The sequence below is a fragment of the Paenibacillus luteus genome, from assembly GCF_006542765.1.
Taxonomy (GTDB): domain Bacteria; phylum Bacillota; class Bacilli; order Paenibacillales; family Paenibacillaceae; genus Pristimantibacillus; species Pristimantibacillus luteus.
The window spans coordinates 115,344-172,342 of the sequence record NZ_SKCD01000008.1 but is presented as its reverse complement, the minus strand read 5'-3'; the positions used below and the strand labels follow the sequence as shown (position 1 = coordinate 172,342).

Here is a 56,999-nt window from a genome sequence, read left to right as displayed (position 1 = left end):
ATCTTTTTACAACCTGTAGTTTTACATCTAATGAAATTGGACTCCTTTTTGACAAAGCAAAAACTCCCATCATGGTAGAAGTAGAGGTTTTGTTTTTTCTACTGTCTACTATGATGGGAGCATATCAATATCGCTTGGTGGGCTGTTTTGCTATTTTCCCAGGCGCTTGGAGTTTTATTCTACCTAATTTCTATCATTTTTAATATTTTCGTTTAGCTTACGAGTGAGATCGTTCTATTGAATAAGAAAATGTGTGAACATACCATGTCATTCGTCTTGTCCGTTATTTAAATACTAGCATATCTTTAATAGGTGGTTACTCATTCAAACTATGAAATGGAGTGTTCATTAAGCATGACGGTTAAAAAAATTGTCGTTACGAAAAGTTGTAAAAAAAGATCGCCGCGAAAAAAACGTTCTTGTAAATCGGTTTCAATACAAACCATATTATTGGAGCAATTGCAATTTCAAGCACAATTACAATCACAGCTACAAGCCCAATCACAATCCGAACTACAATTTCAGGCACAAGTACAGTCACAGTTACAAGCCCAAGCACAAACCCAGTTACAATTTCAAGCCCAAGTACAGTCGCAGTTTCAAGCCCAAGCGCAGGCTCAATTAGAGGCGCAAATTCAACTGCAAGCGCAAATACAAGCACAGCATCAGGCACAATTACAATTCCAAATGGAAATGCAAAGTCAGATGCAATCGGATAAAACAATTGTGAATATCAATCCTTGTGACTGGCCACCTCCACCACCACCAACCTGATGTAGTTGTGTCAACGATCAATGGTATGCTCTTTTTAAAAGCCACCTGCGAGTTTAGCATTAGCTATGAGGCTTTTCTATTTTGATATTATCTAGTAATGGGAGATTTAAGCGATATGATTTAGTATATAAAAGTGGACTCCAGCGAATAACGCTGGGGGTTTTTTTTTACTCGAAACCGAACATTTGTTTGTGTTTGAAGAACGAACATTCGCATTGGAGTGATAGGAATGATTGAAAGCTTTGTCGGCGGGACTGTGCAAATGATCTACAACGAATGAATAGTAAACATTTTAGCTCATTTATTAGATGAGTTTTTTATTTTAAAAACAGAACGACAAATGAACGACAAAGGGATTTTATGAGAGCTTTAACTTTTACAAATATGCTTAAAACCCTTATAAATAAAGGAATTTACACAAAAAATCGGAGCCCTCTTTCGAGAGCTCCTTTTCATGGGAGAGGAGAAACCGGATGAAGAGCTTATGGGGAAACGTAAGTCTTCTCCGCGGTTGTCTACGACATCTTGCGACGCCGATAAATACATTTTGTCCGCATAACTGGAAAATATACATGGGTCTGCGAATGAATATTGTTGAGTTTGTTTTGGAGAAAGGTAATGCTCATATTTCGACATCCTTCTACTTTATTATGAAAGGGGTTCTATGGTACGATAGGCGGGAATGAGATAGAAGGGGGCAATTGCAGTGAGAGTCATTGCGGGCGAGGCCAAGGGCCGCACGCTGAAGGCTGTGCCTGGTATGAACACGAGGCCGACAACGGATAAGGTGAAGGAAGCTATTTTCAGCATGATTGGACCTTACTTCGATGGTGGAATGGCGCTGGACCTGTTCGCAGGTACGGGGGGATTAGGCATTGAAGCTTGGAGCAGAGGAATCGAACGAACGGTGTTTATAGACCGTGAGAAAATAAGTGTCGATACGATCCGTCTCAACGTCGAAACGGCGAAGATGGGCAGTGCCGCTGAAATTTATAGGAATGATGCAGAGCGTGCATTGAAAGCGCTAGCGAAGCGGGAGCAGAGGTTCCGGCTTGTTTTTCTTGACCCGCCATACAAATTGATTACGATGGATAGTTTGATGGCTCAACTTGCGGCCAATGAAATGCTCGAGCAGGATGCAATCATTGTCGTCGAGCACGATGCCGCGCATGCCTATCCGGAGCAGCTTGAACAATTTGACCGATTAAAGCACGCGAAGTACGGAGATACCGCCGTGTCGATTTACCAATACTACAACGCTGGCAGTCACGACGGGGGAGAATCAGATGTTAATGAATAAACAAGAGCGAGTCGCGGTTTATCCGGGCACTTTTGACCCGGTTACGTATGGTCATTTGGATATTATTCGTAGATCCGCTAAGCAATTTGACCGGTTAATTGTAGCTGTATTGAATAATTCAAGCAAAAATCCGTTGTTCAGCGTAGAAGAGCGCAAGGCGCTCTTGTCGGAAGTTACGCGAGATATACCAAATGTTGAAATTGACAGCTTTCGAGATCTGCTCGTCCGTTTCATGAAATCGCGCCAAGCCAACGTTATTATTAGAGGAATTCGTTCGGTAACGGATTTTGAATACGAGCTGCAGTTGGCGTCAACCAATCATCTTCTTGATGCTGAGATCGATACCATGTTTATGATGACTAATCCGAAGTATTCCTACTTAAGTTCGAGTATAGTGAAGGAAATAGCGCAATTTCATGGAGCTGTGCACGAGCTTGTACCTCCGGTCGTAGAGCAGCAATTACGCGAGAAATATAAAGCAAAGAGCTAATGGTTTCATAGGTAAAAGGTATATAAACTCTATCTGTATCTCTATCATGTTTTTTGGGTTTTTCGATAGGGGAGCAGCATTATGGCTAAAGCAATAACGATCAGTGCAATGATTGCACAGGCTGTCAGGGAGTGCTGCCATAATAAAGGAAGCTCACTGACTTTTAGGGGTACGGCGGAGTAAGTGCCTAACGCGTCATCTGGAGAATCGAAGGCAACAAAGGTTGGTGTAGAGCCGGGCGCAAGCAAAGGGCGCAGCAACGATGTAATTGGATGCCACAGGACAACCATAAATAGACAAGCGTGCACGGCATGAGCCGCTCTCCAGGCGATAAAGGGCAGCAGCTTCAGATCTGTCCCAGAGATGGAGTAGCCGGCTTGCAAGATACCGCTTAACCCGCTCCAGGCAAGCACGGCGGCGATGGCAGCCGCATTGGCGAGCGTACTCGTTCCAGGGGCATCCCACACCGCTGCGGCGTAAGCGCCGAGATGGCCTTCAAAAAAAGCTTGGCCGATAAAGCCAAGACCCGCCTGGTCTAGAAGCGGGGAGAGGAGCGGCTCCGCAAGCTTGGCGAGAACGGCCGCGAAAATCATAAACCCGCCGATCATCATAAGTTTTTGAACGCTGGTGGCTACGGAATCGCCCAGTGCTTTGCCAAAGCTTCTTCCATCCTGCTCTCGGCCTAGCCGGAGCGCCTCGGCAGCTTGATGAAGCATGCTTGGTTTTTGTTTGTTTTCAGCGTGTGCACTAGCCGTAGGGAGATTACTTTGCTCTTTCCGGCTAAACAATGTTATTAGCAGCATGATCCAAATCGCGGAAAGCCATACCGCAGTTGCGATAATGAAACCGGCAATCGGTTTATGCAGAAAACCAGCCCCAATAACGACGAGCATAAACAAGGGGTTAGGCATGTGAGAAAGGGCTAGCAGACGCTGGCCCTGTTGTTTTGATACGATGTTTCTTTTACGCAGGGAAGCTGTTGCTTCCGCCCCTCCAGGGTAACCGCCCATCCAGCCCATTACGATGGTTAGTGCTGCTTCGCCTGGCAGCTTGAACAGTCTGCCCATCAGCGGCTGCAGAAGTGCTCCGATCGCATGCGCAAGCCCGAAGGCGGCAATTAACTCATATAATACGAGAAAAGGCAGCAAGCCGGGAAAAACGATGCTCCACCACACCGTCAATCCTTTCAGTGAAGACTGGAAAGCAGCATCCGGCTGTAAAATGATGGCGACAACAAGCAAGAGGGATAGGAACGCAAGCAAAACCGTTTTAGCCAAAGCTACTCAACTCCTTTGTTTCGAAGGGAGAACACCGTCATTGACTTGTCCGCAATTAGATGCTGAGCATGAAGGCTCGGACAATCGTATACGTTAATTAGTACGCCGGTAATGCTTGGGTTATACCATCTGGCTGTCCTAATGCGTCCATCATGCGGTTGTTGTTAGAATTGGTTTGGAATTTTGGAAGCTCAAATGGAGGCCTCCGTATGCTAAAGCAAGGATCCAATATACGTAGTGTGGTTTTATATGTGTTGTCTACAGCTGTTCTGATGTGGGCGCTGCTTTATGCGCCTACTCCTTATGTTGCCTATGAACCAGGCATAGCCGTTCCGGTCAAGCCAATGGTAGCTATTGAAGAGGGGGATGAACTTGGAGAGGGAGATTTATTGCTTACGGCTGTTAAATTGACGGAGCCGAATTTTTTACGCGCGATCCAGTCGGTCTGGAATTCGAATGTGGAGCTGCACCTCAAAAAAGATGTACTCCGAGGGTATTCAAAGGAACAGTATGCAGCAAGATTGAACGTCGTCATGCAAGGCTCTCAAAATAACGCCATTGAAGCCGCGTATCGCTACGCGGGTTTACCCTACGAGACACGCACGGAAGGCATTATTATATCCGATGTAGCTGCAAACGCTGAAAAAGGCTTCCCTATGCGCTTCTCTTTCGAGGCTGGAGATCGGATGCTTGCGATTAATGGGAATACCGACTTTGGAAGCGGTGAGGAGTGGCTTGAGAGGCTGCGTGGAAGCAGCAAGGATAAGCCTTTGATATTTGAAGTGGAGCGGGGCGACACCAAGCTTAGCATCGTGTATCCAGCTGATACATTAGAAGCTTTTATGACAGACGTGCAGCTTCTGGAGGCGATCGGAATAAAGAATCTGACGGAGCTGCGGAGCATAGAACCAGTAGACGGGGACAAGCGCTTAACGATAGCGGCAGGAGAAATTGGTGGACCTTCTGCGGGCTTGGTGTTTGCATTGCAGTCTTTGGATCTTTTGACGGAGGGGGATTTATCTGGCGGGCACCGGATCGCTGCGACGGGTACGATTACCATAGAAGGTAATGTTGGCCCAATCGGCGGCATCAAACAAAAGATTGTCGTAGCAAGCCGTGAAGGAGCAGAGCTATTTCTAGTGCCAGCGGGCAATTTCAAGGAAGCCAAGGCAAAGGCAAGCTCGCTTGGAACTAATATGAATGTTGTTAGCGTGGGAACGCTGCAGGAAGCCTTGGATCAAATCGAGGCATTCGAAGCAGCGTCCGTTTAATCGTATTTACATCCCAGCGTTATTGCGCGATAATATTATTCCATCGTAATGGGCTTGTCCATAAAATCACGGAATAAGGATTTTGACGATGCGAACCCGGGCTGCCCTAGCATATAAACACTGCTGGCCTGCGTATCCAGCTCCAGATAACGGTAGGATTGGGACGCTCTTGCGGCGCTAAGCAGTACCGGCAGTTTTGCTGTGCTGCGCATGCGGCGAAGTAATTGCTTTCCTTTTTCCGAAAATCCTAGTACTCTTATATATTCAACACCTGCTAAGAGTCGATCCGGAGTGAAATCTGCTTTGTGATGACCAAGAAGAATCGCCAGAAGCGCACGTTGAAGCTTAGTGCGTGTGTACCTCTTGGTTTTCAACGTGTCTAACAAGCTTTCGAATTGGAGCGATGCAAGCTTTGGCATGGCATTTCCTATGCGATGCTCCAACCCTTCCGTTATTTCGTGCATCTCGGCAAGCTGAGCTGGCGTGCGAGTAAGAATGGCATGAAGCAACGCGTTTGTATAAGGTTCCCAACTCATCGGGCAATGTCCAGCCAGCCATTCTTGCTGTAAAATGCGGAAGGTGGACGCTGGCACATAGGCTTGCGCTGCTTCGAGGGAACGCTGTTCAAGCAGCAACTTGCGAATCGCTGTTGCGCTTGCGATCTGGCGATCGGTGACGGTTTGTTGACTATACTGCGCTTTCTCGCGCGTGATCGTAAAGGGTTCCATTTTTCCTTTCAATCGATGGTGAGCAATCAGATAGTGAAGGCCTAACGTATGATTGGGAAGCGCAAATGGAAAATTAACGGCATCGACATATCCTTGATCTGATAAATAGCTGGTGATGGCGCTGCTGTATGCGCTTGGGTAGCTTACACCGGTTTGAAGCCGCTGCATAAGCAGGCTTTTGAAAGCAGCAGGCTCGTCTGCAACGATCTGGGCAGCCTGGAGCAGGGGTGCAAGGTCTCCGTTCTCGGTACCGAAGCAGAAGCTGTCTACAACGCCTGTTGCTTCCAACAAGGATACTGCACCGTAAGCAAACCATTCGGCAGCTTGCGTTGCATAAGCCACGGGAAGCTCGATGACGAGATCGCAGCCGCCTTCTAGCGCCATTTTGGTCCGGGCCCATTTGTCGAGCAAGGCTGGTTCACCGCGCTGCAGGAAATGTCCGCTCATTACGGCTACGACTGCGTCTGTTTGCGTTATTTTGGCCGATTGTTGCAAATGATACAAATGACCGTTATGAAATGGGTTGTATTCGACAATAAGTCCCACCGTGCGCATTCGCTTGACCTCTCTTTAGTTAAATGTTGGTGGTTTCACTATAGCATAGAGAAGGCGCTCAATCACGGGCTGCTAATGGCATTAAGTAAAAACAGTGTGAAAATGTTGACAAAACAGTAGTCTGATAGATATAATAATCTTTGTTTGTTTGGGGTGATCTGATGCAGTTTCATATTCAAGAAACAATGTCCAAAGGCTTAAAATTGACAATCGATGAAGAGTTGAATGTCAGTGACCTTTTTAAAGGACGCCAAGATGTTTATCGTACGGGACCGCTCCATGTAGCGCTTCAGGTGACAGGGCACGAAAGCTTTATTGAGGTTAATGGCAAGCTTGCCATTGATTTCGAACTTGCTTGCGCGCGCTGCCTTGATCCAGTGCAAGAGCATACGGTTATTGCTTTCTCTGAAGTGTTCAAACGTCCTTCCTCTAAAGAGGATCGCGATGAAGATGCGGAAGAGGAAGAAAGTGATTTCATTGAGGTGGATGGGGAAAGACTGAATTTGATGCCTTATGTGGAAGAAGCGCTTCAATTATTCATGCCTTATGCTCCGCTTTGCCGAAATGACTGTAAAGGTCTCTGCCCAACTTGTGGACAGAACTTAAATGAGCACAAATGCGACTGTTCGACGGATAAGATTGACATCCGTTTTGCAGCGCTGAAGGATCTGTTTAAGGAATAAGCGAATGTAACGATTGATTTTTTGAAGGAGGTGTTAAATATGGCAGTACCTCAGCGTAGAACATCCAAGACTCGCCGTGATAAACGTCGTACGCATTTCAAACTTGCAGTACCGGGCATGGTGAAGTGTGAGCAATGCGGCGAGCTGAAATTGGCTCACCACGTATGCAAAGTTTGTGGATATTACAAAACTAAAGAAGTCATCTCCCAATAGTGGATTGATTTCAGGGATAGCACTCCATCATTTGATGGGGTGCTATTTTTTGTTGAAAAATATCGCTATTTAAGTCCATGTTACAGAACAAATCTGTCGTCCTTGTGCACTTGTTCAGAGTAATCCTAATGTGCTAAGCTTATTTAATATTGCGACATTGGGGAGCGAGATTGCGCTTAGACGTATTTTTTTATATACTTAATTAGTACCAGGTGATAAGATCAAGCAACATACATAGACTTAATATGCATATGTATTTTATAAAACATCAACGCGGATCTTGCAGAGTTTAACTTCAATCTAATTAAAGGTGGTGCCGAATATCGAACGAATGCCCAAACGGCAGCGGCATCAGCAGCTTGCCCGGTATATTGATGAAAATCCCTTTATTACCGATCGGGAGCTCACGCGACTGCTAAAAGTAAGCATCCAGACGATTCGGCTCGACCGTATGGAGCTTGCCATACCGGAGCTAAGAGAACGTCTGAAGCTGATGGCAGAAAGATCCTATGATTCCGTTCGGTCCTTGCCCTTGCATGAGGTTATTGGTGATATTGTGGATCTTGAATTGGACAAGAGCGGTATTTCTGTATTTGAGATCAGGGAAGAACATGTTTTCTCGAGAACCGGAATTGCTCGCGGCCATCACGTCTTTGCTCAAGCGAATTCACTGGCAGTTGCTATTATAGATGATGAGATTGCACTTACAGTAACAGCAGATATTAGATTCATTCGTCCCGTCAAGCTCGGCGAGAAATGTATTGCCAAGGCTTATGTGCGCTCGATTTCGGGGGAGCGGAGCAAAGCGAAGGTTGAGCTGTTTACTTATGTTGGAGATGAAATGGTGTTTCAGGGTAACTTTGTGATTTATCGGTCCGCGGGAGATACAGATGCTGAAGGAGGAAACGAGAGTGCGGATCGCTATTGATGCTATGGGCGGCGATAATGCTCCTGGCCTGATTGTGCAAGGAGCGCTTGATGCCGCTGCGCAGTGGCCGGATACGGAGCTGCTGCTTGTCGGAGAAACGTCGGTGATTGAGCCGCTTATGAAAGGACAGAAGCCTGCTAACGTGACGATTTGCCATGCGGATGAGGTCATTGGTCCTGATGATGAGCCTGTGAAGGCGGTTCGCCGCAAGAAAGGGGCATCCATGGTCGTTGCTGGGCAGCTCGTTCGCGAGAAGCAGGCAGATGCAATGCTTTCGGCGGGCAACACAGGTGCTCTAATGGCTACGGGGCTGCTAGTCGTAGGAAGAATGGACGGAATTGAACGGCCAGCGCTAGCGCCAATGATGCCAACCATGGACGATGTGGGCATTCTAACGCTCGATTTGGGAGCAAACATGGATGCGAAGCCGGAGCACTTGCTGCAATATGCGATTATGGGCAGCATTTACCGAGAAAAGGTGCATGGATTAGAAAAGCCGCGAGTAGGGCTTTTAAACGTTGGTACCGAAGCGATGAAAGGCAATGAAATGGCGAAAGCTGCATTTGCCCTGCTAGAACAAGCACCGGTTCATTTTATCGGAAATGTGGAAGCAAGAGATGTTTTGAACCGGAATTGCGATGTATTGGTATGCGATGGCTTCGCCGGCAATATTATGCTTAAGGCGATGGAGGGTGCAGCGGGTACCATTTTCACATCGCTTAAGGATGCATTTGGTGAATCCTTATTGACGAAGCTTGCCGCAGCGATCATGCTGCCAAAGCTGCGGTCATTGAAAAAAAGAATGGACTACAAGGAGCATGGCGGTGCGCCATTACTGGGCCTTAACGGGCTGGTAGTCAAATGCCACGGCTCTTCCGACGCTCTTGCTGTGAAAAACGCTGTAAGGCAAGCGCGAAGCGCGATTCAGGGTCAATTGATTGAAACGATTGCAGCAGAAATCAACGGGAAGTGAGTGTGCGAAATGGGTTTACATCCTGTAGGAATTCTAGGAACTGGCAAGTATGTTCCTGAACGTATTTTATCGAACAAAGAGCTGGAAGCGATGGTAGAGACGAACGATGAATGGATCGTTACGCGCACAGGCATAAAGGAACGCCGTCTAGCAGCAGCGGACGAAGCTACTTCTGATCTTGCGCTCTATGCATCGCAAAAGGCGATAGCCGCTGCTGGCTTGACAGCAGAGGATATTGATTTGATCATTGTTGCAACGATTACGCCTGATATGTTCTTTCCTTCGACGGCGTGTCTTCTGCAGGATAAGCTTGGAGCGAAAAAAGCGGCGGCATTCGATTTGTCAGCAGCATGCTCAGGCTTCATTTATGGACTGGCAACAGGCTCAAGCATGATTGCCAGCGGCATGTATAAGCATGTACTCGTTGTAGGTGCGGAGACGCTCTCTCGCATTACCGATTATACGGACCGCAATACGTGTATTCTTTTTGGCGATGGAGCTGGTGCTGTAGTGCTCGGGCAGGTTGAAGAAGGCCGCGGTTTCCAATCCTTCAAGCTCGGGGCAGATGGCAGCGGCGGGGATTTGCTTAAAGTAAGCGGCGGAGGCTCCCGTATACCGGCAACGGAGGAAAGCGTTCAAACCAAGCAGCATTATATTCATATGGCTGGCAATGACGTCTTTAAATTCGCAGTAAGAATAATGGGCAGCGTTGCAGAGGAAGCTTTGGAAATGGCTGGCATTGCGAAGGAAGACATCAGCCTGTTGGTTCCTCACCAAGCGAATATTCGTATTATCCAATCTGCACTAAATCGACTGAATTTGTCTGAGGACAAAGCTATGATTAATTTGGATCAATATGGAAATATGTCTTCGGCTTCGATTCCAGTTGCTTTGGCGGAAGCTGTTGAGCAAGGACGTGTGAAAGAAGGCGACAAAATCGTGCTCGTGGGTTTTGGCGGCGGCTTGACTTGGGGCGCTTCGGTTCTTGTTTGGTAATTTAAAGTATGCAGGACAACAGTTCTTATCCTGAAAAGAAGCTTCATTTGCATTCTAATTAGGATCGGTTTATATTTCACCGCGGAATGGCATTGTCGCTCTTGTGAGGGCACAAGCGGTTTACGCGTGTAATGGAGGAATTCAATTGAGTAAAACGGCATTTGTATTCCCAGGACAAGGCGCGCAGGCCGTGGGGATGGGCAAGGATATTTATGACGCTTATAACCAATCGCGGGCTGTTTTTGAACAAGCCGATGAGGCACTGGACTTTTCCCTAAGCAACATCATATTTGAAGGGCCTGAAGAGACACTCAAACAAACGGCGAACACACAGCCTGCGCTGCTTACCGTTAGCGTGGCTATGTTGGAAGCATTGGCGGAACGTGGTCTGAAGGCGGATTATGTAGCTGGCCACAGCCTGGGTGAATATAGTGCTTTGGTTGCTGCAGGTGTATTGTCATTTGAAGATGCCGTTCGTACCGTTAGGGCACGCGGCCAGTTTATGGAGCAAGCAGTCCCAAGCGGACAAGGTGCGATGGCGGCCGTACTAGGTGCTGAACGTGAGACATTGGCAGCACTTTGTGCAGCTGTGACAACAGAGGGTTCAGCAGTTGAACTGGCGAATGTGAACTGTCCCGGACAGATTGTCGTATCAGGAACCGCAGCGGGCGTACAAGCTATTGTCGAACGCGGCAAGGAAGAAGCTGGCGCCAAACGCGTCATTCCCCTAGAAGTCAGCGGACCCTTTCACTCCTCGCTGATGAAGCCTGCAGCCGTTAATTTGGAGTCTGTTCTAGCTGGCATCCAGATGCAAGATGCTGCTATCCCCGTTGTTGCAAACGTTACTGCACGCACGGTGACGGCAGCAAATGAAATTCGAGGGCTGCTTGTAGAACAGGTCTATTCACCCGTATTATGGGAAGACAGCATTCTCTATCTGATTGAGCAGGGCGTGGATACTTTTGTAGAAATTGGTTCAGGTACAGTTTTAGCTGGCTTAATCAAAAAAATCGACAAAAATGTTCGCGTCATATCGGTAAACAGCAGTTCTGCGCTCGAAGCGCTTTAGGAAAAGATTGAAGTAGAGTGGAGGCGATAGAATGTTTGCCAGCTTGGAAGGTAAGAAAGCACTTGTAACCGGAGCATCGCGCGGCATTGGGAGAGCGATAGCTGTCGCTCTTGCCGAAGCAGGTGCCGATGTTGCCATCAACTACTCCGGAAGCGAAGCAGCGGCAGCAGAAACAGCACAGGCTGTGGAAGCGCTGGGAAGGCGCACAATCGTCATCAAGGCGAATGTCGGTAAAGCGGACGAGTTTGACTCGATGGTCAAGGAAGTAATCGAGCAATTCGGATCGATTGACATCTTGGTGAATAATGCGGGTATTACAAGAGATAATTTAATCATGCGTATGAAGGAAGACGAGTTCGACCAAGTCATTGAAACGAACCTTAAGGGTGTGTTCAATGGGATTAAGGCAGTCACACGTCCGATGATGAAGCAGCGTTCGGGCCGCATTATCAACATTTCATCCGTTGTTGGCGTGCTCGGCAATCCTGGCCAAGCGAACTATGTCGCGGCTAAGGCAGGCGTTATTGGCCTTACCAAGGCCAGCGCGCGCGAGCTCGCCTCCAGGGGCATCACTGTTAACTGCGTTGCCCCTGGCTTTATACAAACCGAGATGACGGATAAGCTTCCGGAAGAAATGCGCCAATCGTTAGCCGGCCAGATTCCGCTTGCCCGTCTCGGTGATCCGAGCGACATCGCAAACGCGGTCCGTTTTCTTGCTTCGGATGCCTCCGCCTATATGACGGGGCAAACGGTGCATGTGGACGGCGGCATGTATATGTAACACTGATTAATTTGGCAATTCGGAATTAAAACGGTTACGTATGGCATTTTATCTTTAATTCTCGTATAATACCATGGAGGAGGTGAACCGGATGTCCGAAGTAGTAGATCGCGTAAAACGTATCGTCATCGACCGACTTGGCGTGGACGAAGCGGAAGTTACACTAGAAGCTTCATTTAAAGATGACCTCGGCGCTGACTCTCTTGATGTCGTTGAATTGGTCATGGAGCTAGAAGACGAGTTTGATATGGAAATTTCTGATGAAGATGCTGAGACTATCACCACTGTGGGAGAAGTAGTTAAATACATACAATCTCATACGTAAGAAGGACAAGTCCCGTTTGTAACAAACGGGACTTCTCTCCATCTAAATGGTTTTTGATCATCAGAACGACAAAAATAGGTACTGCTGGGTATGCGCAATGATTTTATACCTCCTTATATTTCGAGCGTAAAGGCTCTTACTGTCCAAGAACGGTCTGGCTTGTATTTACCAAGAAATATAAGCAGGGTATACGCGGTACGGTCATATTGACTGATAATTTATACAAGGACGAGTTTGCTCGTCTATATGCTGGACATAGAGGTGAATCGAATGAAACAAAGAGTTGTGGTTACGGGCATGGGCGTTATTACGTCCCTCGGTTCCGATTTGGAGCAATTCTGGGGCAACCTGCTGGAAGGAAAATCAGGGGTATCGGTCGTTGAGGCTTTCGATTTCTCTGAATATCCGACCTATATTGCCGCAGAAGTGAAAAATTTTAATCCAGAAGATTATGGCTTAGATAAGAAAGAAGCACGCAGAATGGACCGCTTTGTGCAATTTGCCTCGGTAGCGAGCCAATTGGCGGTTAAGGATGCGGATTTGCAAATTGGCCAAAATGCAGACGCTGAGCGCGTAGGCGTAATGGTAGGTTCGGGAATCGGCGGACTTGGAACATGGGAAGATCAACATAACATTTTGCTGGAGAAGGGTCCTAAGCGTGTCAGCCCATTCTTTATTCCGATGATGATTGCCAACATGGCATCCGGACAAGTCTCGATGCTGACTGGCGCAAAAGGCCCTAACAGCACAGCGGTTACCGCTTGTGCGACCGGTACTCATTCCATCGGTGATTCCTTTAAGCTGATTCAGCGCGGCGATGCCGACGTTATGATTGCTGGCGGAGCTGAAGCGACAATCAGACCAACGGGAATGGCGGGCTTTTGCTCGATGCGCGCAATGTCTGTTCGCAACGATGAGCCAGCGAAGGCAAGCCGTCCATTTGACATAGACCGTGACGGTTTTGTCATGGGTGAAGGCGCCGGCGTCTTGGTGCTCGAATCGCTTGAGCATGCACAAGCGCGCGGAGCGAAGATTTATGCGGAAGTAATCGGGTATGGCATGAGCGGAGATGCCCACCATATGACTGAGCCGGACCCGGATGGGGCTGCTCGCTGCATGGTGAAGGCGTTCAAGGATGCCGGTATTGAGCCTTCCGACATTGACTATATCAACGCGCACGGCACATCTACTCCTGTCGGCGATCGCTCGGAGACCAAAGCGATTAAGAAGGCGCTTGGTGACCACGCTTATAAGGTCGCTGTCAGCTCGACCAAATCGATGACCGGTCACTTGCTTGGAGCTGCCGGAGGTGTGGAAGCTGTTATTTTGGGCTTGACGCTCAAGAACGGCATTATTGCACCAACCATTAATTTAGACAATCCAGACCCAGAATGCGATCTGGACTACGTTCCAAATAAACCGCGTGAGGCGGATGTGAAGATTGCGCTTTCCAACTCATTTGGATTCGGCGGTCATAATGCATCGATCGTGATGAAAGTTTATGAAGCGTGATTCCTTCTATGAGCTGCAGCAGCGACTGCAGCTCAGCTTTAAACGGACGAAGCTGCTTCGGCAAGCCTTTACGCATACCTCTTATGTGAATGAGCATAAGCGCGGTTCGGCTCAGGATAATGAACGTTTGGAGTTTTTGGGAGATGCAGTGCTGCAACTGCTTGTCTCGGAGTATCTATTCTCGACGTATCCGCAGCGTCCGGAAGGCGAACTGACTAGAATGCGCGCTTCCATCGTCTGTGAGCCTTCACTGGCGCAATTCGCGGAACGGTTGGAGCTAGGCTCTCACGTCCTTCTTGGGCGTGGGGAAGAACAGCTGGGCGGTAGACAGCGGCAAGCGCTGCTTGCTGACTTGTTTGAATCTTTTGTCGGGGCGATTTATTTAGATGCTGGCATTGAGCAAACGAGAGCTTTTCTGAATGAACATATGTTTCCGTTCGTGGAATCCAATGACTACGGCTTGCTCGTGAAGGATTCCAAGTCCAAGCTGCAGGAGCGTTCGCAGCATCACGGGCTTGGCGCGGTTGAATACCGGATTATCGAGGAGCGCGGGCCTGCGCATGACCGTGAATTTGTAGTTGAGGTGTATCTCGGGGAAGAACGCTTCGGCGTTGGAAGCGGGAGAACGAAGAAGGAAGCGGAGCAGCGTGCGGCGGCTGAAGCATGGCGCAACTTGTCGCAGGAGCAAGCTTAAGCAGCGAAGAGAGTGTCCTAGCAGGTCATGCGATCTGATTGGATGCTCTCTTTTTTATGATCAGATGTGCTTACGATGTTGTTCATCTAAGGAGGGGCGGCACTGCACGCAGAGTCCGGTTTTGCCTGTCAATATGGTTATCAAGGCCCATAAGATGTGGTACAATGAGGGGTGAGGTGAAAACCAAGTTATGTTTCTGAAACGGATTGAATTAGCAGGCTTTAAGTCTTTCGCCGATCGGACTGAAATGGAGTTTGTAACCGGAATTACTGCGGTTGTCGGGCCAAATGGCAGCGGTAAAAGCAATATTTCAGACGGCATACGCTGGGTGCTTGGCGAGCAAAGCGCCAAGAGCTTGCGGGGCGGCAAGATGGAGGATATTATTTTTGCAGGCAGCGATGCCCGCAAAGCTGTCAACTACAGCGAGGTTTCGCTCACGCTCGATAATGCCGACGGCGCGCTGCCGCTCGAGTATAACGAGGTGACGGTTACGCGGCGCGTTCATCGGAGCGGCGACAGCGAATATTTGATTAACAAGCAGCCATGTCGGCTAAAAGATATTACCGAGCTGTTTATGGATACCGGTATCGGTAAAGAGGCCTACTCCATTATTGGACAAGGCCGTATTGAAGAAATTTTAAGCACGCGTTCGGAGGATCGGCGCGGAATTTTTGAGGAAGCCTCCGGCATTGTCAAGTACAAGTCACGCAAGCGCGAGGCGCAGAGAAAGCTTGACGAGACGGAGCAAAATTTGCTGCGCATCCACGACCTTGTGACTGAGCTTGAGGATCAGGTTACTCCGCTGTGCAAGCAATCGGAGAAGGCTATTCACTTTAAGTCGCTCAAGGAGCAGCTGAAAACAAAAGAAATTTCGATGTACGTACATAGCATTGAGCAAATTCATGGCTCATGGACGGAAGCGAATAGCAAGCTTGAGCGGTTGAAGCAAGAAGAGCTTCAATTGTCCACGGTTGTTAGCAAGCACGACGCGCATCTGGAGAAGGATCGTCATCAACTGCGAGAGCTAGAGCTTGCCCTAGACCAGCTACATGAAGCGATGCTCCAAATTAGCGAGGACTTCGAGAAATGTGAAGGCTACGGCGAGGTGCTCAAGGAGCGAAAACGCAACCTTGAGCAGAACAAACGTCAGCTTGAGGAGTCGATTGCTGCACAGGATGCTCGTATCGGCACGATGACGCAGGAGGAAGCCGAGTTCCGCAGCCGCGCAGCTGCATTGCAGCTTCAGCTGGCTGATCTCCGCGCGAAAATATCCGATGAGGAAGCCCGCTTGTTGGGCGTTGCAGGCGGAGCGGTTGCTGATGCGGAAGAAACGCTTAAAGGTGAGCTCCTTGAGGTGCTTAGTTCAATGGCTCAGCATCGCAATGAAATCCGTTACGCAGCGCAGCAGCTGGAGACGCTTCAGCGCCGGATGGAGAGAATCAGCGAGGATGAGAGCAAATGGCTGGAGCAGCAAACCAAGCTGGATGCCAGGAGATTAGAACTCGCTGAAGCACTCGAATCGACGCTTGCGCGCCTTGAACAAGCCAGAAACAAAACGCTTACGGAATCCGAGCAGGTTAGAACGATCTCGCAAGGATTGGAAGAAGTAACGCAAGCGATACGCAAGTGGGAGCAGAAGCTTGACAGTCATGTTTCCAGACGCGATACGATGAAGGAAATGCAGGATGCGCTTGATGGCTTTATGCAGGGTGTCAAAGAAGTGCTGAAAGCATCAAGACGCGGCAATAGCGGGATTACAGGTGTCCATGGTGCGGTAGCAGAGCTGCTCCGTGTGCCTGAACGAATTGAGACTGCCGTAGAGACCGCGCTTGGCGGAGCCTTGCAGCATATCGTTATGGAAGATGAGAAAACGGCGCGCACCGCGATTGCCTTCCTCAAGCAGCGTCAGCTCGGACGAGCGACGTTCCTTCCGTTGGACGTCATTCGCGGCAGGCAAGTGCCTGAACACGACAGGCGCACCGCGGAAACAATTGAAGGTTTCGTAGGGGTTGCTGCTGATTTGGTCAGCTCGGATTCTCGCTACTCCGCAATCGTAAACAGTTTGCTTGGCAATGTGCTGCTTGCAGAAACGCTGGAACAAGCGAACCGCATTGCTTCCAAGTGCCAATACCGCTACCGGGTCGTAACGTTGGAAGGCGATGTGGTTAACGCAGGCGGTTCCATGACAGGGGGCAGCCTCCAAAAGAAGGGAGCCAGCCTGCTCGGCCGTCAGAGGCAAATTGATTCGCTCGACCAAGAGATCAAGGACTCTGAAAGAATGGTGGAGCAGCTGCGGAACAAGCTCAGCGATTTGCGTAAAGAGCATTCCATTCGTTCCCATAATATAGAAGAGCTGCGTACGGAAGGTGAAAAATGCCGGATTGAAGAACAGCAAATTAGAGCCGAGCTGCAGCAGCTGCATAACGAAGCCAAGCACTTGGACGAGCAGCGTCAGCTGTATTCGGCAGACCGTAATACGCATTTGTCTGAGCAAAAAGACGTTCAGACGGCGGCAGCGGCAGCAGAGAAGCGTATGGAGCAGCTTGTTGTGGATGAAGGGAGATTGCAGGAAGCGATTCGTTTGGCTGAAGAGCGGCGTAAAGCAAGTGAATCTGCCAAGGAAGAGCTTCAGGGACAGCTTACCGACATTAAGATAGCTGCGGCGAAGACGGATCAGGAGAGATTGTCATATGAGGATCAATCTGCACGCGTGCGGACAGAGATCCAACGGGCAAAGCAAGAGCTGCAAGGGCAGCGTTCGTTGTTGGTTCAACAGGAAGAGGAGCTCGCCAGACATAACCAAGAAATGGTGAATCAAATCGAGCAGCTTAACCATCTGCGCATTAAGAAACAGGAGTGCGGGGAACAAACAGATTTGAAACGGTCGGCGCGGGCGCAGCGAATCGCGGAGCTTGATCTAGGCGAGAGTGAGACGAAGGAACAGCGCGCACAGCTTAGGCAAGTGGAAGAGCAAATGCGTCAGACCGAAATTGCCGCGAACCGTCTGGATGTAGAGCTCGATAACCTGCTTCGCAAGCTTAGTGAGGAATACGAGCTGAGCTACGAGTTGGCGAAAGAAGAGTACCCTGTGCCGGAAGACGTTATTGGCACCCAAAATGAAGTCAGAGATATCAAACGCCAAATTTCGTCACTTGGGGAAGTGAACCTGGGCGCGATTGAGGAATATGAGCGCGTAAGCGAACGGTTTGAATTTTTGTCAGAGCAGAAGGATGATCTTATCGAGGCAAAGACGACGCTGTATCAGGTCATCCGGGAGATGGACGATGAGATGTCGAAACGGTTCAAAACAACATTTGAAGCGATTCGCAGCCATTTCGTTGTCGTTTTCGCCAAGCTGTTCGGAGGCGGCAGAGCGGACCTAGTGCTCGTTGATCCGGATCGCGTGCTCGACACGGGGATCGATATCGTAGCGCAGCCGCCAGGTAAAAAGCTGCAAAACCTGCAGCTGTTATCTGGTGGAGAGCGCGCATTGACGGCAATTGCTTTGCTGTTTGCGATATTGCAGGTCAAGCCTGTGCCGTTCTGCGTACTCGATGAGGTTGAAGCCGCGCTAGATGAAGCCAATGTCTCACGTTTTGCGCAATATTTGCGCGAGTTTTCGGAGCTGACGCAGTTTATCGTCGTTACGCATCGGAAAGGGACGATGGAGGAAGCGGATGTGCTGTATGGCGTTACGATGGAGGAAGGCGGCGTATCGAAGCTAGTTTCTGTACGCTTGGAGGATGAAGAGCCGGTATCCGCATAAAAAATCGGCAATGTGAGGATGGGGAGTAGAAACGATGAGTTTTTTTAAGAAGCTGAAGGAAAGCATCGCATCAAAAACAGAAGCGGTAACGAATATATTTAAAGAAGGTCTCTCGAAGACACGCACGGCATTCGTTGAGAAGGTCGAGGAGCTGATTACCCGCCGCAAAAAGATCGATGAGCAGTTTTACGAGGAGCTGGAGGAAATTCTAATTGGCGCAGACGTTGGCGTCAATACGGTGATGCAGCTTATCGAGGATCTGCGCGTTGAGGTGAAGAAGCGGAAGATCGAGGACGCAGCTGATTTGCAGCCGATTCTTTCGGAGAAGCTGATCCACCTTATGAAGGGCGATGATCAGTCAGGCTTGCACATGGCGTCAAGCGGGATAACCGTTATTTTGTTCGTTGGCGTCAATGGGGTCGGAAAGACGACCACGATCGGCAAGCTAGCCCACAAGTTCAAAAGCGAGGGAAAAAGCGTGCTTATGGCTGCGGGAGACACATTCCGCGCTGGAGCTATTGAGCAGCTTGAGGTATGGGGTGAACGTGTAGGCGTGGACGTGATTAAGCAGCAATCGGGTTCAGATCCCGCGGCAGTGATGTATGATGCGGTGCAAGCGGCTAAGCAGCGCGGCGTTGATGTGCTCCTATGCGATACGGCTGGAAGGCTGCAAAACAAAACGAATCTAATGGAAGAGCTAAACAAGATCTTCCGCGTTATCAGACGTGAACTGCCAGATGCTCCGCATGAGGTCCTGCTTGTGCTGGATGCGACGACTGGCCAAAATGCACTAAGTCAAGCCAAGCTGTTCGGAGAGAAAAGCGGCGTAACAGGCCTTGTGCTGACCAAGCTTGATGGCACGGCCAAAGGCGGTATCGTCATTGCGATTCGCAATGAGCTGAGCTTGCCCGTTAAGCTTGTGGGACTCGGCGAGAAAATGGGTGATCTTCAGCAGTTTGATTCCGAGCAATTTATCCATGCGTTGTTTGCCGGATTGATTCAGCGCGAGGATGCCAGTGACGAATCAAAAACAGCGGAATAATGTCAGGCTGACCGTTAGTTTCGCCTGAAAGGAGCGGCTTGTAAAGGTGACAAGGTGAAATGCTTGACAGCAGCCTATAGCTTCATGTATGATAAAAGACGTTGTCAGGTGTAAGGGTATTTACCTTGTCGGTGACACAAGCGAAATAACAGGAGGGGCTGAGGGGATGAAAGCAAATGAACCAGATGCCTTATCCAAAACAACCCGAATAAACTTGTTATTCGATTTTTACGAGCCGCTCTTGACTGAGAAGCAGCGGACGTTTCTCAAATATTATTTCCATGATGATTTCTCTCTGGGAGAGATTGCAGCGGAATTCGGCATTAGCCGGCAAGCGGTCTATGAGCATATCAAGCGGGCTGAACAGGTGCTTGAGAGCTATGAGAGCAAGCTTGAACTGCATCTCAAACATGAGTCCTTCTCACAACTAACCGTGCAGCTTGTAAACAGCGTCAATGCTTTATCCCTTTCTGAGGAAGAACGGCAGGCGCTCATGAGCGTTATCGCACAATTTAAATTGACTGAATAATAGATGAAGAATGGAGGTGACGGTACATGGCAGCATTTGAGAGCTTATCGAGTCGGCTTCAAAATGTGTTCAGCAAGCTAAGGGGCAAAGGCAAGGTCTCCGAGGAAGATGTTGGCGAAGCTATGCGCGAGGTGCGTTTGGCGCTTCTGGAGGCGGACGTTAACTTCAAAGTCGTAAAGGACTTTATCGCCAAGGTGAAGGAACGGGCGATTGGCTTGGATGTATCCAAGAGCTTCACGCCTGGCATGGTCGTCATCGATATCGTAAATAAAGAGCTGACCGAGCTGATGGGCGGCACGCAGAGCAAGCTGGCGAAGGCTAACAAGCCTCCAACAGTCATTATGATGGCTGGTTTGCAGGGCGCCGGTAAAACAACGACATCGGGCAAGTTGGCCAAGCTGCTACAGAAGAGCAACAACAAGCCGCTTCTTATCGCATGTGACATTTATCGTCCGGCTGCGATTAAGCAGCTTCAAGTTCTCGGTGAGCAGATTAATGCACCGGTCTTCTCCCTGGGCGACCAGACTTCGCCTGTAGAGATTGCACGTGCCGGTCTGCAGCATGCCAAAGATAACGGAAATGACTACGTCATTATCGATACCGCTGGACGACTGCATATTGACGAAGAGCTGATGGAAGAGCTTAAGCAAATCCATTTGGTTACGAAACCGGATGAAGTTCTTCTCGTGGTGGATGCAATGACTGGACAAGATGCCGTTAACGTTGCCCAAAGCTTTCATGAGCAGCTTGCCTTAACGGGTGTTGTACTCACGAAGCTCGATGGCGATACCCGCGGCGGTGCGGCGCTATCGGTCAAAGCCGTAACAGGCTGTCCGATTAAATTCGCGGCGATGGGTGAGAAGATTGACTCCTTGGAGCCATTCCATCCGGAGCGTATGGCGTCCCGTATTCTCGGCATGGGGGATATGCTCTCCTTGATTGAGAAGGCACAGTCGAATATCGATGCGGATAAGGCGAAGGAAATGGAACGTAAGATGCGTACCGCAGAATTTACGTTCGACGATTTCCTTGAGCAGATGGAGCAGGTTCGCAACTTGGGGCCGCTTGATCAAATTATGGATATGCTGCCCGGCATGAACAAGATGAAGGGCATGAAGGATATGAAGGTCGATGAGAAACAAATCGGCCGCGTCGAAGCAATTGTCCGCTCCATGACGAAACAGGAGAAGCAAAAGCCCGAGCTGCTTAACCACAGTCGCCGCAAACGCGTCGCTGCTGGCAGTGGCACGACGATTGTTGAGGTTAACCGCCTCATTAAGCAATTCGACGATATGAAGAAAATGATGAAGCAATTCTCATCGATGATGGGCCCGAAAGGTCCGAAGGGCGGCAAGAAAGGCCTGAAGGGCATGCTCGGCAAAAATATGAAATTCCCGTTTTAATTTTAGTTTACTCTTTGAAGGAGGTGAATTTTTATGGCAGTACGTATTCGTTTGAAAAGAATTGGTGCTCACAAAGCTCCTTTCTACCGCGTAGTAGTTTCGGATTCCCGTTCGCCGCGTGACGGACGTTTTATCGAAGAGATCGGCACTTATAACCCGGTTGCACAACCGGCTCAAGTTAAGATCGATGAAGAAAAAGCGTTGAAATGGTTGCAAACAGGAGCACAAGCTTCTGATACCGTTCGCGACTTGCTTTCCAAAGCTGGTGTTCTGAAGAAGTTCCATGAGCTTAAGCAACAGAAATAACTGTTGAATAGCGGAGGGCCTTGAGATGAAAGAATTGATTCTTGTCATAGCGAAGGCATTGGTTGATCATCCTGATCAGGTGCAAATCAATGTGAAGGATGATGACCGTGGCACGATATACGAGCTTTCGGTTCACCCCGAGGATATCGGTAAAATCATCGGTAAACAGGGACGCATAGCGAAAGCGATTCGGACGGTTGTCACTTCTGCTTCCGTCAAATCGCCTAAGCGTGTCATTGTTGACATTATGTCATGATGCACATGCGAGAAGAAGGCCGGGATGAATGTCCTGGCCTTCTTTTTTTAAATATAAGACTTTATATGTTTCACCTGATAAAGTATTCTTCTATTTCTACGAGAAACGGATAGCCTCCTCTTGCAGAGGACGACCAAGCCGTTTCTTCTTGGTAATTAGGTTTCATGAGATCTAGACATCTCCAAGCGGCTTCGTTCTTCGACATGGAACGATGCCGTTTTTGCATGTATAATAAGGTATACACATTGGAAGGGCTGGTTTAACATGAGCGAAAAATGGTTTACGGTCGGGAAGGTAGTCAATACGCATGGCATACGGGGAGAACTCAAAATTTTGTCGCAAACGGATTTTGCGGAGGTTCGTTTTGCAGTGGGAAGTCAGCTACTGATGCTGAATGAAGAAAACGGGGCGTCACTTGAAGTGAAAGTGATTGGCTCACGTGCGAACAAAAACGTATACATATTGAAGCTGGAAGGCTTCACGAATATTAATGAAGTAGAGAAATATAAGGGCTGGGTGCTTAAGGTATCGAAGGACAAGCAGCTTGAGCTTGAGGAAGGCGAATACTATTACCATGAAATTATCGGTTGCCGGGTCGTGACGGAGGAAGGTGAGGAGATTGGCACGATCTCTGAAATTTTAAGTCCTGGCGCTAACGACGTTTGGGTTGTGGACCGGCCTAAGGGTTCAGGCAAGCAACTGCTCCTGCCAGTCATTGACGAGGTGCTGAGAAACGTCGATACCAAAGAAAAAGTAGTGACGGTTCACCTCATGGAAGGATTGATTTAACCGATGAAAATAGATGTGCTGACGTTATTTCCTGAAATGTTCGATGGCGTGTTCCAAGCGAGCATCCTGGGAAAAGCGAAGGAAAAAGGGATTGTTGATCTTCAGGCAATCAACTTCCGCGCTTATTCGGGCAATAAGCATAATACGGTTGACGATTATCCTTACGGCGGCGGAGGCGGCATGGTGTTGAAGCCGGAGCCGGTTTTCGCTGCAGTTGAGGATCTAAAGTTGGAAGAGGACGTAAAGCCCCGCGTGGTGTTGCTCTGTCCACAAGGAGCACAGTTTACGCAGCAGAAGGCTGAGGAGCTGGCAAAAGAACAGCACATTGTGCTCATCTGCGGACACTATGAGGGCTACGATGAGCGTATTCGCGAACATCTCGTTACCGACGAGCTATCGATCGGCGATTATGTGCTGACGGGCGGAGAAATCCCGGCTATGGTGCTGATCGACAGCGTCGTAAGACTGCTGCCTGGCGTGCTGGGCAATGAGACGTCGGCAGTAACGGATTCTTACAGCACGGGTCTGCTTGAGCACCCGCACTATACTCGTCCTTCTGCGTTTCGCGGGTGGGAGGTTCCGGAGGTTCTAATATCTGGCCATCATGCCAATATAGAGGTATGGCGGCGTCAGCAATCACTTCTGAGGACGCTGGAGCGCCGTCCTGACCTTCTAAAGAGTGCAGAGCTCTCGGATAAGGAGCGCAAGTGGATCGCTTCTCGAAGGAAACAGGAGACGGATAAGACACGTACGTGAAAATGACTAATGGATAAATATAAAGCCGCAGCGGAAGCCCGCTGCGGCTTTGTTGAGCATGAGGCTCAGAATTATGGCGTATAAAAATTTTGCGTATAATAGACCTGATAACTGCCGCCAATGGCAACGCCCGTTCCGAGCCGCTTCAGCTTGCTGCTCAGCAGCGTCTCGCGATGTCCCTTTTTGGAATTAATCCATCCATAATGAGCGAAAATGCTATTCGTGTAACCGGCTGCAATATTTTCCGATGCGGAATGATACTTGACGCCATTGGCTTTCATGCGGTCAAAAGGTGTCGAACCGTCTGGGTTAGTATGGTCAAAAAAATCACGTGCGCTCATGTCGCTACTGTGTCCATGGGCAGAGGCAGCGGCAAGCTTGTCCCATAACAAAAGCGGAATTCCACGGCTTGCGCGTTCTGCGTTCGCCAAATCAAAAAGCTGCTGCTCATAGGCTGCTTCGAGCTTACTGGAATAGGCTGCTTTTGGAGCTTGGGAAGATTCCTGATTCATAACCAGGATTGCGCTAATTTTGCTGTTGTTTTGTCTGTCCAGAAACAGAGTGGTTCGGACTTTATTGGTAGTATAGGCATAATAGTCGTCAGCGGCCTCTGCTTTCGTAACATTGGATACCAGTTTTTTTGCGTTTTCTATGCTTTGACTGATTTTCACGCCTGATTTCAGGCTCCAGCTGCTGCCTGTATTAGAGTAGAGAGCTGTTACTCGCTCATTTTGAACGCCGAACATCATAAGGTTGTCGTAGCTCGCATTATAGACATACCAGGAGAAGCCATATTCGCTTGGATCGATGCGAGAGGGCTTGCCGAGCAACTGCTGCAGCCTTTGCTGCGTGTCATTCAAAGCAATTCCGCCTAGCGAGTCGTTGGTGTTTTGGATTTTTGTTGCGGATAGAGTGCTGGAATGAAGTTTGAGGTTATAGAAGAAGGTGAGCGCCTCGGCGCGTGTTAGTTTTCCATCTGCAGCAAAACCTGCGACCGTAGCCGAGGTGCGTCCGCTTGATATTTTCTCGTTGAGCAGCCACTGGATGGCGCTTTGCTCGGTGTAGGCTTTACCGCTAGCCGCCGATGCGAGCAGCAGGGCTGCTTGTCCGCGCCGTAATTCGCCTGTTGGCTTAATCGTGCTTAATGGCCAGCCAAGATTATTTGCATAATCGTAATAAGGCGTGGACCAACTGGAGCCGGTTGGTGCGGACTCATTAACTAAACTATATGTTCTTAATAGCATGGCAAGAAATTCAGCTTCATTAACAAGCTTGTTAGGTTTAAACGAGCCATCCTCGTAACCTTGTGCCAAATGCTGTTCGGTTGCCCAAGAAATGTAGAAGCCAGCCCAGTGGCCGCTTGTATCCTTGAACGCTACGGCATCCGCAGAAGCCTGCAAAGGACCTGCCACTGCGAGCACGCTCAATACAGCTAGAATACCCCCTTTTTTCAAAATAGTAGAGAAATGTCTTGGATGGTGCAAAATGGTCACCTCTTTTGTCGGTGTTTGTCATACTTCAGTATACATGAAATTAAAACAAGGTGAAACGGCTATCGCCGTCCTTTGGTGGCGCGTTTCATTCCGAGTAATATAGAGAGTGTATAGCCTAAGGATATGCTTTCCTCTATTTTTTAAAAAATCGTGTTGTATTCTTGGGCTGGTTATGGTAAAATTTCTAATGTTGTTCGTAAAGTCGGACGGTCCGCTATCAGCGATGATCCGGTTCAGAGGAATTCGGGGAGTTTATAAGAACGTCTATGTGGAAGGAGTGAATCAAATGAATCTTTTGCAAACAATTGCGCAAGAAAACCTGCGCCAAGGTCTACCGAACTTTCGTCCTGGTGACACGCTAAAAGTTCATGTAAAAGTTATCGAGGGAACTCGTGAGCGTATCCAGTTGTTCGAAGGCGTTGTTATCAAACGTCGCGGCGGTGGAATTAGCGAAACTTTTACAGTGCGTAAAATTTCCTACGGTGTTGGTGTGGAAAGAACTTTCCCGCTTAACTCGCCTAAAATCGAAAAAATCGAAGTGGCTCGCCGTGGTAAAGTACGTCGCGCGAAATTGTACTACCTACGTAGTCTTCGCGGAAAAGCTGCTCGTATTAAAGAAATTCGTTAAGAACAAACGACAAGAGGGGCTTGCGCAAACAAGCTCCTTTTCGTTTTTTCTCAAAGGCTAATTACATATTCCAACATAGGGGAAGAAGGCGAACAGAGTGGATTCACAGCAGCGCAATGATGGGCTGGACAACGGCAGCGAAAATGATTCAAAAGATACGCAGAACCATGCAGAAAATCAGCAACAAATACCTAACCGCGCAGCAGTCCACGCATCTGGCTCAGGAAAGCAAGGCGGAGCATACAAGGAAATCATAGAATGGATCAAAGCATTAGTCATTGCGGTCGTTCTTGTATTTCTCATTCGTCAATTTTTGTTTTCGCCATTCATCGTCGATGGACCATCCATGCAGCCTAACTTTGAGACAGGCGAACGTCTGATTGTTAACAAAATTTTATACACGATCCGTGAGCCGAAGTTCGGTGAGGTCGTTGTTTTTGATGTACCTGAGCAAGGCCGCAAGTTTATTAAACGCGTAATCGGCGTGCCTGGCGATACCATTAGGCTTGAAGGCGATGATTTGTATATCAACGACAAAAAAATCGAAGAGCCTTATATTAAAGAAGCGATTGCAGAAGCTAATGCTAAAGGCGAGCTATATAATCAAAATGGACCAAACTTTCCAAATCCCGAGGTTCCTGAGACAACGGTTCCCGAAGGCGCGATTTTTGCGCTTGGAGACAACCGGGGCGACAGCACGGATAGCCGTGTGATTGGGTTTGTCGAAGATAAAGAGGTTGTAGGTCGCGCCGATATTATATTCTGGCCGCTGAACAAGCTGGAGTTTATCAAGCACTGGACTAAATGAGGTGAATAAATGACCATTCAATGGTTTCCGGGTCATATGACCCGGGCGAAACGGCAAATACAGGACAAGCTCAAGCTCATCGATCTTGCCATCGAACTATTGGATGCTAGGGTTCCGCTTTCGAGCCGAAATCCGATGATTGAGGAAATTTTGAACGGAAAACCAAGGCTGATCGTGCTTAACAAATCCGATTTGGCCGATCCGAAGACGACGGAGCAATGGATGGCGTATTTCCGCAACGAGGGACACGAATCCATTGCAATTGATTCTTCTACCGGCACGCGCGTAAACGAGGTTCCGCTCAAGGCAAAGCAAATTTTGCATGAGAAGATTGCCCGTCAAATAGCTAAGGGCATTAATCCGCGCGCTATTCGCGGTCTTATCGTGGGCATTCCGAACGTAGGGAAGTCAACATTGATCAATAAGCTGGCAGGCCGTGCGATCGCGTTGACAGGAGACCGTCCAGGAGTAACGAAAGGCCAGCAATGGATTAAAGTGGGAACCGAAATGGAATTGCTGGATACGCCGGGTATTTTGTGGCCGAAGTTCGAGGATGAGCTGGTCGGTTACCGTTTGGCTATGACCGGTGCAATCAGAGAGCAAATATTAAACGTGGACGATATTGCTTTTTTTGCGATGCGTGAGCTAATCGACCGTTACTGGCCGAATATGAAGGAGCGTTATGAGCTTGAGACGCCTCCGAAAGATGCTACCGATTCCGACGAGATTGTAAGAGTGATGGAGGATATCGGTCGCCGGAGGGGCTGCCTGCTAAGCGGGGGACGTGTCGATCTGGAGAAGACGTCAGGCATTATTTTGCGTGATTTGCGTTCAGGCAAGCTTGGACGCATTACGCTGGAGGCACCGCCGTACTGATGTGAAATGGGGGAACGTAACGTGCTGCAATATGAACAGTCGTTATGGCAAGAAGGATATCAAGCCATTGCCGGCGTGGATGAGGTTGGGCGGGGCTGTTTGTTTGGGGATGTAGTAGCTGCTGCGGTTATATTGCCTCCGGGGCTTGTTATTGAGGGAGTCAATGATTCGAAGAAGCTTTCGGAGAAAAAGCGGGACCAGCTTTATGTGACTATTTTGCAGGAATGCGTGGCTTGGTCGGCTGCCCGTGTGGACGCGAAAACCATTGATAAGATCAATATTAAGCAGGCTGCAAGACTAGCTATGAAGATTGCAGTGGAATCCTTGGAGATTCCTTCTGATTATTTGCTGATTGACGCAGAGAAGGTAGATGTCGTTTTGCCTCAGCAATCCATTATCAAGGGCGATGCTACAAGCCAGTCTATTGCGGCAGCTTCTATTGTAGCCAAGGTTACGCGAGATCGCCTTTGCGCTGAGGATTGGGAGAATGAGTACCCTGATTATGGAATTGCCATTCATAAAGGGTATCCCACTAAGCTGCACAGAGAAAGATTGCTTGAACACGGCCCTAGTTTACTGCATCGCCGATCGTTTTTGGGCAGAATTTTTACGGAGGAGCAGTTGCTGCTCTACCAGCCTACTACCTGAGAGAGAAATAATGAACGCTCGATTGATTGCGTGAGGCCATGGAATGGCCTGGGCAATCAATCGAGCGTTTTTTATTAAAATGTAAGACTTGAAATGTTTTACACGATTGAGGAGCCTTCTTTTTCTGGGAGAAACGGATACCCTTTTCTTGTAGAAGACGACGAATCCGTATCTTCTTGCGGATACACTTTTTAGCTGGAGTGACTTCATGCTTAGCTCTCATCAACCGATATAAGGAGTATAGGTTTAACGGAGCAACTAGTAAACGGATATGCGCTTGAGCTAAAGCTCTAAGATAGGCGCTCAGCAGCGGAGGCGGATTGAACAGATGAATATTAGTCAAATGATGCGAAGCTTCCTAGGTGAGGCGTCTAGTACGGATTCTCGGGCCATGGAGCTTAAATCAGGTCAAGTTGTGCGCGGTGTGGTACTGCAGGTGTTGGAAAATAATGAGGCACTCGTCCAAATCAATGGTGTTCAGGTGCGTGCGAAGCTGGAACAGCCGATGCAGGTTGGCCAGTCCGCCATATTGCAGGTTCAGCCGCAATCCAATGGAGCACTTGTTGTACTGAAGCCTGTCGATCCAGGCCAGGTGGGATTACCGGACGACTCGTTCAAGGAGTGGGCAAAGCAGCTTGCGCTGCCTGAACAGAAATGGGCGGTTGAAATCGTGAAGGACTTACGCAAGGAAGGCGCGATATTAAATCGAGAGGTTTCACAAGCGTTTCAACAAGCAGCTGCTGCTATGCCGGCCGGAGGCGATGTGGAAGAGTGGATGAGAGCTGCGGCAGCGACATACAAAAGAGGCTTGCCCATGACGGGCGGTACGGTTAGTGCGATGCAGCAGGTGATGTTTGGGCGTAGCGCGCATGAATTGATCGACACGCTGCAGCAGCAGCTGACGTCACTGGTTAGTTTGGTTGACCAAGACGGTGGAGCACCGGATGCGGCGAAGTCATTGCCTCAAGCAGCTGCTAGAGTGCAAGTCCTGCTTGCAGATGGCATGGAACTGCTGCGCATTGCGGCTTCGGATGCTGATCCGGCTAATGCAGAGAAAGCAGGAGTCAAGGATGCTTCTGTCGTTAAGGCGCAGTTGGTTCAGCCTGTACCGACAGTGAAAGCAGATATAGTGCCTAGCAGTGCATCCAATACGCCTGCCATAGAAGACGGGGCAGATGGGCATGCCATACAGCAGTCAGCCAAAGCGGCAGTAAGCCAGACGAATTGGCTTGGTCAAATGATGAAGTGGATGGGCGTGGACCATGAGCTGCAGCTAGCTAAAGCTGTTACAAGTGAAGCAGCACCTTCTACGCCTGCTAGCCCAACTACTACTGCTACTGCGCAGGGAGCAGAAGCTGCTCCAAAGCCTGCTGCAGCAGCACAGGGACAACCTCTGCCGCAGCAAGCTAATCCGATTATTCCGGAAACAGCAGGGAAGGAGCCTCAGCATACGGCTGGTCTAACGCAGGGCAAGCCTGAGGATCCGGATGATCAGCAGCAGCAGCCCATACGTCACAATGACCTTAGGGCTGGAATAGAAAGGGCTGCCGCTGCGGTCATTTCTTCGGTGGCAGATGATATCCGCATGGCTGATCCCGCTTTACCTTCACAACCAGCAGAATCACTTAAGAGCGCTTTGCTTTCCCTAATCTCATCCGATCAAACACCAGCAGCAATAAAGGAAACGGCACAGCAACTGGTGCAGCAAATAACAGGACAGCAGTTGCTATTGACTCCAGAGCGGAACAGCTCGGTGCTTACGCATGTTACGATGTTTATTCCGCTTAACAGTCCTGATGGTCAGCAAACAGCCTCCGTCCATATTCAGACGAGACGGGGACGCAAGGGAGAGCTGGATTCCTCTAATTGCAGACTTCTGTTTAATTTATCAATGAATACACTTGGCGATACGATGGTGGATGTTAATGTCATGGACAAGATTGTTAGCTTAAATTTATGGAATGACCATCCCGCTATTTCCATGCTTGCCGAAACCTCACGTTCGGAAATTGCAAGCAGTTTGCAGCAGGCAGGTTATCAGCTGCTATCCCTACGAACAACACCGCTTCCAAAGGCTGGCGAGCAAGCGGTGAGCGAAACAGCTGCAAAAAGCAAGCCATTGCCTGAGATGTCAGCTTTTACGTCGAATCGCTACAAAGGGGTCGATTACCGAATATGAGCAGTGAACAGGCGGATTACCCGCCGCAATCCAAAATAAAAAAAGCAGTTGCTTTAAAATACGAGCCTGGTGAGCGAACAGCGCCAGTCATGGTAGCCAAGGGAAAGGGGCAAATGGCTGAGCTTATTCTTGAAAAGGCGAAAGAGAACGGTATCCCTGTTCAAGAGGATTCCTCGCTTGTTGAAGTGCTTTCGAAGCTGGACATCGATCAGGAAATACCGCCTGAGCTGTACACGCTCGTCGCTGAAATATTAAGCTTCGTGTACCGCTCCGACCGAAAAGCGAGGGATCTTCGCGATGCATGAGGCGGAAGAAACTCTTCGTGCTCCCGCGGGTCCAAAGAAAATGGATACCAGAAAGCAAATAGGCAGACTTGGAGAAGACGCAGCGTGTAATTATTTGGATCAGGCTGGCTATGCTATAATTACACGAAACTGGCGATGCCGCAGCGGCGAAATTGATATTATAGCGGAGTGCGAAGGTAGATTAGTGTTCGTAGAGGTTCGTACAAGAAGAGCAGGCGGGAGATTCGGGACAGCTGCAGAGTCCGTTGATCGACGAAAGCAGCAGAAAGTAAGAGATATTGCCCAAGTGTATCTGCGAAATGTACATCTCCAGAATGCTGCAATAAGGTTTGATGTCATTACTGTAATGATTAACCGAATAGATGAAACAATTACGGAATGTAAGCATTATGAGGCTGCATTTTAAAACGCTACATAAAAGAAGGCTTTCTTTGGGGTGAAGTACCTGCAAAGAAAGCCTTTAGTCATATCATTTGGGCATTGATACCGCGATATTGAATCGCTTCAGCGATATGGGCGGCTTCCACATACTCACTTGCCTCCAGATCGGCAATCGTTCGCGCAAGCTTAAGCATTCGGTCATAAGCACGCATACTGATTCCAAGAGCTTCAAAAGCATTATTGAGCAGTTCTGCTCCAGCAGGCGTCAAATTTACAGAGTGGCGCAGAGCAGCACCTGTTAGAGACCTGAGCATAGAGAGACCGTGCTTCGCATGACGCGCCTGCTGAAAAACTCTAGCTTCGAGTACCAGCTTTCTCATTTGGGCTGAATTAAGTGAGATGCCGTTTGTTGGTTGCTCCAATGAAATTGGACGAGGCACCTCCAGCTGAAGATCGATGCGGTCCAGCAGCGGCCCGGATATTTTTGAGCGATATCGGCTAATGCTCGCCGCACTGCAAGTACAGCGCTTGTCACCATATTCATGGCCGTAATAGCCGCAGGGGCAGGGATTGAAAGAAGCTGCCAGCATGATGTTAGCTGGAAACTGGAAAACTGCCTTCGAGCGGGAAATTGTAACGATCCGATCTTCGAGCGGCTGGCGGAGGACCTCAAGCACTTGTCGTGGGAATTCGGGAAGTTCATCAAGGAAAAGCAGTCCGCGATGGGAAAGCGTGACTTCTCCTGGCTTAGGAATAGAGCCTCCTCCAATCAATCCACCGGTTGAGATGGTATGATGAGGAGCCCGGAAGGGTGGCCTAGTCATGAGACCTTGTGAGTGGCTTAGAAGCTTTCCAGCAATGCTGTAAATTTTGGTTACTTCAAGTGCCTCTTGTTCGTTTAATGGGGGCAATATCCCGGGAAGCCGGCGAATCATCATCGTCTTGCCTGTGCCCGGGGGACCACTTAACAAAATATTATGATTACCGGCAGCGGCGATTAGCATGGCCCGTTTGGCTTGGTGCTGACCGATGACGTCTCCGTAGTCGCCGATTTCGTCATCATTGTCGACGGATAAGCTGCTTTTTAAATGCGTGGAACTAGAAACAGTTCTTCGGTCAACCCGGATATGATCCCAGCCTGTTTGCTTTCTCTTGTGCAAGTCCAGTTCGTTAAGATGATTTAACGTAAATAGCTCCATTTCGGATATCCATACGGCTTCCTTTACGTTATCAGCAGGTAGCAAAACACGTGTAAATCCTTGTTTTTTGGCTTGCTCAAGCATCGCGAGAACGCCGGGAACAGGGCGCACATTTCCATTTAATGATAGTTCCCCGAGAAGAAGCGTGTTCTCAAAATGGAGCGGATGAATTTGGTCGCTAGCTGTCAGTATGCCAGCAGCGATGGCAAGGTCAAAGGATGTGCCCTCCTTTCGTAGATCAGCGGGCGCGAGATTTACGGTAATTCGGTCCATTGGGAACGTAAAACCGCTGTTTTTCAGGGCAGCACGAACCCGCTCCACCGATTCTCGAACAGCAGGATCTGGCAGTCCAACAATGCTCACTTGGGGAAGGCCGCTCGAAATATCAACCTCTACGGAAATTCCTTTGCCGTCTACGCCATAGACACTTGCGCTGTGAATCAAACTAAACATGACAAAAAGCACCCCCATGGTTTGTGAATGAAGGTGCTTCCTTACAATTCCGCTCGTTTGTATCATTTTGCCAATATCATAAGTGAGACTTCTTCACTTTGTCAACGTGAAAATATACAGGGTATAGAAAAGGACTTTGGGCATACTAGATGGCGTGGTTCTGAACAGGATAAATAGAAGGTGTTTTCCTGCTTTTTTGCTTTGATCTCAATTCGAGATGAAACCCATATCAAAAAAGCCGTATTAATTATGTATGAAAATAAGGTAACGGATGTCGAAAGGTGCTACAATAATAGAGGTTTGTGTACATATGACTGATTTCAGTCTGTGAAATGGAGGATTTCAACAATGAATATCCATGAGTATCAAGGGAAAGCGGTCCTGAAACAGTATGGTGTCGTCGTACCAGAAGGTAAAGTAGCCTTCTCCGTAGACGAAGCTGTTGAAGCGGCTAAAGCGCTCGGAACACCGGTAGTTGTCGTGAAGGCGCAAATTCACGCAGGTGGCCGTGGTAAAGCGGGCGGCGTTAAAGTAGCAAAAAGCATCGACGAAGTGCGTGCATACGCTAGCGAGATTTTAGGCAAAGTGCTTGTTACCCATCAAACGGGTCCAGAAGGCAAGGAAGTAAAACGCCTTCTAATCGAGCAAGGTTGCGACATCAAGAAAGAATATTATATCGGCGTTGTATTAGACCGCGGTACGGGTCGCGTCGTTATAATGGCTTCGGAAGAGGGTGGCACAGAGATCGAAGAAGTAGCCGAGCACTCCCCGGAGAAAATTTTCAAAGAAATCGTTGATCCAGCTGTTGGCTTGCAAGCTTTCCAAGCTCGCAAACTCGCTTATGCGATCAATATTCCTAACGAGCTTGTTAACAAGACTGTTAAGTTTATGATTTCGCTTTACACGGCTTTCGTTGAGAAAGACGCTTCTATTGCAGAAATCAATCCGCTTGTCGTCACTGGCGACGGACAAGTTATCGCACTTGATGCGAAGCTTAACTTTGATTCCAATGCTCTATACCGTCACAAAGATATCGTTGAGCTGCGCGACCTGGAAGAGGAAGACGCGAAAGAAATTGAAGCGTCCAAATTCGACCTTAGCTACATCGCCCTTGACGGCAACATCGGTTGCCTCGTTAACGGTGCTGGCCTCGCTATGGCAACAATGGATATTATCAAATATTACGGCGGCGACCCTGCCAACTTCCTAGACGTAGGGGGCGGTGCTACAGCTGAGAAGGTAACAGAAGCGTTCAAAATCATTTTGTCTGATGAAAAAGTTAAAGGTATTTTCGTTAACATTTTCGGCGGCATTATGCGTTGTGACGTAATTGCAAATGGCGTTGTCGAAGCAGCGAAGCAAGTCGGTCTTGACCGTCCGCTTGTTGTTCGTCTAGAAGGTACTAACGTAGACCTCGGCAAAACTATTTTGAAAGAATCGGGATTGAACATCGTGGCTGCGGATTCCATGGCGGACGGCGCGCAGAAGATTGTCGCTCTCGTGAAATAAGATAACTTGCTGTGTGGCTGCATGCCGCATACGAATTCATTCAGGGGATGTGAGTTAAGAGTGAGCATTTTGGTCAATAAAGATACAAAAGTTATTACCCAAGGCATTACAGGCGCTACTGGCTTGTTCCATACGAAAGGCGGACTGGAATACGGTACGCAAATGGTAGGCGGCGTAACACCTGGCAAGGGCGGCACTAACGTTGACATTACACTTGATAACGGCACGCTCGTATCATTGCCTGTATTCAATACAGTAGCACAAGCGAAAGCGGCTACTGGCGCTAATGCTTCGGTTATCTATGTTCCACCTGCATTTGCTGCAGATGCGATCATGGAAGCCGTTGACGCTGAGCTTGATCTGGTTATCTGTATCACAGAAGGTATTCCAGTGCTCGATATGGTTAAAGTTAAACGTTACATGGACGGCAGCAAAACCATTCTAATCGGACCCAACTGCCCAGGCGTTATCACGCCGGATGAGTGCAAAATCGGTATCATGCCGGGTTACATTCATACCGCTGGCCATGTAGGCGTTATCTCCCGCTCCGGAACTCTGACATATGAAGCGGTTCATCAATTGACGACTCGCGGCATCGGTCAATCTTCTGCAGTAGGCATCGGCGGCGACCCGGTTAAAGGTTCCGAGTTCATTGATATCCTGAATCTTTTCAACGAAGATCCGGATACCTATGCGGTAATCATGATCGGTGAAATCGGCGGTACGGCTGAGGAAGAAGCGGCTGAGTGGATTAAAGCGAACATGAAAAAGCCAGTTGTTGGCTTCATTGGCGGCGCAACAGCGCCTCCAGGCAAACGGATGGGACATGCAGGCGCAATCATTTCTGGGGGTAAAGGAACAGCTGCCGAGAAAATTGCAACGCTTGAAGCTTGCGGCATTAAAGTTGCTCCAACGCCATCGGAAATGGGTTCAACGCTTGTTAGTGTTCTAGAAGAGCAAGGCCTGCTTGAAAAATGCATTACGCGCAAATAATCAAATAGATACATGTAAGGTAAGCAACCTTTCAACGACCCGATCACGGGAGTTGGAAGGTTGCTTTTTTATTTGCCTACTGCCATTATTTTATCGGTTGACTTGCAATCTTATGCTGTGTAACGCACAATAGATAAGAATGCAGGCCAACCCGATCATAGAAAGGGTTGGACGAGGATGGAACAAAACAAGGTTATTTACAAGCAGATGATCATTGCTTTACATGAAATTCCCGGCATAGGATGGCATGCCATCCAGAAGGCTGTCAAACATCAAATTTGGAATAAACCATTATGGAGTATCGAAGATTTACTTGCGATAGGCTTGCACCGAGGCCAAGCGAAAGCGGCAGCAGAGCGTTACGCGGAGCAATCCTGGATGTTGATAAAAGACCCGTCTGAAGCTGTTGCTAGAGCGAATGCGGTTGCGTTAACACCATTTGATTCCGAATATCCCAACATTTTAAGGGAAATCGCACAGCCTCCCTGGGTGTTGTATGCCAAGGGACGCCTTGAGCTGCTGAAGCGGCCCGCCATCGCTGTAGTTGGTACAAGAGTGCCGACGGCATATGGTAGGCATTCAGCAACGACATTGGCACAGGAATTGTCTGCGGCAGGCCTGACAGTGGTCAGCGGATTAGCACGCGGCGTGGACAGTAAAGCCCATGAAGCGGCATTGAGTGGTGCGGGTTCAACGATAGCGGTTCTTCCCACACCTATTGATAAGTGTTATCCACCTGAGAATCTATCTTTATTTCAAAGTATTGCGGAGCAAGGCCTGCTGGTTTCTGAGACGCCGATTGGCACTCAGCTTCATCCAGGACAGTTTCCCCAGCGCAATCGAATTATCGCAGCTTTGTCGGTTGGGACTGTTGTTGTGGAAGGAGCGACGAAGAGCGGCTCTCTTATCACAGCGCAGCATGCGTCGGATATGTCACGTGAGCTGTTCGCAATACCGGGGCCTATCACATCGCCGAAGAGCGAGGGGCCAAACGAGCTGATTAAGCGCGGCGAAGCGAAGCTGATCTATGGCGTGAAGGATATCATAGACGAGCTTCATTGGCTGCCAGCGGCATTAAAAGCTTACAAAGAAGCAGGAATGACAGGCGGTGCAAAGCAGGAACATGGAGAGGAGCAGCTGCTGCCAGAAGAGCGGAAACTGATCGCTTTTTTGCGGGATCAACCCTTATCTATTAATGAACTGCATGAGCTCTCAGCCATCCCGTTTGGACATTTGAACGCACTTCTGCTAAATTTATGTATAAAACGCAAAATAGAATTGCAGCACGGCTCAATATATATTGCTTTATAGCTTGCAATGGAGAGAGGAGGCGCCTTACATGGCAGATTCTTTAGTTATCGTCGAATCACCCGCAAAAGCCAAGACGATTGGAAAATATCTAGGCAGCAAATATATCGTTAAAGCTTCCATGGGACATATTCGCGATTTGCCCAAAAGCCAGATCGGCGTCGAGGTTGAAAATGATTTTAATCCAAAGTATATAACGATACGCGGTAAAGGCAGCGTCCTCAAGGAATTAAAGGATGCCAGCAAAAAAGTGAAACATGTCTTTCTGGCGGCCGATCCGGATCGCGAAGGAGAAGCAATTGCTTGGCATTTGGCCCATTACCTGGAGCTGGATGAGACAGACACTTGCCGCGTTGTATTTAATGAAATAACGAAGCAAGCTGTTAAAGATGCTTTTAAGACACCACGCAAAATTAATATGGATTTAGTGAATGCGCAGCAGGCAAGACGCATATTGGATCGGTTGGTTGGATACAAGATCAGTCCGCTTTTATGGAAGAAAGTCAAAAAGGGATTGTCCGCAGGCAGGGTGCAATCGGTTGCAGTCAAGCTGATCATTGATCGCGAAAATGAAATCGATGCTTTCGTTCCGGAAGAATATTGGTCCATAACAGCGAAGCTGAGCCATTCGGGCATTCCGTTTGATGCCAAATATTATTCTGTTAATGGTGATAAGCGAGAGCTTGGCAAGGAAGCGGACGTAGAGGAAGTTCTCGCTGCAATGAAGGGCAGTCAGTTCACAGTCTCTGAGGTGAGGGAGAAGGAGCGTCTGCGCAATCCTGCGCCGCCGTTCATCACAAGCTCCCTTCAACAAGAGGCGGCTAGGAAGCTTGGTTTCCGTGCTTCTAAGACGATGTCCGTGGCACAGCAACTTTATGAAGGCGTTGAGCTTGGCAAAGAAGGCACGGTTGGTTTAATTACCTATATGAGAACTGACTCTACTCGGATTTCACCGATTGCCCAGGAAGAAGCAAAAGAATACATTACCGAAAAATATGGTGCATCTTTTGTTCCAGAGCAGCCTCGCGTGTATACGAAGAAAAACAGTAATGCACAGGATGCGCATGAGGCGATCCGCCCAACTTCGATATTGCGGGATCCTGAATCGATGAAACCGTTTGTAAGCCGTGATCAGCTAAGGTTATACAAGCTGATATGGGAACGTTTTGTATCGAGCCAAATGCAGTCTGCCGTGCTTGATACCATGACAGTGGATTTGCAAGCCGGAGATACCGTCTTTAGGGCAACGGGCTCCAAAGTTAAATTTGCCGGTTTTATGAAGGTATACGTAGAAGGCAATGATGATGGAACCGTAGAAGAGCATAAGTTCTTGCCGCCACTTGCTTCTGGAGATGTGATTGAATCGGAAACGGTTGATCCGAAGCAGCATTTCACACAGCCCCCACCAAGGTTCACGGAAGCAAGGCTCGTCAAGACGCTTGAAGAGCTTGGGATAGGACGTCCAAGCACGTATGCGCCAACACTGGAGACCATCCAGAAACGCGGCTATATCGCCATGGAAGAGAAAAAATTCATGCCGACGGAGCTTGGCGACTTAGTTATTCAACTCATGGAGGAATTTTTCCCTGAAATTCTTGATGCGGAATTTACCGCTAATATGGAAGGCAATCTCGACCATGTAGAAGAAGGCACAGAAGATTGGGTTAAGGTTCTTGCGAATTTTTATGAATCCTTCGAGAAGCGGCTAGAGGTTGCTGAAGATGAAATGAAGGAAATCGAAATCCAAGATGAGGTATCTGACGAGATATGCGAGAAATGCGGTCGTCATCTGGTGTATAAGATGGGCCGCTTCGGTAAATTCCTTGCATGCTCAGGCTTTCCAGAATGCCGTAATACGAAGCCAATCGTCAAGGATATAGGTGTAACCTGTCCAAAATGTGCAGAGGGCAAAATCATCGAGCGGCGTAGTAAGAAGGGACGCATCTTCTACGGCTGTGATCAATATCCGGGCTGTGATTATGTCTCATGGGACAAACCGACTAACAAGCCGTGTCCGAATTGCGATTCCAAGCTCGTCGAAAAACGCAACCGCAGCGGTGCCAAACTGATTTGCCAAACCTGTGACTACTCCGAAGAGGTTCTGGATGAAGACGAACAAGGCACCGATACGGATTAAGATGCTATTCTGCTCCAATAGATTATCACCGCTGTTGCGAGCAGACTAATGAATGAATCAAATGACAACATTATCACCCGTCCTCCCTCTACCCAGGGAGGACACCGTTGTTAAACGGGCTATTAACCCTTTAAACTGTCATTCAATTAGGATGAATTATATTTGGCTGATTAAGTGCATATGACGTTTCATACGATATCCGTTCACAGGCAGTTTTGATTTTTATAGAATTCAAAAATAAAATATAAAATTATAGTAAAACCTCTTTAGAAATTAGATAATTCAAAAAACATTGATAATTCAACTGGTTTAGAAAATAGCTTTGAAGGCTAAGATGAAGCCCTCGAGGATGAACTGGCTGTACTATATCTGAAAGGATTGAACTTATTTTGTCACAACCACAAAAAGTAACCGTCATCGGAGCAGGACTCGCAGGAAGCGAGGCTGCCTGGCAAATTGCCTCACAAGGAGTACCTGTAGTTTTATACGAAATGCGTCCAGTAACGAAAACGCCGGCTCATCATACCAATCAATTCGCAGAGCTAGTCTGCAGCAACAGCTTGAGAGCAAATGGCCTTGCCAATGCGGTAGGCGTACTGAAAGAAGAAATGCGCCAGCTTGACTCTCTTATTCTAAGTTGTGCTGATCAGCATGCCGTACCAGCTGGAGGAGCCCTTGCCGTTGACCGTGACGGTTTCTCGGGAGAAGTCACACGAAGACTGCATGAGCATCCGTTAGTTGAGGTTCGAACTGAGGAAGTAACCGAAATCCCTGCTGACGGCATCGTAGTCATTGCAACAGGCCCTTTGACGGCCCCTGGCCTGTCTTCTCAAATTCAAGAGCTGCTGGGTGAGGAATATTTTTATTTTTATGATGCAGCTGCGCCTATCGTTGAGAAGGATTCAATCGATATGAGCAAGGTTTATCTAGCTTCCCGTTATGATAAAGGAGAAGCTGCGTACCTTAACTGTCCGATGACAGAAGAAGAATTTGAAATTTTTCATGAGGCGCTGACGACAGCCGAGAAAGCAGAAGTAAAGGATTTTGAGAAGGAAGTATATTTTGAAGGCTGCATGCCAATCGAAATTATGGCAAGCCGAGGCAAGCAAACGGTGCTGTTTGGCCCGATGAAGCCAGTAGGGCTTATCAACCCACATACAGGCAAGCTGCCGCATGCGGTTATTCAGCTTCGACAAGATAACGCCGCAGGCACATTGTATAATCTAGTCGGTTTCCAGACTCATCTGAAATGGGGAGAACAGAAGCGGGTATTTTCATTGATCCCTGGTTTGGAAAATGCAGAATTTGTAAGATTCGGCGTGATGCACCGCAATACATTTATTAATTCTCCGCGTCTGCTTAAGCCGACGTATCAACTTAAAAACCGCGACACCTTGTTTTTTGCAGGCCAAATGACAGGTGTAGAAGGCTATGTGGAATCGGCTGCTTCCGGGTTGATTGCTGGAATGAACGCGGCGCGGCTTGCCCTTGGTTTGGAGCCGGTGGTTCTGCCTGAACATACGACGCTTGGAAGCATGGCTAATTATATTACGACCGCTGATTTTAAGCATTTTCAACCGATGAATGCCAATTTCGGTCTGTTCCCGCCCCTTGAGAAACGGATGAAAAGTAAAAAAGAAAAAAATGAAATGATTGCAAACCGTGCACTGGAAGGTATTGAGCAATTTAAACGGGAACATTTGCAGTAGGCTTTCGTAAAGATAGGATGGCAATTGATTTTAATCTGGAACCTTTAGGAGGCAAAGCAATGGAAATGCAATTTCATGCAACGACGATTTGCGCTGTTCGGCACGAAGGGAAAGGTGCAATTGCTGGTGACGGCCAGGTCACTTTTGGAAATAGTATGGTCATGAAAAATACGGCAAAAAAAGTAAGAAGGCTTTACCGAGGGCAAGTTATCGCTGGTTTTGCAGGCTCGGTAGCGGATGCAATCACGTTGTTTGAGAAATTTGAAGCGAAGCTTGAGGAGCATCATGGCAACTTGCAGCGCTCTGCCGTGGAACTGGCCAAGGAATGGCGTTCGGACCGTGTATTGCGTAGGCTCGAGGCTATGATGCTTGTGATGGACAAAACAGGTTTGCTGCTCATTTCGGGAAATGGTGAAATTATTGAGCCGGATGACGGCATTTTGGCGATCGGATCGGGTGGGAGCTTCGCGCTTTCTGCAGCAAGAGCGCTGCAGCGCCATGCTCCTCAGCTGGAAGCCAAAGATATAGCACGCTCGTCCCTTGAAATAGCGGCTGAAATTTGCGTGTTTACCAATCACAACATTATCGTCGAAGAGATCGAATAGCATTTACTATAACGATAAGACCAAGCTTCGGTAAGTCATATTAAAGAATAGATATCGGAGGGATTTTATAATGGGAAATGATGCAATGACTCCGCGTCAGATCGTGGCTGAGTTAGATAAATATATCGTTGGACAAAAGCCTGCAAAACGTTCGGTAGCTATAGCGCTTCGCAATCGTTATCGCAGAAGTTTGTTAGATGAAACGCTGCGCGATGAAATCGTTCCGAAAAATATTTTAATGATTGGACCTACCGGTGTCGGAAAAACGGAAATTGCTCGCCGTCTGGCGAAGCTTGTGAAAGCGCCATTCGTGAAGCTTGAGGCGACTAAATTTACTGAAGTCGGTTATGTCGGCCGAGATGTTGAATCGATGGTCCGTGATCTTGTTGAAACCGCGATTCGAATGGTGAAAACGGAAAAAACGGAAAAGGTTAAAGACAAAGCGGAATTGCTCGCTAATGAACGAATCGTCTCGCTGCTTGCACCCTCCGCTGCCAAAACGAAATCTTCAAAAAATCCTTTTGAAATGCTCTTTGGCAATCAACAGCAATCCGAGGAAACGAAAGATGAGCCAGAGGTGGAAAATGCGCTTGCTCATAAGCGCTCCCAGATTAAAGAACAGTTGGCCGCTGGCAAGCTTGAAAATGAAGTGATCGAAATCGAGGTTGAGGATACCTCTCCAAATATGATGGATATGCTCTCCGGTCAAGGACCTGAAGGCATGGGTATGAATATGCAGGAATTGTTTGGTCAATTGATGCCCAAAAAACCAAAGAAGCGCAAGCTTCCTGTTAAAGAAGCACGCAAAGTACTAACACTCGAAGAAGCAAATAAATTAATCGATATGGACGATGTGATTTCGGAATCGGTCGCGCGCGCGGAGCAGTCCGGCATTATTTTCATCGATGAGATTGATAAAATCGCAAGTCCTTCACGCGGCTCAGGTCCTGATGTATCCAGAGAAGGAGTTCAGCGTGATATTTTGCCTATCGTTGAGGGTTCAACGGTGATGACTAAGTATGGTCCGGTTAAAACGGATTATGTTTTGTTTATAGCTGCAGGTGCTTTCCATGTCGCGAAGCCGTCTGATTTGATTCCAGAGCTGCAAGGGAGATTCCCGATCCGTGTCGAATTGACGAGCCTCAGCTTAGAGGACTTCGTCAGCATTTTGAAGGAGCCAAAAAATGCGCTGACCAAGCAATACGCAGCTCTTCTCGAAACTGAAGGCATTCAGATTGAATTTTCAGATGATGCGATTCATGAACTCGCTTCTATAGCGGCCGATGTCAACCGCAATACTGAAAATATCGGTGCTAGAAGGCTTCATACGATACTTGAGAAGCTGCTGGAGGATTTATCGTTTGAAGCGCCAGAGCTATCTCTCGATAAGATGACGATTACTCCGGAATACGTAAGGGAAAAGCTGGGAAGCATTGCGCAAAATCGCGACTTGAGTCAATATATACTGTAGTTGGTATGAGTTTTGGGAGGCATTGAAATGAGTTTATTAACAAAAACAAGAACGCTGAATCGGCTGCTGCAGCGGGCTGCTGGCAAGGCGCTCAGCTTCAGGGAAATGGCGGAGGTACTTTGTACAACGATCCAAACGAATGTGTTCGTTGTTAGTCGCAAAGGCAAAATTCTTGGTTGTTCGGCGGTAGATCCTTACGATCATGATTTCATGAGAAGTTTATCCGCTGATGAGCTTCGTTTTCCGCAAACGAGCAACATCCGGTTTCTTGATATGCAAGAGTCAATGACGAATGTAAAACCTGACCAGGGCATTTATGAGACTTTTCCGAGATTAGGGGATCAGGAAATCATGACGGTTGTGCCGATTATTGGCGGGGGAGATCGTTTGGGCACTTTAGTATTAACCCGCTTATCCGGAGCATTTGACGATGATGATCTTATTTTAGCGGAATACGGTTCAACGATCGTAGGGATGGAGATTTTACGCGAACGGACTGAGGAGATCGAGCAGGAGGTCCGCAGCAGGGCGGTAGTAGCCGTAGCTGTCGGCTCATTGTCATTTAGCGAACTTGAAGCCGTTGAGCACATTTTTGAAGAGCTGAATGGAAAAGAGGGTTTACTGGTTGCCTCTAAAATTGCAGATCGTGTAGGCATCACTCGCTCCGTAATTGTTAACGCATTGCGTAAACTTGAGAGTGCAGGTGTTATCGAAACCAGATCTTTAGGGATGAAAGGCACATACATTAAAATATTAAATCACCAACTTCTGCAAGAATTGGATAAGATTAAGTCGTGATTATAGGACGTTTATACCATGTTTGCCCTATCTTGATTCAAAGATAGGGCTTTTTTCTTATTGTAATAATTTAGGAATTTGTTGAATATTATCATGTCGGCAAAAACCGACAATTGAATCTCATTTTTTTAATTTTTACTGTCGAACAAAGAAGGAATGAGCAGTAATCTGTTGAATACGTTAAGAAGATCTTCTAAGTGAAAGTGGTGAAACTACGTGAATTTGTTGAATGGCGCTTCATTTCAGAGGATGGAAGGCGCACTTCAGGCAGCCGAAATGCGGCAACGCGTCATTTCTAACAATGTGGCTAACGGTGACACGCCGCATTTCAAACGGTCTGAGGTTCTGTTTGAGGAATTATTGGAGCAAACAATGGGAAATGAGCAAGGGCAGCTGTCTTTGAAACGAACGAATCAGAAGCACATTCCGATCGGTTCGGCATCAGCTACTATCCCTTTACCCAAACTTATTACCGATGAAACAACCGCGATGAACAATAATGAAAATAATGTTGATATCGATCGCGAAATGTCATTGCTCGCAAAAAATCAATTAAGCTATAACCTTTATGTACAGCAAATCAACCATGACGTAAAAATGATGCGCACGGCGATCGAAGGGAGAGCATAACGTTGAAGTTGTCAACAGGATTTGATATCAGTGCATCTGCCTTATCCGCACAGCGTTTGCGAATGGATGTTATTTCATCGAATATAGCCAATGCAGAAACAACGCGTGGAAGCTATGTAAATGGACAGTTTCAGCCATATAAACGAAAAGTCGTTGTCATGGAGCCGCTGCAGCAGTCGTCGTTTGCCAACGTACTCTCTCAGCAAATGAATGGCAACTCAGCTGCACAGGGAGTAAAGGTGACAAGCATTAAAGAAGACCAGTCGCCAAACAAGCTTATCTATAATCCAACGCACCCAGATGCAGACGTAAACGGCTATGTCAATATGCCAAATGTAGATGTTACGAAGGAAATGGTGGATATGATTGGGGCTACTCGCTCATACGAAGCTAACGTAACGGCACTGAATGCTACAAAATCTATGTTTGTTAAGGCGCTTGAAATTGGTAAATAAGGGTACATATAAGATTCGTAAAATAAGGGAGGAATAATGATGATACAATCGATCTCGCTCGGTCCCGTCCAACCGATCAAAATGACCGAAGCCAAATCGATACAAGACGCGACTCCGGCACAAGCAACACAATCATTTGGGCAATTCCTGCAAACAGCTATCGACAATGTTGGTGAGCAAGAAAAGGGCGTCCATAAGCTCAACGATAAGTATCTGTTAGGTCAGGTAGATGTGACGAAGGTCCTTATTGCTTCAGAACAATCGCAGTTAAGTTTACAGTTAACCTCACAAGTCCGCAACAAAGTAGTCGAGGCCTATCAAGAAATCATGCGGATGCAAATTTAATCGAACTTATGACCTAGCATAGTATTTGGGTGAGGTGACAATGTGAACGAAAGAATCGCCCAGTATCGCGGAAGGCTTACTCAATTTTGGGGCCAAATGGGCAGAAAACAAAAAATATGGTTAGGGGCTTCCATTGCTGGACTGTTGTTGACAATTATATTGTTGACAATCGTGTTTACAAGAACGGAATATGAGATTGCTTTTCAAAACTTGGATACGACTGACGCAGCGGCAATCATGACTTATCTCGACAGCAGTGGTATACCGTACGAGTTGAGCAACAATGGAAAAAGCATATCCGTGCCTAGCGCAGCGGCATCGCGCATTAAAGTAGCTGTAGGTTCTCAAGGAATGGTTCAAAATGGTTCGATGGGCTTTGAAGCCTTTAGCTCCAGCTCAAATGCTTTTGGATCAACGGAGAACGAATTTAATGTTAAATATCTGAATGCTTTGAATGGTGAAATTCAGCAGCTATTAAATGCAATGCAAGGGGTAGAAAGTTCTAAAGTGTTGGTAACTCTACCTGAAGAAAGTGTTTTTCTCTCAGCAGAAGAGGCGAAAGCAGCATCGGCATCAATTATGTTGAAGCTTATGGGTGGCTATCGACCTAGTCAAAAAGAAATAGATGGATATTATAACTTAGTGAAAACAGCTGTACCGAATCTAGCAGTCCAAGACATCACGATTTCCAGCCCTCAGGGGGAATTGACCTTCTCTGAAGCTAACAGCGGGATCGCAGGCAGCGCTGATGCGGTTGAATCACAGTTTATTATCCAAAAGAAATATGAGTCAGAGCTAAAAAAAGACATTCAGCAATTTCTGGGAACAATTGTTGGAGCCGAGAATCTAGTTATTCAAGTATCCAGCAGCATGAATTTTGATAAGAAGACTTCACAGGAATCTGTCGTGAAACCGCTGGACAACAACAATAACAACGGTATTGTAATCAGTGAACAGATTGATAACAGCACTTCAACGGGTAATTCTGGCCAAGCAGGCGGCGTAGCGGGAACTGGGGAAACGGATGTTCCAGGTTATGAAGCAGCGGCTACAGGTACAAGCAGTTCGGAAACGAACTCGACGGTTCGAAATTACGAGGTCACTCGGGTCAACAGCAATATCGTGTCAGCGCCGTATGTATTAAAAGACCTTTCTATTAGTATCGGCATAGAACAGGCAGAATTGAATGATGAGGCGAGCAGAACGGCTATTTTGTCGTCTTTGACAGCTATCGTAAGAGCACAATTGGCTGATTCAGGCCAAGATGTGAATGATGACACTCTGATGGCCAAGAAAGTGACCTTGATAGCAAGAACATTCTCAGGCAGCAATTCTGCTAATCAATCAAGTCTATTGTCTACTCCATGGCTGATCGGAATCGGTGTTGCAGCGCTTGCGATTATTGGCGGACTAATCTATGTACTTGCCCGTAGACGTAAGAAAGCGGCTGAGGAAGAAAACGAAATGGCCCAGCAGCCTTCAGCAATGGTAGAGTATCCAACGCTTGATTTGGAAAGCGTCAATAACGATAGTCAAGCCCGTAAAAATCTCGAAACACTCGCCAAACGCAAACCGGATGAGTTCGTTAATCTTCTTCGCACATGGCTTGTGGATGAATAGAGGTGATTCAATTGTCAAAAGCAATGCAAGGATTATCAGGGAGACAGAAAGCAGCGATTTTGCTTATTACGCTTGGACCTGAGGTATCTGCACAAATTTTTAAACATTTGCGTGATGAAGAAATCGAGCAACTAACGCTCGAAATTGCAAACGTGAGAAAAGTGGACAGTCACGACCGTGAAACGATTCTAAGCGAATTTCATCAGATCTGCATGGCACAGGAGTACATTACGCAAGGCGGTATTTCTTACGCTAAGGATATTTTGGAAAAAGCGCTTGGAGAGCAGAAAGCACTTGAGGTCATCAATAGATTAACTGCTACGCTACAGGTAAGGCCGTTCGACTTTGCAAGGAAAGCAGAGCCAACGCAAATCCTAAACTTTATCCAAAACGAGAATGCACAGACGATTGCATTGGTATTATCTTATTTGCAATCCGAGCAATCTTCTCATATTCTCTCGTCACTTCCACAAGAGAAGCAAGCAGAGGTTGCAAGGCGGATTGCTCTAATGGATAGTACTTCTCCAGAGGTTATTTCACAAGTGGAGCGTGTACTGGAACAGAAGTTGTCCGCAACGGTTACACAGGATTACACGAATGCTGGAGGCATTGATTCCATCGTACAGATTTTGAATGGTGTCGATCGCGGAACCGAACGTACGATTCTCGATGCACTCGAAATTCAAGATCCCGAGCTTGCAGAAGAAATCAAAAAACGGATGTTTGTATTCGAAGATATCGTCAATATCGATAATCGCTCCATACAGCGTATTATTCGAGATATCGAAAATGCAGACTTGCAGCTTGCGCTTAAAGTGGCCAGCGAAGAGGTCCGTGAGGCGATATTCCGGAACATGTCGAAACGAATGGCGGAAACCTTCAAGGAAGAAATGGAATTCATGGGTCCTGTTCGACTACGCGATGTGGAAGAGGCACAGACACGCATCGTAGCTACCATTCGGAGATTAGAAGAGTCTGGTGAAATCATCATTGCCCGTGGTGGAGGAGACGATATTATTGTCTAACTTGATCAAATCTTCGAGCGTGATCACACTTGATCAACTAAAGCAGCTGGAATGGATGTATCAGCGTAATGCTGATGCAAACGAAGAGGATGTTAAGGAAGAAGAAACAGAGATAGGGCCTGATGAAGAAACGGTGTCACTGCGTGACCAAATTTTAAATGATGCACAGCAGTATGCGGAAGAACAGCTGCTAGAAGCAGCCGAGGAACGCGAGAAGATTTTGGCCGAGACCCAGCAGCAAATCGATGTTTGGTGGATGGAAAAGCGTACCGAGGATGAAGTCGCTTTTGAAGCTTCGCGTAAAGCAGGTTTCGAGCAAGGATACTCGGAAGGATCATCCCAATCAGAAACCGAGATGCGTCGCATTTGGGATCAAAAGCTTACGGAAGCATCGGATGTTCTGAAAACAGCTTTTGACATGCGTGAGCAAATCATTCAAGAGGCGGAGCCTTTCCTCGTTGAGCTCAGCTGCGCGATTGCAGAAAAAATTATTGGGCAGCAGTTAACGTTGGCACCAGATATGGCGATTGAGCTTATTCGTAAATCGCTTTCCAGACGAAGAGAGCAAGGGGTAATCACACTTTGTGTGGCACCGGGTCAGCTTGCTTTTGTACAGGCGGCTAGGGAAGAGCTTCATTTTGCCATCGATTCGCAAGCTGAATTGCAAATTTTACCTGATTCGACCGTTAAGGACAATGGCTGTGTTATACGCTCTGCATTTGGAAGCATCGATGCTCGTATCGATACGCAGTTGTCTGAAATCAAACGGGAACTTATTCATCTTGCTCATCACAGTGGCGAAGAGCGAGGTCCTTACGATGATAGTGAATAATTTAGATGTGCTAAAGTACATTGAGCATTTGCAACCGCTGGATCCTGTAAGGGTTAACGGAAAAGTCACTCAGGTTATCGGACTAACCGTTGAATCGGAAGGGCCGGATGCAAGTATCGGCGATGTATGCTTTATCTATCCTTCCAAGGGTGCAAAGCCGATTAAAGCAGAAGTTGTTGGATTTCGTGAGAATAAAGTTATTCTGATGCCATTGGGCGATCTTCATGCGATTAGTCCGGGCTGTGATGTCGTAGGAACCGGCAAGCCATTAACGGTGCAGGTAGGTTCCGAACTGCTCGGTAAAGTGCTAGACGGATTAGGTAATCCGCTTGACGGTTCTTTCTTGCCAAGGCGCATGCCTCACTATTCCACTCACAATGAGCCTAGCAATCCGCTCATGCGGCCACGGGTAGTTGAACCGCTTGGTATTGGCGTAAGAGCGATTGACGGTTTACTTACGGTTGGCCGCGGTCAACGAGTAGGTATTTTTGCTGGCTCAGGCGTAGGTAAGAGCACATTGCTTGGCATGATTGCAAGAAACACCTCTGCTGATGTCAACGTCATTGCCCTTATTGGCGAGCGTGGACGCGAGGTGCTGGAGTTCATAGAGAAGGATTTAGGTCCAGAAGGCCTTGCGCGATCTGTCGTTATTGTGGCAACCTCGGATCAGCCGGCACTTATTCGGATGAAGGGCGCTTTGATTGCAACCTCAATCGCAGAATATTTCCGTGATCGTGGTTTGAATGTCATGCTGATGATGGATTCCGTCACAAGATATGCGATGGCACTGCGTGAAGTAGGCCTTGCCATAGGGGAGCCGCCTGCTACACGAGGGTATACGCCTTCTGTATTTGCCGCGCTGCCAAAGCTTCTTGAACGAGCGGGCACTGGTCCGTCCGGTTCAATCACAGCGTTCTATACTGTTCTCGTCGATGGCGATGATATGAACGAACCAATCGCTGATGCCGTGCGCGGAATTCTAGATGGTCATATCGTTTTGAGTCGCCAATTGGCTCACAAAGGACATTTTCCCGCGATAGACGTGTTGGCTTCCGTAAGCCGGGTGATGAAAGAAATCGTAACGGAAGAACAGCAGGATGCCGCAAACGAATTGAAAAAGCTTCTGGCTACTTATAAAGATTCGGAAGACCTAATCAATATCGGGGCGTACCAACGGGGTTCAAATGCAGAAATTGATAGGGCACTTGAATATATTGAGCCCATTCAGAGTTTCACTAAGCAGAAAACCAATGAAAAGGTAAGCCTTGAAGAAGCACAAAATCGTTTGATTACCGAATTTTACAGGAGTTGAATCGGTTAATGGCATCATTTCGTTATTCATTTCAAAGAGTTGTTGATTTGAAGTCTAGTGAGAAGACGCAAGCGGAGTGGATGCTTTCATCCGCTATTGGTGTACTGGTTGAAGAGGAACTGTCGCTGGAGCAGTTGCAGCGTAAGCAACGAGATTGGGAAGATAAATTGCTTAATGCTTCCCAGACTACCGTTCCTTTGTCAGAGCTTCAAGTGATTCAGCAATATTTGGATTATTTGGTTTCTTGTATCGCAAGCAAAGTGAAAGACGTGCTGCATGCACAAAAGGCGGTTGACCAAGGCAGACTTAAGCTCTCAGACCGAATGAAGGATGAGAAGATGTGGCTTAAAGCAAAAGATCATGCGCGTGACCGGTTCCAGTATGCTGTGCAATTGAAAGAGCAGAACGAGCTGGACGAGATGGCAAGCGTCCGTTTCATGATACCAACCCCATAAGTGATGTGTGACACCGGCTAGAGGGAGTGAACGGAATTGGCGGGTACCGATAATGAAAAACAAGGATACAGCACATTAGAGCGAATTATGTTCTTAATGACGCCGATTTTATTTGCAATTGTATTGCTCGGCGTATTGTATACCCTGTTCGACAATGACTTTCGAAATAAGATACTAGAGGCCGGCAATTCGGTTCCTTTCTTAAAAGACGTACTACCTGAACCAAAGGTTGCAGGCGGCGCTTTAAATGATGAAGGGCTGAAAACGGCAAATATGTCTGCAAAGATTGCTGATCTTCAGGCGCAATTGACCTCTATTGAAAGTGAGCTTGCTGCAGCAAATCAGACTAAGTCAACACTAGAGCAAGAGGTTAAGGAACTGCAAAGTGACAACACCCAACTCAAGAGCGTGAACGACGTAGAATTGCTGGAAGACGAGGAGTATCAGGCGAAGATTCAAGAGCTTGCAACCATGTTCTCCAAAATAACGCCAAGCAAAGCGGCTCCAATCCTGCAAAGCATGACATTGGAAGAGATGGTGCTCGTATTCGCAAATATGCGCTCGGATGACAGAGTTCGGATAATGGAAAAAATGAATCCTCAGACTGCGGCCGATGCGGCAATGATGCTGAAGGATAATGTGAAAGCCAAGGATTTGCAAATTGCTGCACTTCAGGCGAAGCTGGACGCTCAAAAAACGACCGTTGCAAAGCCAGCATCCTCAGTACTTGACCAAGAGCAGCTCGCTGCCACTTTCACGGCAATGGATGCCAAAAGCGCAGCCGAATTGTTAGTTAAAATGATTGATGTGAGTCCAAGCAAGGTTCTTCGTATTCTGAATGCGGTAGATAACCAAACGAGATCGGCAATACTCGCACAAATGTCCAGCATAAATGAAAAGGCAACAGCACAGCTGGTAGCAAAATTAATGTCTGGCAGTTAAGGCTTAGGCATTGTGATAAGAGGGAGGGAGGTGAAAAATATGGAAATGTCAGTATCGCAAGCGGTCACGCCGCAAGCACAAGTACAAGCTGGAGCAACAGCGCAAACAAGCAAAAATGCTAGTGGCGCTGAATTCCAAAAAACATTGGTGCAACAAATTAATGGTGATGCAGCTAGCGCAGCAGGCAGCCTCCAAGGCAAGTCCTTAGTTGCAACGATTTCGAAAGAAGCAGCTGTTGCAACAGAAACCGTTTCGACTGCCGCAACGTTGTCGGAGCTGATGTCAATTATCGATGGCTTGCTAGGTGAGCTTGGCCAAGCAGCACCTGAAGAAACTGAACCTGTTGTTGAAGACCAGGAGCAGGTTGATCAGCTCGCTGCCGTGCTTGATCAGATGAATGCTCTGCTTGCGCTTTTGGGCATGCCGGTACCCATCATTCAGCAGCCAGCCAGCTTTGAGCCTGCAGTAGACGAAAGCGATTCAGCCCTTTCATTAAATGTACAAGCGGCTAACGTAAAGTCCAGCTTGCAGGATACGCTGCTGCAATTACAGGCAATGCTTCAGCAAGGCACAACGAAGCTTATTCAGCAGCAAGAACCGACGGTATTGGTTGCATCTCAGCTTCAAGCACTAACAGCGATTTTGGATGGCGAACCGGTGGATACTAGCAAGAATCCAACGAAATCGGAAGCTGCTTCACAACAACTGTTTAATGTAAAAGCAGCGGCACAAACAGACGGCAGCACCTTGCTGCAGCGCTTATCTCAACAAGCCGTTCATCCGGTACTGATATCGGCAGCTGTTCAAAACTTGGAGCAGACTGTTGACACAGAAGCAGCAGCATCACCGGTAGAAGCGATTCCTCAGCTTCAGACAGGAGCCGGCCAGACAGAAACAACAAGAGGCCTTTTACCTCTTTCTTCGAATTCGCCAGCTGCACCAACCTCTTTTGTTGTAGCGGATGAGTTTGCCAAGTCGATGTCGGGAATGATCGTACAGAAATTTGATCTAACGACGCTGAACGGTGTCTCAGAAGCGAAGCTTATGCTATTTCCTGAGCATTTAGGCCAGGTAGATGTGCGCATTACGATGCAAAACGGATTGCTTACAGCGATCTTCCAAACCGATACTGCAATGGCTAAGGATATGCTGGATAATCAAATGGCACAGCTTCGTTCAGCTCTGCAAGCTCAAGGCCTTATGGTCGACAAGCTAGAGGTATCACAAGGACAAGCCTCTCCACAGCTCTCTCAGCAGCAGAATGGCCAAGGAAGTGGGCAGCAGCATGCATCCAATCGGCAAGGTTTTAATGGTGAAGAGGGCTCTAACGAGTCCCAGTTCGAAACGGAAATGATTGAACAAGCATCTATTCAGGGACTTGGATTCGGCAGAGGATTGAATGTCAAAGCATAGGGTGCGAACCCAATTGCTCGAGGAATGGAGGTGATCGGAAATGGCAGACAGCGTTTCGACTCGCGTCGTTTGGCCGAATTATAGTACAGCTAATGTACAAGCAGCGGCCAACAAAAAAACAGATACACTTGGCAAGGATCAGTTTCTAAGCATACTTGTTACGCAGCTTCGAAATCAAGATCCTATGCAGCCGCTTCAAGACAAGGATTTTATTGCGCAAATGGCACAATTTACATCAGTAGAGCAATTAATGAATATGGCGACAGAGCTATCGTTGATGCGTCAAAGTATGGGTTCCGCATCCAGCCTGATCGGTAAAACGATTGAATGGAACGAATACGATAAAGCAGGTAACGTTACACCTGTAAACGGGGTCGTGGATTCCATTATTTCAAAAGATGGTATTCTCTACGCCACGGTAGGCGCCACTCAAGTAGCTCTGGATTATGTAAGCTCGATCTCCAATGGTGGTGCTGGTAATTCATCGCCAGATCAAGAGTCTTCTGAATCAGCGGAGGCTGCGGAGGAGGCGGAGAGCTAATGAACGATGGCGTAAAAATCGGTCATTTGTTTCCGGTTAAGTCCACACCGCTTCAGTCAGCCAAAGCGGCAGCAGGCCGTTCACCGCAACCAAATGAGTTTAAGGATATGCTTGATGCCAAAGTGCTCAAGTTTAGTCATCATGCTGAAGTACGCATGCAGCAAAGAGGCATCAAATTACAGCCGGAATCTTTGACGAAAATTATTAATGCCGTTGAAGAAGCAGCGTCTAAAGGCGCTCAGGACTCCTTGATCGTATTTCGAGATATTGCAATGATTGTGAACGTTCCTAGCCGGACTGTTGTAACTGCAATGGATGGCGGGCAAATGAGAAGCAATGTGTTTACTCAAATCGACAGTGCCATTATCTTATCGTAAGGCTGGACCTATCAGGAAGCCTTGAGCTGTGGATCGACTGAAGCAGTTGTTGATAGTGTGTACATTCATTTGAAGCCTAAGACTAATTCATATTCCAGGAGGAATAACGAACAATGCTAAGATCGATGTATTCGGGCGTATCGGGTATGCGTGGTTTTCAGACCAAGCTTGACGTCATAGGCAATAACATAGCGAACGTCAATACCGTAGGTTTCAAAGCAGGACGAGTGATGTTTAAGGATATTTTGAGTCAGACGGTTGCTGGCGTTACCGCTCCAGAAGAAGGCGTACGCGGCGGCGTGAATGCCAAACAGGTTGGGTTAGGGGTATCGATCGGCTCGATTGATACCATCCATACAGCAGGCAGTGCGATGACGACAAACCAGCCTACGGATCTTCGGATTGACGGCGACGGATTTTTTGTAGTACGGGCTAGCGAAGAGTCGGAAATGCTCCTCACACGTGCTGGGAACTTTACACTTGATTCGAACAGACAACTTGTTACTGGCGATGGCTACTTTGTACTAAGTGTGGATGGAGAGCCTATCGTCCTTGATGCAGCCATCACAGCTTTTTCTATCGGGCAAGATGGAATGATTTCGGGGGTAACGGCTGACGGTACCGAACCTGTAGCCCAACTTGGTGTTGCTAAAGTAGTAAACCCAAGTGGCCTTGAGAAGCTGGGAGGCAACATGTACCGTGTGACAGCTAACGCCAATCCTGATGCGTCCATTGAGGATTTCATGACATTTGCAGGAGATCCGGAGCTGGGCACAGGAGCTATCATTGCGGGTCAGCTTGAAATGTCCAACGTTGACTTGACTGCTGAATTTACAGAGATGATTGTTGCGCAGCGCGGTTTCCAAGCGAATTCCCGCATCATAACAACCTCTGATGAAATTTTGCAAGAGGTTGTGAACTTAAAAAGATAGGTAATTCATAACAAGCGGGAGGCTTAGTGCCTCCCCTAGGTGTGAGGGGGGTAGCTGATGATTACCGTAACGCGTTTAAATGGAACTAAAGTAACCATTAATGCGCTTTTAATCGAAGTAATTGAAGAATCTGCGGATACTGTTATAACGCTCACAACTGGAAAAAAAATGGTCGTTAAAGAAAAGACAGCTGAGTTATTGCAGCTAAATCAACAGTATTTGAGAACAATTGGCCTCATTGCGGCGGCCCAAAAGAGTGAGCAAACGGAGGGTCCCTCATCATGAAAAAAATGCTTCCCTGGTTAATTACGATTTTGCTATCTATTACGCTAATCGCTGTTGTAGCCATTATTTTGTTTAAGTCGTTTTTCGCTGATCCAAAAGAGCAGGCGACGGAGACAAAGACAATCGAGGTCAAAGCGATGTCAGCAGATAAGCGAGTGGAAGTTACTTCCGAATTAAAGGATTTTAGAAGAAACCTTAAAGATCCTAAATATGTTGTCGTTATCAGCTTTGCTTTCCAACTCGACAGCAAGAAGGCAAAAGAAGATTTCGATAAAGTAATCGATATCGAAGTTAAACCTGTGTTGAACCGTACGCTTGCGGATATGACAGCGGAAGAACTTAATGGCTCGCAAGGGGAAGACGCTTTGGAATCGAAGCTTCTGAACTTGTTGACTCCAATCGTTTCAAAAGGAAAATTAATCAAAGTAGAAATCACAAACTTCTTAATTACTGAAATTTAATTGACTACGCCGACATTCCTCGAAGGAGGTGAGATATTTGGTTGATGTTTTATCGCAAAATGAGATTGATGCGCTACTCGCGGCCTTGGATTCCGGTGAAATGGATGCAGAGGATTTGAAAAAAGAAGAAACGGTACGGAAGGTCAGTCTTTATGATTTTAAGCGTGCCGTACGTTTTTCGAAGGATCATATTAGAAGCTTAACCCGGATTCATGAAAATTTTGCGCGATATTTGACAACCTATTTCTCAGCCCAGCTACGCACCTTTGTTCAAATAAATGTCGTGCAGGTCGAGCAATTGCCTTATGACGAATTTATTCGTTCGATTCCAAAGATGACTATTCTGAATATCTTTGAAGCGGAGCCGCTGGAAGGGCGCATGGTGCTCGAAGTTCATCCTAACGTAGCCTATGCCATGTTGGATCGTATGCTGGGCGGACAGGGAATAGCTCCTTCCAAGATTAATAACTTGACTGAAATTGAAACGATCATTATGGAGCGTATCTTTAGCCGAACGTTCGAGAGCCTTCAAGAAGCTTGGAAGACGATTATCGATATTTCACCGAGGCTGGAAGCATTGGAAACCAATCCGCAGTTTATGCAAATTGTATCTCCCAATGAGACAATTGCGCTTATTTCTTTCAGCACGAAAATTGGAGATACGACAGGCATGATTAATCTTTGTATTCCTCATGTCGTCATTGAACCGATAATGTCTAGATTATCTGTGCATCACTGGTTCGTTTCACAGAAAAAAGCGCGGGCACCAGAGGAGTTTGAGATTCTAGAACAACGGGTGAATAAAGCGAAGCTTCCAATTGTGGCTGAACTGGGTGAATCATCGATAACGATTAAAGAGTTTCTGGGACTGAATGTTGGGGATGTTATTTCGCTTAATAAATCAGTCGATGACGGTCTGAAAATTAAAGTTGGAGACAAGCTCAAGTTTATTGGCAGTCCAGGCTCCGTCAAGGATCGTCTGGCAGTTCAAATAGACGAGGTTGTCAGCGAAGGAGAGGAAGAAGACCATGATGAGTAAGGACTATTTGTCCCAAGAGGAAATTGATGCATTGCTTCGCCAATCCGCCAATGAACCGGAGTCGGAGCAGACCTCCGAGGCCGGAACACAACTTTCAGACTTTTTGTCCGAAATGGAACAATCTGCACTTGGCGAAATTGGCAATATCACCTTCGGAAGTGCGGCTACAGCATTATCCACTTTGCTAGGCAAAAAAGTTGATATAACGACGCCGCAGGTAACGATTGTAAGAAAAGATGAGCTTGCTGATATATTTCCTAAACCCCATGTAGCGGTCAGCGTGCAGTATGTGGATGGGTTCCAAGGCATCAATTCTCTCGTTATCAAAACGAAGGATGCACAAATTATTGCGGATTTGATGCTCGGAGGCGAAGGAACGGATATTACGGTCGAAGAGCTGAATGAAATTCATATAAGCGCTGTGCAAGAAGCGATGAATCAAATGATGGGCTCCTCAGCGACTTCCATGTCCACGATCTTTAATCGGTTCGTCAATATTTCGCCGCCAGGTATTGATATTCTAGATGTAAACAATGGCGATGGCATGGAGCATTTGCCGCCAGTCGATATGTTTATTAAGATATCATTCCGACTGACTATTGGCGATTTGATTGATTCTACCATTATGCAGCTTCTGCCAATACCATTTGCTAAACAGATGGTTGATATCCTGATGGGGGTTGTGGATGAGCCTTCTGTACAGCCTACACCGGCTGTTGCTACGCCAACTGCAGCAGCAGTTGCGCCACAAGTACAACAGGCGACAGCTATGCAAGAGACGGCTGCGGCAGCTCAGATGCACGCTGCTCCGCCTCAACAACAAATGGCACCGCCGATGCAGCAAACACCGTCCATGCCTTATCAAACGCCCGCCGCAGGTTATGATATGTCAATGCAACCGCCTGGACCTCATACATATGGTCATGCAGCAAACCGCAACGTGAACGTACAGCCAGTTCAATTTGCTAATTTTGGTAATGCTCCATATATACAGCAAGATGAGACAAACCTCAATTTACTTCTCGACATACCGCTTAAGGTCACTGTAGAATTAGGTAGGACCCAAAAGCAAATTAAGGATATTTTGGAGCTGTCGCAAGGTTCGATTATTGAGCTGGACAAGCTAGCTGGCGAGCCCGTGGATATTCTTGTTAACAATAAACTGATTGCCAAAGGCGAGGTTGTTGTTATTGATGAAAACTTCGGTGTTCGCGTAACGGATATCGTAAGCCAATGGGACCGCATTCAAAAATTACAATAGCATCCTAGGAGGATAAAAAAGATGGCAAACCGCATTCTTATCGTAGACGACGCAGCTTTCATGCGCATGATGATTCGTGACATTTTATCAAAGAACGGCTACGAAGTCGTCGGTGAAGCCCAAGATGGCGCACAAGCAGTTGAGAAGTATAAGGAATT

At 47.5% G+C, this 56,999-nt stretch carries 60 protein-coding genes (1 of these 60 only partly in view); 55 read left to right on the top strand and 5 right to left on the bottom strand.

The genetic code is table 11. The features are described from left to right. The coding region (locus E0496_RS36100) for a hypothetical protein (protein WP_206669719.1) at positions 1-203 on the top strand (203 nt) is incomplete at its 5' end. 173 nt (positions 204-376) lie between these two features. Here E0496_RS36100 and E0496_RS36095 read toward each other — a convergent pair. Continuing rightward, the gene (locus E0496_RS36095) at positions 377-724 is read right to left on the bottom strand and encodes a hypothetical protein (protein WP_206669718.1); all 348 of its coding nucleotides are present in this window, start codon (positions 722-724) and stop codon (positions 377-379) included. Between the two features lie 756 nt (positions 725-1,480). On the opposite strand from E0496_RS36095, the gene rsmD reads away from it, so the two are divergent. Both rsmD and coaD read left to right on the top strand, forming a co-directional pair. After that, positions 1,481-2,074, top strand: coding sequence for a 16S rRNA (guanine(966)-N(2))-methyltransferase RsmD (rsmD, locus tag E0496_RS06505; protein ID WP_141500817.1), 594 nt, complete (start codon positions 1,481-1,483; stop codon positions 2,072-2,074). Beyond that, a complete protein-coding gene (gene coaD / locus E0496_RS06500) occupies positions 2,061-2,564 on the top strand; it encodes a pantetheine-phosphate adenylyltransferase (protein ID WP_141500816.1) in 504 nt (167 codons plus the stop codon). Before rsmD ends, coaD begins: the two co-directional genes overlap by 14 nt. Before the next feature lie 44 nt (positions 2,565-2,608). Here the strand turns inward: coaD and E0496_RS06495 are convergent, their stop codons facing one another. Then, the gene (locus E0496_RS06495) at positions 2,609-3,841 is read right to left on the bottom strand and encodes a nucleoside recognition domain-containing protein (RefSeq protein ID WP_141500815.1); all 1,233 of its coding nucleotides are present in this window, start codon (positions 3,839-3,841) and stop codon (positions 2,609-2,611) included. A 209-nt stretch (positions 3,842-4,050) separates the two neighbouring features. Here E0496_RS06495 and E0496_RS06490 point away from each other — a divergent pair, with 209 nt between their 5' ends. Continuing rightward, positions 4,051-5,112, top strand: coding sequence for a S16 family serine protease (locus E0496_RS06490; protein WP_161601329.1), 1,062 nt, complete (start codon positions 4,051-4,053; stop codon positions 5,110-5,112). A 35-nt stretch (positions 5,113-5,147) separates the two neighbouring features. Here E0496_RS06490 and E0496_RS06485 read toward each other — a convergent pair whose 3' ends face one another. Continuing rightward, entirely contained in the window at positions 5,148-6,395 is a 1,248-nt protein-coding gene (locus E0496_RS06485) for a nucleotidyltransferase (protein WP_141500813.1), read from the bottom strand. A gap of 185 nt (positions 6,396-6,580) precedes the next feature. Here E0496_RS06485 and E0496_RS06480 point away from each other — a divergent pair, with 185 nt between their 5' ends. The 18 genes from E0496_RS06480 to trmD all read left to right on the top strand — a co-directional run bounded on the left by E0496_RS06480 (position 6,581) and on the right by trmD (position 23,416). Continuing rightward, positions 6,581-7,078: a YceD family protein gene (locus tag E0496_RS06480; protein WP_241674613.1), complete on the top strand. Its 498-nt coding sequence runs from the start codon at positions 6,581-6,583 to the stop codon at positions 7,076-7,078. 39 nt (positions 7,079-7,117) lie between these two features. After that, positions 7,118-7,291, top strand: a complete 174-nt coding sequence (rpmF, locus tag E0496_RS06475; RefSeq protein WP_021880971.1) for a 50S ribosomal protein L32 — start codon at positions 7,118-7,120, stop codon at positions 7,289-7,291. Between the two features lie 331 nt (positions 7,292-7,622). Next, positions 7,623-8,219, top strand: coding sequence for a transcription factor FapR (fapR, locus tag E0496_RS06470; RefSeq protein ID WP_175598018.1), 597 nt, complete (start codon positions 7,623-7,625; stop codon positions 8,217-8,219). Further along, positions 8,203-9,192, top strand: a complete 990-nt coding sequence (plsX, locus tag E0496_RS06465) for a phosphate acyltransferase PlsX (protein WP_141500810.1) — start codon at positions 8,203-8,205, stop codon at positions 9,190-9,192. Before fapR ends, plsX begins: the two co-directional genes overlap by 17 nt. Before the next feature lie 9 nt (positions 9,193-9,201). Next, positions 9,202-10,188, top strand: a complete 987-nt coding sequence (locus tag E0496_RS06460; protein ID WP_141500809.1) for a beta-ketoacyl-ACP synthase III — start codon at positions 9,202-9,204, stop codon at positions 10,186-10,188. Positions 10,189-10,333: 145 nt separating this feature from the next. Further along, complete coding sequence (gene fabD, locus E0496_RS06455) at positions 10,334-11,257, top strand: ACP S-malonyltransferase (RefSeq protein WP_141500808.1); 924 nt, start codon at positions 10,334-10,336, stop codon at positions 11,255-11,257. Between the two features lie 31 nt (positions 11,258-11,288). Continuing rightward, on the top strand, positions 11,289-12,038 hold the full coding sequence (gene fabG, locus E0496_RS06450; protein ID WP_141500807.1) for a 3-oxoacyl-[acyl-carrier-protein] reductase: 750 nt from the start codon (positions 11,289-11,291) through the stop codon (positions 12,036-12,038). A gap of 91 nt (positions 12,039-12,129) precedes the next feature. Beyond that, positions 12,130-12,363: an acyl carrier protein gene (locus E0496_RS06445; protein ID WP_053375686.1), complete on the top strand. Its 234-nt coding sequence runs from the start codon at positions 12,130-12,132 to the stop codon at positions 12,361-12,363. Positions 12,364-12,633: 270 nt separating this feature from the next. Further along, complete coding sequence (fabF, locus tag E0496_RS06440; RefSeq protein WP_141500806.1) at positions 12,634-13,875, top strand: beta-ketoacyl-ACP synthase II; 1,242 nt, start codon at positions 12,634-12,636, stop codon at positions 13,873-13,875. Then, entirely contained in the window at positions 13,865-14,569 is a 705-nt protein-coding gene (rnc, locus tag E0496_RS06435; protein WP_141500805.1) for a ribonuclease III, read from the top strand. The genes fabF and rnc overlap by 11 nt, the downstream gene beginning before the upstream one ends. 190 nt (positions 14,570-14,759) lie before the next feature. After that, positions 14,760-18,335 (top strand): chromosome segregation protein SMC, encoded by a 3,576-nt coding sequence (gene smc, locus E0496_RS06430; protein WP_141500804.1) that lies wholly within the window; start codon positions 14,760-14,762, stop codon positions 18,333-18,335. 34 nt (positions 18,336-18,369) lie between these two features. Further along, positions 18,370-19,377 (top strand): signal recognition particle-docking protein FtsY, encoded by a 1,008-nt coding sequence (gene ftsY, locus E0496_RS06425; RefSeq protein ID WP_141500803.1) that lies wholly within the window; start codon positions 18,370-18,372, stop codon positions 19,375-19,377. Between the two features lie 166 nt (positions 19,378-19,543). Next, on the top strand, positions 19,544-19,906 hold the full coding sequence (gene ylxM / locus E0496_RS06420; protein WP_141500802.1) for a YlxM family DNA-binding protein: 363 nt from the start codon (positions 19,544-19,546) through the stop codon (positions 19,904-19,906). Between the two features lie 26 nt (positions 19,907-19,932). Next, complete coding sequence (gene ffh / locus E0496_RS06415; protein WP_141500801.1) at positions 19,933-21,309, top strand: signal recognition particle protein; 1,377 nt, start codon at positions 19,933-19,935, stop codon at positions 21,307-21,309. 33 nt (positions 21,310-21,342) lie between these two features. After that, positions 21,343-21,615, top strand: coding sequence for a 30S ribosomal protein S16 (gene rpsP / locus E0496_RS06410; protein WP_053375694.1), 273 nt, complete (start codon positions 21,343-21,345; stop codon positions 21,613-21,615). Between the two features lie 25 nt (positions 21,616-21,640). Continuing rightward, complete coding sequence (locus tag E0496_RS06405) at positions 21,641-21,871, top strand: KH domain-containing protein (RefSeq protein WP_139998308.1); 231 nt, start codon at positions 21,641-21,643, stop codon at positions 21,869-21,871. Between the two features lie 264 nt (positions 21,872-22,135). Beyond that, the gene (gene rimM / locus E0496_RS06400; RefSeq protein WP_141500800.1) at positions 22,136-22,660 is read left to right on the top strand and encodes a ribosome maturation factor RimM; all 525 of its coding nucleotides are present in this window, start codon (positions 22,136-22,138) and stop codon (positions 22,658-22,660) included. Positions 22,661-22,663: 3 nt separating this feature from the next. Next, entirely contained in the window at positions 22,664-23,416 is a 753-nt protein-coding gene (gene trmD / locus E0496_RS06395) for a tRNA (guanosine(37)-N1)-methyltransferase TrmD (RefSeq protein ID WP_141500799.1), read from the top strand. 71 nt (positions 23,417-23,487) lie between these two features. Here the strand turns inward: trmD and E0496_RS06390 are convergent, their stop codons facing one another. Next, complete coding sequence (locus E0496_RS06390; RefSeq protein WP_161601328.1) at positions 23,488-24,900, bottom strand: CAP-associated domain-containing protein; 1,413 nt, start codon at positions 24,898-24,900, stop codon at positions 23,488-23,490. Positions 24,901-25,195: 295 nt separating this feature from the next. Between E0496_RS06390 and rplS the strand changes: the two genes are divergently transcribed. From rplS to E0496_RS06355, 7 genes are all read left to right on the top strand, one after another. Beyond that, the gene (gene rplS, locus E0496_RS06385; protein WP_053375699.1) at positions 25,196-25,537 is read left to right on the top strand and encodes a 50S ribosomal protein L19; all 342 of its coding nucleotides are present in this window, start codon (positions 25,196-25,198) and stop codon (positions 25,535-25,537) included. A 187-nt stretch (positions 25,538-25,724) separates the two neighbouring features. Further along, complete coding sequence (lepB, locus tag E0496_RS06380; RefSeq protein WP_241674617.1) at positions 25,725-26,345, top strand: signal peptidase I; 621 nt, start codon at positions 25,725-25,727, stop codon at positions 26,343-26,345. 9 nt (positions 26,346-26,354) lie between these two features. After that, on the top strand, positions 26,355-27,221 hold the full coding sequence (gene ylqF / locus E0496_RS06375; RefSeq protein WP_141500796.1) for a ribosome biogenesis GTPase YlqF: 867 nt from the start codon (positions 26,355-26,357) through the stop codon (positions 27,219-27,221). Positions 27,222-27,227: 6 nt separating this feature from the next. After that, a complete protein-coding gene (locus E0496_RS06370) occupies positions 27,228-27,869 on the top strand; it encodes a ribonuclease HII (RefSeq protein ID WP_141500795.1) in 642 nt (213 codons plus the stop codon). Positions 27,870-28,197: 328 nt separating this feature from the next. Then, the gene (locus tag E0496_RS06365) at positions 28,198-30,048 is read left to right on the top strand and encodes a hypothetical protein (RefSeq protein ID WP_141500794.1); all 1,851 of its coding nucleotides are present in this window, start codon (positions 28,198-28,200) and stop codon (positions 30,046-30,048) included. Continuing rightward, the gene (locus E0496_RS06360; protein WP_141500793.1) at positions 30,045-30,353 is read left to right on the top strand and encodes an EscU/YscU/HrcU family type III secretion system export apparatus switch protein; all 309 of its coding nucleotides are present in this window, start codon (positions 30,045-30,047) and stop codon (positions 30,351-30,353) included. Before E0496_RS06365 ends, E0496_RS06360 begins: the two co-directional genes overlap by 4 nt. Positions 30,354-30,393: 40 nt before the next feature. Then, positions 30,394-30,759 carry a YraN family protein gene (locus tag E0496_RS06355; RefSeq protein WP_141500825.1) on the top strand — a complete coding sequence of 122 codons (366 nt, stop codon included), beginning with the start codon at positions 30,394-30,396 and terminating at the stop codon, positions 30,757-30,759. A gap of 58 nt (positions 30,760-30,817) precedes the next feature. Here the strand turns inward: E0496_RS06355 and E0496_RS06350 are convergent, their stop codons facing one another. Next, positions 30,818-32,386, bottom strand: coding sequence for a YifB family Mg chelatase-like AAA ATPase (locus tag E0496_RS06350; RefSeq protein ID WP_141500792.1), 1,569 nt, complete (start codon positions 32,384-32,386; stop codon positions 30,818-30,820). Between the two features lie 348 nt (positions 32,387-32,734). Here E0496_RS06350 and sucC point away from each other — a divergent pair, with 348 nt between their 5' ends. The 26 genes from sucC to E0496_RS06220 form a co-directional block, all read left to right on the top strand. Then, positions 32,735-33,895, top strand: coding sequence for an ADP-forming succinate--CoA ligase subunit beta (gene sucC, locus E0496_RS06345; protein ID WP_141500791.1), 1,161 nt, complete (start codon positions 32,735-32,737; stop codon positions 33,893-33,895). 60 nt (positions 33,896-33,955) lie between these two features. Next, complete coding sequence (gene sucD / locus E0496_RS06340) at positions 33,956-34,888, top strand: succinate--CoA ligase subunit alpha (protein WP_141500790.1); 933 nt, start codon at positions 33,956-33,958, stop codon at positions 34,886-34,888. A gap of 177 nt (positions 34,889-35,065) precedes the next feature. Continuing rightward, on the top strand, positions 35,066-36,199 hold the full coding sequence (dprA, locus tag E0496_RS06335; protein ID WP_141500789.1) for a DNA-processing protein DprA: 1,134 nt from the start codon (positions 35,066-35,068) through the stop codon (positions 36,197-36,199). A 28-nt stretch (positions 36,200-36,227) separates the two neighbouring features. Beyond that, entirely contained in the window at positions 36,228-38,333 is a 2,106-nt protein-coding gene (gene topA, locus E0496_RS06330; RefSeq protein WP_141500788.1) for a type I DNA topoisomerase, read from the top strand. 389 nt (positions 38,334-38,722) lie between these two features. Further along, positions 38,723-40,042: an FADH(2)-oxidizing methylenetetrahydrofolate--tRNA-(uracil(54)-C(5))-methyltransferase TrmFO gene (gene trmFO, locus E0496_RS06325; protein WP_141500787.1), complete on the top strand. Its 1,320-nt coding sequence runs from the start codon at positions 38,723-38,725 to the stop codon at positions 40,040-40,042. Between the two features lie 59 nt (positions 40,043-40,101). After that, positions 40,102-40,647, top strand: coding sequence for an ATP-dependent protease subunit HslV (hslV, locus tag E0496_RS06320; protein ID WP_141500786.1), 546 nt, complete (start codon positions 40,102-40,104; stop codon positions 40,645-40,647). Positions 40,648-40,717: 70 nt separating this feature from the next. Continuing rightward, positions 40,718-42,118 (top strand): ATP-dependent protease ATPase subunit HslU, encoded by a 1,401-nt coding sequence (hslU, locus tag E0496_RS06315; protein WP_141500785.1) that lies wholly within the window; start codon positions 40,718-40,720, stop codon positions 42,116-42,118. A 27-nt stretch (positions 42,119-42,145) separates the two neighbouring features. Next, on the top strand, positions 42,146-42,916 hold the full coding sequence (gene codY, locus E0496_RS06310; protein ID WP_141500784.1) for a GTP-sensing pleiotropic transcriptional regulator CodY: 771 nt from the start codon (positions 42,146-42,148) through the stop codon (positions 42,914-42,916). Between the two features lie 216 nt (positions 42,917-43,132). Continuing rightward, entirely contained in the window at positions 43,133-43,546 is a 414-nt protein-coding gene (gene flgB / locus E0496_RS06305; protein WP_141500783.1) for a flagellar basal body rod protein FlgB, read from the top strand. Positions 43,547-43,548: 2 nt separating this feature from the next. Further along, positions 43,549-44,001, top strand: coding sequence for a flagellar basal body rod protein FlgC (gene flgC, locus E0496_RS06300; RefSeq protein ID WP_141500782.1), 453 nt, complete (start codon positions 43,549-43,551; stop codon positions 43,999-44,001). 39 nt (positions 44,002-44,040) lie between these two features. Continuing rightward, positions 44,041-44,346 (top strand): flagellar hook-basal body complex protein FliE, encoded by a 306-nt coding sequence (fliE, locus tag E0496_RS06295; RefSeq protein WP_141500824.1) that lies wholly within the window; start codon positions 44,041-44,043, stop codon positions 44,344-44,346. A gap of 42 nt (positions 44,347-44,388) precedes the next feature. Next, positions 44,389-45,966, top strand: coding sequence for a flagellar basal-body MS-ring/collar protein FliF (fliF, locus tag E0496_RS06290; RefSeq protein ID WP_141500781.1), 1,578 nt, complete (start codon positions 44,389-44,391; stop codon positions 45,964-45,966). Between the two features lie 23 nt (positions 45,967-45,989). Further along, the gene (fliG, locus tag E0496_RS06285; protein ID WP_421923342.1) at positions 45,990-46,991 is read left to right on the top strand and encodes a flagellar motor switch protein FliG; all 1,002 of its coding nucleotides are present in this window, start codon (positions 45,990-45,992) and stop codon (positions 46,989-46,991) included. Further along, complete coding sequence (locus E0496_RS06280; protein ID WP_141500779.1) at positions 46,984-47,823, top strand: FliH/SctL family protein; 840 nt, start codon at positions 46,984-46,986, stop codon at positions 47,821-47,823. The genes fliG and E0496_RS06280 overlap by 8 nt, the downstream gene beginning before the upstream one ends. After that, complete coding sequence (gene fliI, locus E0496_RS06275; RefSeq protein ID WP_141500778.1) at positions 47,810-49,135, top strand: flagellar protein export ATPase FliI; 1,326 nt, start codon at positions 47,810-47,812, stop codon at positions 49,133-49,135. The genes E0496_RS06280 and fliI overlap by 14 nt, the downstream gene beginning before the upstream one ends. Before the next feature lie 8 nt (positions 49,136-49,143). Beyond that, on the top strand, positions 49,144-49,590 hold the full coding sequence (fliJ, locus tag E0496_RS06270) for a flagellar export protein FliJ (RefSeq protein WP_141500777.1): 447 nt from the start codon (positions 49,144-49,146) through the stop codon (positions 49,588-49,590). 36 nt (positions 49,591-49,626) lie between these two features. Further along, positions 49,627-50,532 carry a MotE family protein gene (locus tag E0496_RS06265; protein ID WP_141500776.1) on the top strand — a complete coding sequence of 302 codons (906 nt, stop codon included), beginning with the start codon at positions 49,627-49,629 and terminating at the stop codon, positions 50,530-50,532. Between the two features lie 39 nt (positions 50,533-50,571). Next, positions 50,572-51,945: a flagellar hook-length control protein FliK gene (locus E0496_RS06260; RefSeq protein ID WP_141500775.1), complete on the top strand. Its 1,374-nt coding sequence runs from the start codon at positions 50,572-50,574 to the stop codon at positions 51,943-51,945. A gap of 40 nt (positions 51,946-51,985) precedes the next feature. Then, positions 51,986-52,486: a flagellar hook capping FlgD N-terminal domain-containing protein gene (locus tag E0496_RS06255; protein WP_141500774.1), complete on the top strand. Its 501-nt coding sequence runs from the start codon at positions 51,986-51,988 to the stop codon at positions 52,484-52,486. Further along, on the top strand, positions 52,486-52,863 hold the full coding sequence (locus E0496_RS06250) for a TIGR02530 family flagellar biosynthesis protein (protein WP_141500773.1): 378 nt from the start codon (positions 52,486-52,488) through the stop codon (positions 52,861-52,863). The genes E0496_RS06255 and E0496_RS06250 overlap by 1 nt, the downstream gene beginning before the upstream one ends. A gap of 113 nt (positions 52,864-52,976) precedes the next feature. Then, the gene (flgG, locus tag E0496_RS06245) at positions 52,977-53,795 is read left to right on the top strand and encodes a flagellar basal body rod protein FlgG (protein ID WP_141500772.1); all 819 of its coding nucleotides are present in this window, start codon (positions 52,977-52,979) and stop codon (positions 53,793-53,795) included. Positions 53,796-53,852: 57 nt separating this feature from the next. Next, positions 53,853-54,080: a flagellar FlbD family protein gene (locus tag E0496_RS06240; protein WP_141500771.1), complete on the top strand. Its 228-nt coding sequence runs from the start codon at positions 53,853-53,855 to the stop codon at positions 54,078-54,080. Continuing rightward, positions 54,077-54,541, top strand: a complete 465-nt coding sequence (locus E0496_RS06235) for a flagellar basal body-associated FliL family protein (RefSeq protein ID WP_141500770.1) — start codon at positions 54,077-54,079, stop codon at positions 54,539-54,541. The genes E0496_RS06240 and E0496_RS06235 overlap by 4 nt, the downstream gene beginning before the upstream one ends. A 37-nt stretch (positions 54,542-54,578) precedes the next feature. Further along, positions 54,579-55,580, top strand: a complete 1,002-nt coding sequence (gene fliM / locus E0496_RS06230; RefSeq protein ID WP_141500769.1) for a flagellar motor switch protein FliM — start codon at positions 54,579-54,581, stop codon at positions 55,578-55,580. Continuing rightward, entirely contained in the window at positions 55,570-56,841 is a 1,272-nt protein-coding gene (gene fliY, locus E0496_RS06225) for a flagellar motor switch phosphatase FliY (protein WP_141500768.1), read from the top strand. Before fliM ends, fliY begins: the two co-directional genes overlap by 11 nt. 21 nt (positions 56,842-56,862) lie before the next feature. Further along, positions 56,863-56,999 carry the 5' portion of a response regulator gene (locus E0496_RS06220; protein WP_028611027.1) on the top strand. It continues 226 nt past the right edge of the window, so the window shows 137 of its 363 coding nt (coding positions 1-137); the start codon lies at positions 56,863-56,865; its stop codon lies beyond the right edge, outside the window.

Bases quoted from the DNA above. Each gene is read 5' to 3' on its own strand.
- ylxM (WP_141500802.1), top strand. From the start codon at position 19,544: ATGAAAGCAAATGAACCAGATGCCTTATCCAAAACAACCCGAATAAAC.
- trmD (WP_141500799.1), top strand. From the start codon at position 22,664: ATGAAAATAGATGTGCTGACGTTATTTCCTGAAATGTTCGATGGCGTG.
- fliJ (WP_141500777.1), top strand. From the start codon at position 49,144: ATGGCATCATTTCGTTATTCATTTCAAAGAGTTGTTGATTTGAAGTCT.
- E0496_RS06405 (WP_139998308.1), top strand. From the start codon at position 21,641: ATGAAAGAATTGATTCTTGTCATAGCGAAGGCATTGGTTGATCATCCT.
- rplS (WP_053375699.1), top strand. From the start codon at position 25,196: ATGAATCTTTTGCAAACAATTGCGCAAGAAAACCTGCGCCAAGGTCTA.
- ffh (WP_141500801.1), top strand. From the start codon at position 19,933: ATGGCAGCATTTGAGAGCTTATCGAGTCGGCTTCAAAATGTGTTCAGC.
- hslU (WP_141500785.1), top strand. From the start codon at position 40,718: ATGGGAAATGATGCAATGACTCCGCGTCAGATCGTGGCTGAGTTAGAT.
- E0496_RS06485 (WP_141500813.1), bottom strand. From the start codon at position 6,395: ATGCGCACGGTGGGACTTATTGTCGAATACAACCCATTTCATAACGGT.
- E0496_RS06460 (WP_141500809.1), top strand. From the start codon at position 9,202: ATGGGTTTACATCCTGTAGGAATTCTAGGAACTGGCAAGTATGTTCCT.
- E0496_RS06255 (WP_141500774.1), top strand. From the start codon at position 51,986: ATGGCAGACAGCGTTTCGACTCGCGTCGTTTGGCCGAATTATAGTACA.
- smc (WP_141500804.1), top strand. From the start codon at position 14,760: ATGTTTCTGAAACGGATTGAATTAGCAGGCTTTAAGTCTTTCGCCGAT.
- E0496_RS06370 (WP_141500795.1), top strand. From the start codon at position 27,228: ATGGGGGAACGTAACGTGCTGCAATATGAACAGTCGTTATGGCAAGAA.
- fabG (WP_141500807.1), top strand. From the start codon at position 11,289: ATGTTTGCCAGCTTGGAAGGTAAGAAAGCACTTGTAACCGGAGCATCG.
- fliE (WP_141500824.1), top strand. From the start codon at position 44,041: ATGATACAATCGATCTCGCTCGGTCCCGTCCAACCGATCAAAATGACC.
- E0496_RS06260 (WP_141500775.1), top strand. From the start codon at position 50,572: ATGGAAATGTCAGTATCGCAAGCGGTCACGCCGCAAGCACAAGTACAA.
- flgG (WP_141500772.1), top strand. From the start codon at position 52,977: ATGCTAAGATCGATGTATTCGGGCGTATCGGGTATGCGTGGTTTTCAG.
- rpsP (WP_053375694.1), top strand. From the start codon at position 21,343: ATGGCAGTACGTATTCGTTTGAAAAGAATTGGTGCTCACAAAGCTCCT.
- E0496_RS06490 (WP_161601329.1), top strand. From the start codon at position 4,051: ATGCTAAAGCAAGGATCCAATATACGTAGTGTGGTTTTATATGTGTTG.
- topA (WP_141500788.1), top strand. From the start codon at position 36,228: ATGGCAGATTCTTTAGTTATCGTCGAATCACCCGCAAAAGCCAAGACG.
- coaD (WP_141500816.1), top strand. From the start codon at position 2,061: ATGTTAATGAATAAACAAGAGCGAGTCGCGGTTTATCCGGGCACTTTT.
- E0496_RS06355 (WP_141500825.1), top strand. From the start codon at position 30,394: ATGGATACCAGAAAGCAAATAGGCAGACTTGGAGAAGACGCAGCGTGT.
- E0496_RS06250 (WP_141500773.1), top strand. From the start codon at position 52,486: ATGAACGATGGCGTAAAAATCGGTCATTTGTTTCCGGTTAAGTCCACA.
- rnc (WP_141500805.1), top strand. From the start codon at position 13,865: ATGAAGCGTGATTCCTTCTATGAGCTGCAGCAGCGACTGCAGCTCAGC.
- dprA (WP_141500789.1), top strand. From the start codon at position 35,066: ATGGAACAAAACAAGGTTATTTACAAGCAGATGATCATTGCTTTACAT.
- rpmF (WP_021880971.1), top strand. From the start codon at position 7,118: ATGGCAGTACCTCAGCGTAGAACATCCAAGACTCGCCGTGATAAACGT.
- ftsY (WP_141500803.1), top strand. From the start codon at position 18,370: ATGAGTTTTTTTAAGAAGCTGAAGGAAAGCATCGCATCAAAAACAGAA.
- E0496_RS06365 (WP_141500794.1), top strand. From the start codon at position 28,198: ATGAATATTAGTCAAATGATGCGAAGCTTCCTAGGTGAGGCGTCTAGT.
- hslV (WP_141500786.1), top strand. From the start codon at position 40,102: ATGGAAATGCAATTTCATGCAACGACGATTTGCGCTGTTCGGCACGAA.
- E0496_RS06350 (WP_141500792.1), bottom strand. From the start codon at position 32,386: ATGTTTAGTTTGATTCACAGCGCAAGTGTCTATGGCGTAGACGGCAAA.
- rimM (WP_141500800.1), top strand. From the start codon at position 22,136: ATGAGCGAAAAATGGTTTACGGTCGGGAAGGTAGTCAATACGCATGGC.
- E0496_RS06235 (WP_141500770.1), top strand. From the start codon at position 54,077: ATGAAAAAAATGCTTCCCTGGTTAATTACGATTTTGCTATCTATTACG.
- fabF (WP_141500806.1), top strand. From the start codon at position 12,634: ATGAAACAAAGAGTTGTGGTTACGGGCATGGGCGTTATTACGTCCCTC.
- E0496_RS06360 (WP_141500793.1), top strand. From the start codon at position 30,045: ATGAGCAGTGAACAGGCGGATTACCCGCCGCAATCCAAAATAAAAAAA.
- E0496_RS06480 (WP_241674613.1), top strand. From the start codon at position 6,581: ATGTCCAAAGGCTTAAAATTGACAATCGATGAAGAGTTGAATGTCAGT.
- ylqF (WP_141500796.1), top strand. From the start codon at position 26,355: ATGACCATTCAATGGTTTCCGGGTCATATGACCCGGGCGAAACGGCAA.
- fliI (WP_141500778.1), top strand. From the start codon at position 47,810: ATGATAGTGAATAATTTAGATGTGCTAAAGTACATTGAGCATTTGCAA.
- E0496_RS06445 (WP_053375686.1), top strand. From the start codon at position 12,130: ATGTCCGAAGTAGTAGATCGCGTAAAACGTATCGTCATCGACCGACTT.
- codY (WP_141500784.1), top strand. From the start codon at position 42,146: ATGAGTTTATTAACAAAAACAAGAACGCTGAATCGGCTGCTGCAGCGG.
- fliY (WP_141500768.1), top strand. From the start codon at position 55,570: ATGATGAGTAAGGACTATTTGTCCCAAGAGGAAATTGATGCATTGCTT.
- fapR (WP_175598018.1), top strand. From the start codon at position 7,623: ATGCCCAAACGGCAGCGGCATCAGCAGCTTGCCCGGTATATTGATGAA.
- sucC (WP_141500791.1), top strand. From the start codon at position 32,735: ATGAATATCCATGAGTATCAAGGGAAAGCGGTCCTGAAACAGTATGGT.
- E0496_RS06240 (WP_141500771.1), top strand. From the start codon at position 53,853: ATGATTACCGTAACGCGTTTAAATGGAACTAAAGTAACCATTAATGCG.
- fliG (WP_421923342.1), top strand. From the start codon at position 45,990: ATGCAAGGATTATCAGGGAGACAGAAAGCAGCGATTTTGCTTATTACG.